Annotated in this window: 42 protein-coding genes (2 of these 42 running past the window's edge); 24 read left to right on the top strand and 18 right to left on the bottom strand. The window is 73.9% G+C overall.

Annotation, left to right across the window (positions count from 1 at the left end; genetic code table 11):
* The 7 genes from WMF26_RS14935 to WMF26_RS14905 all read left to right on the top strand — a co-directional run.
* A protein-coding gene (locus WMF26_RS14935; protein ID WP_438000873.1) for a hypothetical protein crosses the window boundary here: on the top strand, positions 1-321 show its end. The gene continues 726 nt to the left of window position 1, outside the view; only the last 321 of its 1047 coding nucleotides appear in the window; its start codon lies off the left edge, out of view; the stop codon is at positions 319-321.
* 553 nt (positions 322-874) lie between these two features.
* The gene (locus tag WMF26_RS14930; RefSeq protein WP_437946840.1) at positions 875-1390 is read left to right on the top strand and encodes a hypothetical protein; all 516 of its coding nucleotides are present in this window, start codon (positions 875-877) and stop codon (positions 1388-1390) included.
* A gap of 86 nt (positions 1391-1476) precedes the next feature.
* On the top strand, positions 1477-2544 hold the full coding sequence (locus WMF26_RS14925) for a hypothetical protein (protein ID WP_437946839.1): 1068 nt from the start codon (positions 1477-1479) through the stop codon (positions 2542-2544).
* A 76-nt stretch (positions 2545-2620) separates the two neighbouring features.
* The gene (locus tag WMF26_RS14920; RefSeq protein ID WP_438000872.1) at positions 2621-4009 is read left to right on the top strand and encodes an RNA polymerase sigma factor; all 1389 of its coding nucleotides are present in this window, start codon (positions 2621-2623) and stop codon (positions 4007-4009) included.
* Between the two features lie 401 nt (positions 4010-4410).
* On the top strand, positions 4411-5262 hold the full coding sequence (locus WMF26_RS14915) for a sigma-70 family RNA polymerase sigma factor (RefSeq protein WP_438000871.1): 852 nt from the start codon (positions 4411-4413) through the stop codon (positions 5260-5262).
* 315 nt (positions 5263-5577) lie between these two features.
* Entirely contained in the window at positions 5578-6645 is a 1068-nt protein-coding gene (locus tag WMF26_RS14910; RefSeq protein WP_061622412.1) for a 3-deoxy-7-phosphoheptulonate synthase, read from the top strand.
* A gap of 134 nt (positions 6646-6779) precedes the next feature.
* Complete coding sequence (locus tag WMF26_RS14905) at positions 6780-8189, top strand: hemolysin family protein (protein WP_438002411.1); 1410 nt, start codon at positions 6780-6782, stop codon at positions 8187-8189.
* 64 nt (positions 8190-8253) lie between these two features.
* On the opposite strand, the gene WMF26_RS14900 is transcribed toward WMF26_RS14905, so the two are convergent.
* Positions 8254-9663: a POT family MFS transporter gene (locus WMF26_RS14900; RefSeq protein ID WP_438000870.1), complete on the bottom strand. Its 1410-nt coding sequence runs from the start codon at positions 9661-9663 to the stop codon at positions 8254-8256.
* A gap of 437 nt (positions 9664-10100) precedes the next feature.
* Here WMF26_RS14900 and WMF26_RS14895 point away from each other — a divergent pair, with 437 nt between their 5' ends.
* From WMF26_RS14895 to WMF26_RS14885, 3 genes are all read left to right on the top strand, one after another.
* Positions 10101-11240 (top strand): site-2 protease family protein, encoded by a 1140-nt coding sequence (locus tag WMF26_RS14895; protein ID WP_438000869.1) that lies wholly within the window; start codon positions 10101-10103, stop codon positions 11238-11240.
* Between the two features lie 188 nt (positions 11241-11428).
* Complete coding sequence (locus WMF26_RS14890; protein WP_438000868.1) at positions 11429-13216, top strand: MXAN_6577-like cysteine-rich protein; 1788 nt, start codon at positions 11429-11431, stop codon at positions 13214-13216.
* 50 nt (positions 13217-13266) lie between these two features.
* Positions 13267-14223: an alpha/beta fold hydrolase gene (locus WMF26_RS14885; RefSeq protein ID WP_438000867.1), complete on the top strand. Its 957-nt coding sequence runs from the start codon at positions 13267-13269 to the stop codon at positions 14221-14223.
* A 46-nt stretch (positions 14224-14269) separates the two neighbouring features.
* Here the strand turns inward: WMF26_RS14885 and WMF26_RS14880 are convergent, their stop codons facing one another.
* On the bottom strand, positions 14270-15013 hold the full coding sequence (locus tag WMF26_RS14880; protein WP_438000866.1) for a YqjF family protein: 744 nt from the start codon (positions 15011-15013) through the stop codon (positions 14270-14272).
* A gap of 139 nt (positions 15014-15152) precedes the next feature.
* Here WMF26_RS14880 and dhaK point away from each other — a divergent pair, with 139 nt between their 5' ends.
* Genes dhaK through ptsP form a run of 3 tightly spaced genes read left to right on the top strand, consistent with a single transcriptional unit; the run spans position 15153 to position 19252 of the window.
* Complete coding sequence (gene dhaK / locus WMF26_RS14875) at positions 15153-16154, top strand: dihydroxyacetone kinase subunit DhaK (RefSeq protein WP_438000865.1); 1002 nt, start codon at positions 15153-15155, stop codon at positions 16152-16154.
* Positions 16155-16157: 3 nt separating this feature from the next.
* Positions 16158-16808 (top strand): dihydroxyacetone kinase subunit DhaL, encoded by a 651-nt coding sequence (gene dhaL, locus WMF26_RS14870; RefSeq protein ID WP_438000864.1) that lies wholly within the window; start codon positions 16158-16160, stop codon positions 16806-16808.
* Complete coding sequence (ptsP, locus tag WMF26_RS14865) at positions 16805-19252, top strand: phosphoenolpyruvate--protein phosphotransferase (RefSeq protein ID WP_438000863.1); 2448 nt, start codon at positions 16805-16807, stop codon at positions 19250-19252. Before dhaL ends, ptsP begins: the two co-directional genes overlap by 4 nt.
* A gap of 22 nt (positions 19253-19274) precedes the next feature.
* Here the strand turns inward: ptsP and WMF26_RS14860 are convergent, their stop codons facing one another.
* The 8 genes from WMF26_RS14860 to WMF26_RS14825 form a co-directional block, all read right to left on the bottom strand.
* The gene (locus WMF26_RS14860; RefSeq protein WP_438000862.1) at positions 19275-19625 is read right to left on the bottom strand and encodes a hypothetical protein; all 351 of its coding nucleotides are present in this window, start codon (positions 19623-19625) and stop codon (positions 19275-19277) included.
* Positions 19626-20620: 995 nt separating this feature from the next.
* Positions 20621-22279, bottom strand: a complete 1659-nt coding sequence (locus WMF26_RS14855; RefSeq protein ID WP_438000861.1) for a pentapeptide repeat-containing protein — start codon at positions 22277-22279, stop codon at positions 20621-20623.
* Between the two features lie 11 nt (positions 22280-22290).
* Entirely contained in the window at positions 22291-22833 is a 543-nt protein-coding gene (locus tag WMF26_RS14850) for a hypothetical protein (RefSeq protein WP_061625124.1), read from the bottom strand.
* A 380-nt stretch (positions 22834-23213) separates the two neighbouring features.
* Positions 23214-24332: a non-hydrolyzing UDP-N-acetylglucosamine 2-epimerase gene (gene wecB / locus WMF26_RS14845; RefSeq protein ID WP_061625125.1), complete on the bottom strand. Its 1119-nt coding sequence runs from the start codon at positions 24330-24332 to the stop codon at positions 23214-23216.
* Between the two features lie 88 nt (positions 24333-24420).
* A complete protein-coding gene (locus WMF26_RS14840; protein WP_438000860.1) occupies positions 24421-27267 on the bottom strand; it encodes a cation-translocating P-type ATPase in 2847 nt (948 codons plus the stop codon).
* A 259-nt stretch (positions 27268-27526) separates the two neighbouring features.
* On the bottom strand, positions 27527-28300 hold the full coding sequence (locus WMF26_RS14835) for a class I SAM-dependent methyltransferase (RefSeq protein WP_438000859.1): 774 nt from the start codon (positions 28298-28300) through the stop codon (positions 27527-27529).
* The gene (locus WMF26_RS14830) at positions 28297-29247 is read right to left on the bottom strand and encodes a glycosyltransferase family 2 protein (RefSeq protein ID WP_438000858.1); all 951 of its coding nucleotides are present in this window, start codon (positions 29245-29247) and stop codon (positions 28297-28299) included. Before WMF26_RS14830 ends, WMF26_RS14835 begins: the two co-directional genes overlap by 4 nt.
* Positions 29248-29386: 139 nt before the next feature.
* The gene (locus WMF26_RS14825) at positions 29387-30688 is read right to left on the bottom strand and encodes a glycosyltransferase (RefSeq protein ID WP_438000857.1); all 1302 of its coding nucleotides are present in this window, start codon (positions 30686-30688) and stop codon (positions 29387-29389) included.
* An 85-nt stretch (positions 30689-30773) separates the two neighbouring features.
* On the opposite strand from WMF26_RS14825, the gene WMF26_RS14820 reads away from it, so the two are divergent.
* On the top strand, positions 30774-32390 hold the full coding sequence (locus WMF26_RS14820) for an oligosaccharide flippase family protein (protein WP_438000856.1): 1617 nt from the start codon (positions 30774-30776) through the stop codon (positions 32388-32390).
* Positions 32391-32824: 434 nt separating this feature from the next.
* Entirely contained in the window at positions 32825-33814 is a 990-nt protein-coding gene (locus WMF26_RS14815; protein WP_438000855.1) for a DUF4123 domain-containing protein, read from the top strand.
* A 22-nt stretch (positions 33815-33836) separates the two neighbouring features.
* Here WMF26_RS14815 and WMF26_RS14810 read toward each other — a convergent pair whose 3' ends face one another.
* The 3 genes from WMF26_RS14810 to xseA are packed head-to-tail and all read right to left on the bottom strand — an operon-like array spanning position 33837 to position 38708.
* The gene (locus tag WMF26_RS14810) at positions 33837-36011 is read right to left on the bottom strand and encodes an amylo-alpha-1,6-glucosidase (RefSeq protein WP_437946821.1); all 2175 of its coding nucleotides are present in this window, start codon (positions 36009-36011) and stop codon (positions 33837-33839) included.
* Positions 36008-36994 carry a shikimate dehydrogenase family protein gene (locus WMF26_RS14805; protein ID WP_061623954.1) on the bottom strand — a complete coding sequence of 329 codons (987 nt, stop codon included), beginning with the start codon at positions 36992-36994 and terminating at the stop codon, positions 36008-36010. Before WMF26_RS14805 ends, WMF26_RS14810 begins: the two co-directional genes overlap by 4 nt.
* A complete protein-coding gene (xseA, locus tag WMF26_RS14800; RefSeq protein WP_438000854.1) occupies positions 36981-38708 on the bottom strand; it encodes an exodeoxyribonuclease VII large subunit in 1728 nt (575 codons plus the stop codon). The genes WMF26_RS14805 and xseA overlap by 14 nt, the downstream gene beginning before the upstream one ends.
* Before the next feature lie 865 nt (positions 38709-39573).
* Between xseA and WMF26_RS14795 the strand changes: the two genes are divergently transcribed.
* From WMF26_RS14795 to WMF26_RS14785, 3 genes are all read left to right on the top strand, one after another.
* Entirely contained in the window at positions 39574-40587 is a 1014-nt protein-coding gene (locus WMF26_RS14795) for an IMP dehydrogenase (RefSeq protein WP_438000853.1), read from the top strand.
* 193 nt (positions 40588-40780) lie between these two features.
* Positions 40781-41125: an SCP2 sterol-binding domain-containing protein gene (locus WMF26_RS14790; RefSeq protein WP_020734935.1), complete on the top strand. Its 345-nt coding sequence runs from the start codon at positions 40781-40783 to the stop codon at positions 41123-41125.
* A 181-nt stretch (positions 41126-41306) separates the two neighbouring features.
* Positions 41307-42509, top strand: coding sequence for a CaiB/BaiF CoA transferase family protein (locus tag WMF26_RS14785; RefSeq protein ID WP_438000852.1), 1203 nt, complete (start codon positions 41307-41309; stop codon positions 42507-42509).
* 2 nt (positions 42510-42511) lie between these two features.
* Here WMF26_RS14785 and WMF26_RS14780 read toward each other — a convergent pair whose 3' ends face one another.
* Complete coding sequence (locus tag WMF26_RS14780; RefSeq protein WP_438000851.1) at positions 42512-44056, bottom strand: hypothetical protein; 1545 nt, start codon at positions 44054-44056, stop codon at positions 42512-42514.
* A 141-nt stretch (positions 44057-44197) separates the two neighbouring features.
* On the opposite strand from WMF26_RS14780, the gene WMF26_RS14775 reads away from it, so the two are divergent.
* A complete protein-coding gene (locus WMF26_RS14775) occupies positions 44198-47041 on the top strand; it encodes a protein kinase domain-containing protein (RefSeq protein WP_438000850.1) in 2844 nt (947 codons plus the stop codon).
* 70 nt (positions 47042-47111) lie between these two features.
* A complete protein-coding gene (locus WMF26_RS14770; protein ID WP_438000849.1) occupies positions 47112-48131 on the top strand; it encodes a hypothetical protein in 1020 nt (339 codons plus the stop codon).
* Between the two features lie 8 nt (positions 48132-48139).
* Here the strand turns inward: WMF26_RS14770 and WMF26_RS14765 are convergent, their stop codons facing one another.
* Positions 48140-48955 carry a uracil phosphoribosyltransferase gene (locus WMF26_RS14765; protein ID WP_061629544.1) on the bottom strand — a complete coding sequence of 272 codons (816 nt, stop codon included), beginning with the start codon at positions 48953-48955 and terminating at the stop codon, positions 48140-48142.
* Positions 48956-49194: 239 nt separating this feature from the next.
* Between WMF26_RS14765 and WMF26_RS14760 the strand changes: the two genes are divergently transcribed.
* Both WMF26_RS14760 and WMF26_RS14755 read left to right on the top strand, forming a co-directional pair.
* Positions 49195-49686: an SMI1/KNR4 family protein gene (locus WMF26_RS14760; RefSeq protein WP_020734930.1), complete on the top strand. Its 492-nt coding sequence runs from the start codon at positions 49195-49197 to the stop codon at positions 49684-49686.
* 54 nt (positions 49687-49740) lie between these two features.
* Entirely contained in the window at positions 49741-51666 is a 1926-nt protein-coding gene (locus WMF26_RS14755; RefSeq protein ID WP_438000848.1) for a protein kinase domain-containing protein, read from the top strand.
* Positions 51667-51673: 7 nt separating this feature from the next.
* Here the strand turns inward: WMF26_RS14755 and WMF26_RS14750 are convergent, their stop codons facing one another.
* Positions 51674-52666: a hypothetical protein gene (locus tag WMF26_RS14750; RefSeq protein ID WP_061624205.1), complete on the bottom strand. Its 993-nt coding sequence runs from the start codon at positions 52664-52666 to the stop codon at positions 51674-51676.
* A 207-nt stretch (positions 52667-52873) separates the two neighbouring features.
* On the opposite strand from WMF26_RS14750, the gene hisD reads away from it, so the two are divergent.
* On the top strand, positions 52874-54259 hold the full coding sequence (hisD, locus tag WMF26_RS14745; protein ID WP_061624204.1) for a histidinol dehydrogenase: 1386 nt from the start codon (positions 52874-52876) through the stop codon (positions 54257-54259).
* A 221-nt stretch (positions 54260-54480) separates the two neighbouring features.
* Here the strand turns inward: hisD and WMF26_RS14740 are convergent, their stop codons facing one another.
* On the bottom strand, positions 54481-55473 hold the full coding sequence (locus tag WMF26_RS14740) for a DUF4388 domain-containing protein (protein WP_020734926.1): 993 nt from the start codon (positions 55471-55473) through the stop codon (positions 54481-54483).
* A gap of 312 nt (positions 55474-55785) precedes the next feature.
* On the opposite strand from WMF26_RS14740, the gene WMF26_RS14735 reads away from it, so the two are divergent.
* The gene (locus tag WMF26_RS14735; protein ID WP_438000847.1) at positions 55786-56853 is read left to right on the top strand and encodes an L-erythro-3,5-diaminohexanoate dehydrogenase; all 1068 of its coding nucleotides are present in this window, start codon (positions 55786-55788) and stop codon (positions 56851-56853) included.
* A 93-nt stretch (positions 56854-56946) separates the two neighbouring features.
* On the opposite strand, the gene WMF26_RS14730 is transcribed toward WMF26_RS14735, so the two are convergent.
* Positions 56947-57671 carry the 3' portion of an ATP-binding protein gene (locus WMF26_RS14730; protein WP_438000846.1) on the bottom strand. 1498 nt of this gene lie beyond the right edge of the window, so the window shows 725 of its 2223 coding nt (coding positions 1499-2223); its start codon lies off the right edge, out of view — the gene reads right to left on this strand; it ends in the stop codon at positions 56947-56949.

Raw genomic sequence — 57671 nt, 5'->3', positions numbered from 1 at the left:
GGCATGGTGGACGATCGCCACTGCTCGCCTTGCGAGTGCGGCCCCCCCACGGGCGGCGAGTGCTCTCTGACGCTCCTCTCCTTCCAGGACGAGGCGTGCAGCGAGCTGCTCGCCACCGACACGACGTCGGGCGTGGACCCGGCATGCCTCACGCCGGTGCCCGGGATGAAGCCCAAGAGCATGAAGGCGGTCTTGCACGTCAACGAGCCCGGCCACTGCGAGCCGAGCGGCGGAGAGCTGCGAGGCGGGATCACCCTCACCGGTGCGACCACGTTTTGCTGCCAGACGCGCCCGGACAAGCGTCCGGGCGAGAACGAGTGACGGCGGCGCGCCCTCGCCGAAGCGCCGGCACCGCCCGGGGCGCGATGCGGGCTCTCCCTGAACCAGGGTCGGGCGCAACCAGACCCGATGTCGCGGAGATGAAGATCCTCAGTGCAGGGTTCGATCGGCCCGACAAAAATCTCTCGATGGGGAGAATTTTAAAAACGAAAACACAATGCGTTGCAGGCGATCGGGTGCGCGCACAAAAGCCTTTACGTGCGCTCCAAAGTCGGTATCTACAGGATCACGAGGTGGGAGCGGTGACGTCGAGCCCGCCTCCGCCACGCGGCAGAGGTGCACTGTCCCACGGGCGCCGGAGACGTTTGAGGAGGGGGCAAATGTCGAGGTGTAGCGGCCGGATGAGAGGCAGCGGGGGGCTTCGGGTCGGGGTGTTCCCTCCGCGCGGCGCGGCACAGATCCCACCCTAGCCGGGACGCCGATGTCACGCGCCGGTTGCGCCGTCATGGTCGCTGTCGTCACGGCAACGGCCCCGGTGCACGCGGATACGCCTCGGTCTGAATCGCGACGGGAGACGGATGAGCCGCGACGGGACATGCAGGAAGGAGACGACATGTTGCGCGGCGAGCTGTCCGCGTCGCCGCTGCTCGCGACGGGCCTCCTGCCCGCGCTCGCCGGGGGGGCCTCGTTCGCCACGACGTTCCGCTGGCCTGCCCTGTCGATCGCCGTCGAGGCGCGCATGCTCACCTCGCTGGCGGACACCTTCGAGGACGGCGTCCTGGTCCACGCGAGCCTGGCGATGCCGACGCTCGACATCTGCGGCCATCGCGGGGTCCTGTCGGTGTGCGCCGTCTTCGACGCCGGCGAGCTGCAGATCACGAGCGATCCCGGCGTCGCCATCCAGGCGCGCAAGGCCTGGATCAGCTCGATCGGCCTGCGGGCGGCCGGCGACTGGCGGTTCTCCGAGCATCTGTCGTTGCGCGGGTTCGTCGAGCTGCACACGAACCACAGCCGCCCATCGCTCTGGGTGAACGGCAAAGAGGTATGGCGGGTTCCGCCGCTCTCCGGGGTGGTCGGCCTGGGGCTCGCGCTCCCGGTGGACGCCTTCTAGCGGATCCCCTTGGCCGCTCCTCGACGGAGCGCACTCGTCGTCGAACCCTGGCCTGAACGAGCGGTCACCACGCCGCGATGAGCACCATGTCAGCACCTTCAGCAAGAAACACCGGAGCCGGCGCGGCGACCCCGGGGCGACCGTGGCGCCGGACGCCGGCGTGGCTCGCCGCGGCGGCCGCGGCCCTGCTCACGCCCTGGCGCGCCGCCGCCGCGCCGCCTCGCGCCGCGGTGCAGCTCGAGTACCGGCGCGCGCCGGGGACCGAGCGCTGTCCGGACGAGGGGCTCTTGCGCGAGGAGCTGGCCAGGCAGCTCGGCTACGACCCGGTGGCGCCCGAGGCGGCTTTGCAGGCCACAGCGCTCGTGTTCCGCGGGCCGGGCCGGGAGGTGCACGCCGCGATGGAGCTCCACGACGCCGAGGGCTCCATCACGTGGTCGCGGCACCTGGTCGCCTACAACGACGACTGCAGGGAGCTCATCATGAACATGGCGCTCTCGCTCCGCGTGGCGCTCGATCCGAGCCTCCACGTGCAGCCCGCGGCCGCCCCGCTCCCCGCGCCCGCGCCCCCGGTCGAGGCCGCGTCCGGAGCGCCGGCGCGCCCCTCGGGGCCCGGGATCAGCGTCGGCCTCGCCGGCGCCGCGGTGTTCGGGATACTGCCGGACACGACCGCCGGGACGGCGCTCCACGTCGCGCTCCGTTATCCCTCCTTCTCGCTCGGCCTGGAAGGCCACGTGCAATGGCCGGCCGCGGTCCAGATCGACAAGAGCGGCCTCGTCACGACCTGGCTGGCGGCGGCGAGCGCGATCCCGTGCTCCCAGATCCGTCGCCTCTTCGCCTGTGCCTTCGTGTCGATCGGGGTCGTCGAGACATCCGGCTCCAACATCGAGCTCGTCGATACGCCGTCGCTCTGGCTCGCCACGGGGCCGCGCGCCGGCGTCGAGATGCCGTTCTCGGATCGGATCAGCGTGCAGCTCTATGGCGATCTCGTGCTCCGTCTCACGGAGTTCCGCATCGAGGGGCCGTCGGGTGTCCTCTGGGCCCCACCCGCGTCCGGCGGGCTCGTCGGTTTCCGGGTGGATTTCCACCTGCATCCGCGGCGCGAGGCGCCCGCGCGGCGCGCTCCCGTGGCTCGGGGGGCGTGGGCGCCGCATTGACCAGCTTCGCGGCGGCGACGTCGCCGCGCTCCAGGGGGGAAAAGACATGGGGTCACCGTCACGCAAGAGCACGTCCGTGGAGCCTTCCCACGCCTTCATGGCGGCCATCGCCGGCGAGCACTTCTCGTTCATCGCCCGCTACCTCGCCCGCCTCGGGGTGCGCGCGCAGGACATCGAGGACGTCGCCCAGGAGGTGCTCGCCGGCGCCTACCGCGCGCTGCCGCGGTTCGATGCGAGCCGGGGCAGCGTGCGGTCGTGGCTCATGGGGATCGCGACCCACCAGGCGTCGAACCATTTCCGGCGGGCCCACCGCCGTCGCGAGCGGCTCCGGTCGCTCGACGATCTCGCGGAGCTGCCCGACGCCACGCCCGACTCCGAGCAGCGCGTCATCGCGCGGGACCGGCGCGGCGTGCTCGACCAGCTGCTCGCGGAGCTGCCGATGGAGCGCCGCTGCGTGTTCGTCGCCCACGAGCTCGAGGAGATCGACATGGCCGAGATCGCCCAGCAGCTCTCGATCCCCCTGAGCACCGCGTGGAGCCGGCACCGGCTCGCCTGGGTCGACATCGAGGCGGCGATGCGCCGCTGGCAGGCGCGGCAGCGCGGCCGCGCGCTCGCGTTCATCCCCGTCAGCGCCGGCGCGCTCGTCCGGGAGGCGCGCGCCGATCGCGAGATCGGGCGCTCGCTGCTCGCGCGGGTCGGCCGCGCGCTCTCGCCGCGGCGGCTCGCCGGCGCCTCGGCCTCGCGCTCCGCCGCGCTCCACGCCGTCGCGACCGCCGCGGCCCCGCTGGCCGCCGCCGCGGCGGTCGCGATCGCGATCGGCGCGCTGCGCGCGGACGCGTCGCTGGTCGCCGCCGATGCGCGCGCCTCGACCGCGCCGGCCGTGGCTGCCGTCGCCGCGCCAGAGGCGCAGGCCCCCACGCCGCAGGCCCATGCTGCGTCGCCGACCCTGGCCGCCGTCGCGGCGCCGCAGGCGCAGGCTGCCGCGCCGCCGTCACCCGCGGGCGCCGCGCCGCCGTCGTCCCCGGGCGCCGCGCCGCCGTCACCCGCGGGCGCCGCGCCGCCGTCGCACGCAGCTGCCACGGCGGACGCTTCGCGGGATCGCGGAAGCGCGGTCGCCCCGGGCGCGGCCGCCGGGATCTCGCCAGCGGGCGGCGCGACGCTCCCCGGCCGGAAAGCCGCGCTCCGTCCGGCCGCCGGCGCAGCCGCGCCCGCCGGCCGGCGGGCCGCCGCGTCGAACGACGAGGAGATCGCCGCCGAGCGCGCCCTCATCGACGGCGCGATCACGGCGCTCTCGAAGGGCCGCTACGCGGAGGCGAACAGCCGCCTCGCCGAGCACCGGCGGCGTTTCCCGGCGGGCCGCCTCACCGCCGAGAGGAACGCGGCGCTCCGCGCGCTCCGCGCCCGCGCGACAGCCGCTCCCCTCCCCTCTGCGCTCCACGACGTTGGTCAGGCGAGCATGAATTGACCCGCCAAGCCACCAAGGACGCCCGCGAGGGAAATCTCTGAATCCCCCCGTCCCCTCGGCGATTCCCCTCCACCGCATCACGCCGCCCAAGCCCCTCTCGCCCCCATCTCCGGCCCCCGCGCCGCCGAGCGGTGCTCTCCCGCACAGGAGACGGGCCCAGATCGGCGTTTTCGGCGCACAGGCGTGCTCCAGCACGCCGAGCACCGAAAACGCCGAGGTGGGCCCGTATCCGAAGCGGGAGAGCACCGCTCCCGTCCGTGGCGCTTTGGGGTGGGTCGCTCGGGGATCGCGCGCGCACAGAAGATCATTTTTGAGGGGCCATGGCTTTTTTGTGAGATGGGGGATCGGGTCCTCCTAACTAAGGGAGCATGGGACAACCGCACCGCACGCTCGCTCCATCGATGCCGCTGGATAGACAGCGCGCCTTTGTCCGGCTCTTTCGGGGGAAGACCTACGACTCCGTGTGGAACTGGCTGAAGCGGCTCGGGGTCCCACGCCGCGACCGGAGCGACATCCTTCAGGACGTCTTCCTCGCCGGATACCAGAGCTTCCCCACCTACGATCCGCTCCGCGCGCGGCCCGAGCGGTGGCTCAACCGGATCACGGTCCACGTGGCCGCGCACTACCGCGATCGGGCGCACCACCGGCGCGAGGAGCTCTCGTCTTGGCAGGCCCCGCGGCGCGTCGCCGACGAGCGCCCGAACGCCGAGGAGCAGATCGACGCGGAGCAGACGCGCTCGCTCATCCTGTCGCGGCTCGGGTCGCTGGTGACCGAGGAGCAGCGGATCCTCATCGAGCACGACATCGAGGGCCTGCCGATGGCGACGATCGCCGAGCAGCACGGGATCCCGCTGTCGACCGCGTACAAGTGGCGCACCCGCGCGATCGCCTCGCTGCGCGCGCTGATCGAGGAGCCCTGCGCCGAGCGCAAGCGAACGCGGCCACCGCAAACCGCGGGGGGCCACGCCGGGCGGCCTGCGCCGCGGCGGGCCGAAGCCGCGGGCGAACGGCAGCCCGCGCTGCGGCCCGCGAAGGCCGCGGGCGAACGGCAGCCCGCGCCGCGGCCGGCGGAGGCCGCGGGCGAGCGGCAGCCCGCGCCGCGGCCCGCAAAGGCCGCGCGACGGGCGCCGCCCGCGGCTTCCGCCCGCGCGAGCGCGAAGCGGCCGGCGGCGCCCTGCCGCACGCCCCCGAGCAGCGCCCCGCTCGCCCGCAGATCCGGCGCCGAGCAGGCTCACGCGCCCGCGAGCACGTGAGCCGTGGAGACCGCCGGCCGCCCAGAGGTGCGCCCGCGCGAGCCCCCCGCGCCGTCCGCGACCGGGCGTTCCGGACGCCTGCGCCTCGACGACGCGCGAACACCAGCGAGGCAAATCTTCAGGCCGACCGGAATTGTTCAAACCTGGCCAAACCTGGCCAAACCAGGCTAGCCCTGGCCAGCCCTGGCCGGCGCCGCCCCGGACCGATCGGAACGGACCGGAAGGCGATCCGGAAGAAAAAATGCCTTCGTTTCACGCACGGGCAGTCGGGGCATATCGCAGCGCGCTGCGACGCGCTATGCTGGCATCCTCACGATGTACTACTCGACCGACGACCTTCGCATTGCAGGGCTCAGGCCCTTGATCCCCCCCGCGATCCTTATCGAAGAGATCCCCGTCAGCTCCGCCGCCTCCGAGACGGTGGCGTTCACGCGCCGGGCCGCCGAGCGCGTGGTCTCGGGCGACGACGACCGGATCATCGTGGTCGTGGGCCCCTGCTCCATCCACGACCCCAAGGCCGCGCTGGAGTACGCGGCGCGGCTCCGGGAGGCGCGCGACCGGCTGAGCGACGACCTGCTCGTGATCATGCGCGTGTACTTCGAGAAGCCGCGCACCACGGTCGGCTGGAAGGGGCTGATCAACGACCCCGACCTCGACGGGAGCTTCTCGATCAACAAGGGGCTCCGCGTCGCCCGCGGGCTGCTCCGCGACATCGCCGAGCTCGGCCTCGCGAGCGCGACCGAGTTTCTGGACACGATCTCGCCGCAGTTCATCGCAGATTTCATCTCCTGGGGCGCGATCGGCGCGCGCACGACCGAGAGCCAGATCCACCGCGAGCTCGCCTCGGGGCTCTCCTGTCCCGTCGGCTTCAAGAACAGCACCGAGGGCGACGTGCAGATCGCGGTCGACGCCGTGCGGGCCGCCCGCGAGGCGCACCATTTCCTGTCCGTCACCAAGCAGGGCATCTCGGCGATCGTGGCGACGCGCGGCAACTCGGCCTGCCACGTGATCCTGCGCGGCTCGCAGCGCGGGCCCAACTACGCGCCCGAGCACGTCCGCGAGGCGGCCGACCGCCTGACCAAGGCGGGCCTGCCGCGCCGCCTGATGGTCGACTGCAGCCACGGCAACAGCCAGAAGGACCCGGCGCGCCAGCGGATCGTGGCCGAGAGCCTCGCCGACCAGCTGCGCTCGGGCTCGCGCGACATCCTCGGCGTCATGATCGAGAGCCACCTCGTGGGCGGCCGGCAGGACCTCACGCCGGGCAAGCTCCCCATCTACGGCCAGAGCATCACCGACGCCTGCCTCGGCTGGAACGAGACGGTGCCGGTCCTCGAGCTGCTCGCCCAGGCGGTGCGCGACCGGCGGGCCAGCAAGGCGGCCTGACCCCGCCGCCCGGCGCGGTGTGACCCCGCCGCCCAGCCCGCCACCCCGGCGCGCCAGCCCTTTCAGAAAATTCCATCACAGGCGCAACCACGGATCGCAGCGCGGGCGGCGACGATCGCTCGCCGGCCTTGTCCGTGCATGCTCCGCGTCGCTGCCGCGCCAGGGGCGACGCGCTATGTCCCCGGAGCGCCTCGGAGGAGACCATCATTTTATCGGAGATTCTCATCATCCTGGCGCTCGTGCTCGTGAACGGCATCTTCGCGGGCGCCGAGATCGCGGTCGTCACGGTCCGCAAGACGCGGCTCGACCAGCTCATTCAGTCAGGGAGCCGCCGGGCGCGCGCGGTGAAGCGCCTGCGGGGCAACCCGGAGCGCTTCCTCGCCACCGTGCAGATCGGCATCACCATCGTCGGCGCCACCGCGAGCGCCTTCGGCGGGTCGACCCTGGCGCAGGACCTCGCGCCCTTGCTCCGCGCCGTGCCGTGGATCGGGGACGCCGCGGACGAGCTCGCGCTCGCCGCGGTGGTCGCGCTCGTCTCGTTCCTCTCGCTCGTCCTCGGCGAGCTCGTCCCGAAGTCGCTCGCGCTCCGCTCCTCCGAGCGGTACGCGTTGCTCGTCGGCCCGCCGCTCCGCGGCCTGGCCTCGCTCGCCCGCCCGCTCGTCTGGCTGCTCACGGCGACCTCGAACCTGGTGCTGAGGCTCTTCGGCGACCGCACGAACTTCGTCGAGGCGCGCATCTCGCCCGAGGAGATCCAGCAGATCGTCGACGACGCCGCCGAGGCGGGCTCGGTCGACCGGCGCGCCGGCGAGATCGCCTCCCGCGCCCTGGATTTCGCCGGGCTCACCGCGCTCCAGGTGATGCTCCCGCGCGTCCGCGTCGTGGCGATCCCGCGCGAGGCGACCGCCGCGGAGGTCCAGCGCGCGGTGCTGGAGCACGGCCACACGCGGATGCCGGTCTACGAGGGGTCGAACGACAACGTGATCGGCTACGTCACGACGCCGGAGGTGCTCGCGCTCCTCTGGGGCGACGGGCCGTTCTCGCTGGAGAGCGTCCTGCGCCCGGCCTACTTCGTGGTCGCGTCGATGCCGGCCGTCGACCTCCTCGCCGAGATGAAGCGGCGGCGGCTCCAGCTCGCCATCGTCGTGGACGAGCAGGGCGGCATGATCGGCATCGTCACGATGGAGGACCTCGTCGAGGAGCTCGTCGGCGAGATCTTCGCCGAGAACGAGGCGCACGCGCTCCCCACCGAGGGGATCCGCCGCGAGCCGGACGGGTCGGCGCTCGTGCCCGGCGACATGCCGGTCCACGAGCTCAGCCGGCAGCTCGAGATCGAGCTGCCGGACGACGCGCGCTGGTCCACGGTCGCGGGCCTGTGCATGGGGCTCGCCCGGCGCATCCCCGCGCCCGGCGACGTCCTCAGGACCCCGGCCGGGGCGGAGCTCCACATCGTCGACGCGAGCCCCCGGCAGATCCGCACCGTGCGGGTGCGCGTCCCGCTGGAGCCGGCCGAGCGCGAGGACGAGGAGCAGCGCGACGCGGGCTGAGCGCGCGCGGCGCGGGGCGAGCGCGCGCGGCGGGGCCGAGCGCGCGCGGCGAGGGCCGCGCGCGTCACGCCGCCGGGACGGGCGGCGCGCCGGCGGGCCTCGGCTGGAAGTGGTCGACCACCACGTACCGCCGCGCGAGGAGGCCGAAGACGAGCGCGGCGAGCAGGATGAGCGCCGCGAAGAAGAGGTACTGCATCGCGCCCGAGAACACGTTGAGCGCCGCGACGCCGGCGGTGATCAGGTTGCCGACCGTCACCGTGAGGTTCCAGAAGCTCATGATGGTGCTCTTCATCTCGCGCGGCGCCTGGGAATAGGCGAACTCGAGGCCGGTGGTGGACACCAGCACCTCGGCGAGCGTGATGAGCAGGTAGGGCCCGGCCTGCCAGAGCACGCTGAGGCTGCCGCCCGAGCCCATCGCGAGCTCGATGGCGGCGACCGCGACGAACGAGACCCCGGCGATCGCCATGCCCGCCGTCATGCGGCCGAGCGCCGTCAGGCGGACCCCGCGCCGCTCGAGGGCGGGATAGAGGATCATCGTGTTGAAGGGGATGATCAGCATCACCATCAGCGGGTTCAGCGCCATGAGCTGCGATGGGGCGAGCGTGTGGCCGAGCACCTCGAGATCCATGCGGGTCGCCTGGACGATCCAGGTCGACCCCTTCTGGTCGAACAGCGCCCAGAACACCGGGATCGGCGCGAAGATCGTCATCACCCGCAAGACGGCCTTGGCGCCCTCGACGGCGCCCTCCGGGTGCCTCCCGCGCGCCGCGTCGAGGAAGTGCCCGCCCTCGGTGGCGCCGCGCGCGCCGCGCCCGCCCCGGACGGCATCCCAGAGGACGCGAAGGAAGGAGTGCGGGTTCTTGCCGGTCGGCGGCACGTGCACGTACTTGTCGCGCCCCATCCAGAACACGACCGTCGCGATCAGCATGAGCGCGCCGGGGATCCCGAACGCCACCCTCGGCCCGAACCACTCGAGCGTCTTCGGGATCAGGGCCGATGCGAAGAAGGATCCGAAGTTGACGATCCAGTAGAAGAGCGCGAACACGTGCTTGACGAGGTGCTTGTTCTCCTCGGAGAACTGGTCACCGACGTGCGCCGAGACACACGGCTTGATCCCGCCCGAGCCGAGGGCGATGAGCGCGAGCCCGGCGTAGAAGCCGCTCGGGCTGCTCTCGAAGATGGCGAGGCAGGCGTGCCCCGCGCAGTAGATGAGCGAGAGCCAGAGGATCGTCCGGTACTTTCCGAAGAAGCGATCGGACAGGAAGCCGCCGAGGAGCGGGAAGAAATAGCAGGCGCTCACGAACAGGTGGTAGTTGGCCTTGGCCACGTGCTCGTGGATCAGCATGTAGTTGATGAGGAAGAACGTCAGGATGTTCTTCATGCCGTAGAAGCTGAAGCGCTCGCACCCCTCGTTTCCGATGATGTATTTGATCTGCGGGGGGAATCGGTCGGTGCTCGAAGCGGTTTGCGTCATGGCAGGGCCCTCGCTCGCGCCTGCGCCGTCCTAGACCGCCTCCCGCGCCCGGGCAATCCGCGCGTCGCCCTCGCCTCCCCTCCTCCCCGCTCCGCGCGCCGCGGCGCCCGCCGCCGGCGCCGCCGCTCCTCACCCGCCTCGGCCGGGCGCGCTCTGCGCCCTGTTCCCGCGCAAACACTCCGCCTCGAATGCCCGGTGCGAAATGCCCCGCTGCGGCGAGGCGCCGCGGGAGCGCGCCGCCCGCCCGGCCCGCCGCCGCCGCCGTGAAATCCGGTACGCGCATTGCTTTACAACCCCGAGGATCGTCGAGCAGGCATCGAGAGATCTCATGACCAGGCCACCCGGCCGCACCGCCGGGCGCGCGCGGTCGTCGGCTTCTCCCGCGCCGTGACGCGCGTGACGCGCCGCTCGCGCGCATCCAGCAGGAGCCAGACACCATGAAATGGTCATTCAGGGTCGCCAGGATCGCCGGTATCGACGTCAACGTGCACGCGACCTTCGGGCTCATCGTCGCCCTCGGAGCGCTCCAGTGGAGCGGCCACCACGGCGCCCGGGGGGCGCTGTTCGGCGCCGCGCTGATGCTGGCGCTCTTCGCCTGCGTGGCCCTGCATGAGCTCGGTCACAGCCTGGTGGCCAGGCGCTTCGGGCTCACCGTGCGCGAGATCCTGCTCCTGCCCATCGGCGGCGTCGCGATGTTCGCGGGCCGCCCGCAGAAGCCGCTCCACGAGCTGCTCATCGCGCTCGCCGGCCCCGCCGTGAACGTGGTCCTCGCCGCCGTCCTCCTGGTCGTGACCGGCGCGCTCGGCTTGCTCTCGGAGCTCCCCTCGCTCGGGACGGGGGCGAGCCCGTCGCTGCCCACGGCGCTGCTCTGGCTCCTCGGCGCCAACGTGGCGCTCGCCGTCTTCAACATGATCCCGGCGCTGCCCCTCGACGGCGGGCGCGTGCTCCGGGCCGGCCTCTCGATGGCGATCGGCCCCGCGCGCGCGACCTCCGCGGCGGCCGCGATCGGGCAGGTCATCGCGGTGGCCCTGTTCGCCCTCGCCGTGCTCTCGGGCCACCTCGTGCTCGCCTTCATCTCGGTGCTCGTGTTCCTCGGCGCGACGCAGGAGCGGACCACGGAGCGCGCGCGGTCGATCCTCGGCGTCGTCCCCGTCGGGCGCGCCTACAACCGGCGCGCCATCGCGCTGTCGCCCTGCGATCGCGTGAGCGACGCCGCCGAGCACATCCTCACGACCTACCAGACCGACTTCGCGGTCCTGCTCGACGGGCAGCCGATCGGCGCCTTGACGCGGGGCGACGTGGTCCGCGCGCTCGCCGAGGGCGCGGGCGGCGCGTACGTCGCCGGGATCATGCGGCGCGACGTCCCCCGCGTGGACGCCGACCGCTCGCTCGACGACGTGATGCGGCTCATGTCCGAGAAGAGCGCCCCTGTGGCCGCGGTGTACGACGGTGAAAGGTACCTGGGCCTCATCAGCCAAGACGACATCGCCGAGGCGCTCGCGCTCCTGCAGTTCCTGCCGGCCTCGCGGCTCGGCGGCGACCCGTCGCCGGCGGCGCCGCGCACGCAATGGACCTGACGCCCTGACGACCTGACGCCGTGACGCAGGCCTCCAGACCGCAGCGGCGCCGACGCGGCGCGCGCCGGCACGATCTACGCGCAGGATCGGGCTGCAAGCATTGACAGCCCGGAAGGCCATCAGCGTATCCTCCCCGGTAGCTCTTCGTTACGACCCCCGTCGCCGGCATCTCTGCCGAGGGAAGGCTCATGGAAAAGGTCAAATCGCGCTTCAGGCTTGCGCCGACGTACACCCTGCTCTGGCTCGCCGCGGCGGTGCTCGCCTCCGTGGCGTCGTGCTCGGATGGCGGTCCTACCACGAACGAGTGCATCGCTCCCGAGACGCAATGCGACGGCGTCTGCGTCGACACGAGCTCGAACTCCAGCCACTGCGGCGCGTGCGGCGCGACGTGCTCGAGCGGGCAGGTCTGCAGCGCGGGCGCTTGCGTGGCCGTGTGCGAGTCCGGGCAGACGCTGTGCGGCGACCGCTGCGTCGACGTCGACACCGACGAGGCGCACTGCGGCAGCTGTAACCACGCCTGCGAGGAGGGGCAGACCTGCCAGGGCGGCGACTGTCAGGGCGACTGCGCCGGGGGGCGCACCGAGTGCGGCGGCGCGTGCGTCGACACCGCGTCCGACCCGGCGAACTGCGGCGAGTGCGGCGCCGCGTGCGAGGAGGGGCAGGTCTGCGAGGGCGGCGCCTGCCAGGAGGAAGGGTGCTCGAGCGGGCTCGCCGACTGCGGCGGCGCCTGCGTCAACCTCTCCAACAACGAGTCGCACTGCGGCAGCTGCGGGACCGAGTGCACCGACGGGCAGACGTGCGTGGCGGGCGAGTGCAGGGACGGCTGCGGCTCCGGGCTCACGGCGTGCGGCGAGGCCTGCGTCGACGTCCAGACCGACGCCGCGAACTGCGGCGGCTGCGGGACCGAGTGCAACGACGCGCAGGTCTGCCAGGCCGGCATGTGCGCGTGCACGGTGGGCCCGAACCAGGACCTCGGCAACGCCGTGCCGCAGACCGCGAGCGGCACGACGGTCGGCCTGCCGAACGCCTACGCCCCCACGTGCGTGTCCGCGAGCTCGAGCGAGCACATCTACGCGTTCACCGCGGCGACCGCGGGCGTCTACTCGTTCGACGCCAGCAGATCCGGGTACAACGTCGTCCTCGCCCTGCTCGACGCCACGGGCTGCGCCGAGATCGGCTGCGCCGCCGACTCGAGCGCGCCCCTCACGGCGGATCTGGCCACGGGCCAGACCGTCTACATCGTGGTCGACGGCGCGGACGGCGAGGCGGGCACGTTCGAGCTGGCGATCTCGCGGGCGAGCGAGCCGAGCTGCCCGGCGGGCGCGTTCACCGGCTTCGTGCCGCAGACGATCACCGGCAGCACGGTCGGCCGACCCAGCAGCGTGCGGCCCACCGCGACGGAGGCCTGCCCCAGCGCCGCCAACGCCCCCGACGCGGGGTACTCGTTCACGGCGCAGGTCGCCGGCGACTACGTCTTCGATACGTACGGGTCCGCGTTCGACACGGTGGTCCACGTGCACGACGCCACGTGCCGGGGGACGCAGCTCGCGTGCAACGACGACACGCGGGTCGAGCAGTCGGAGGTCACCGTGACGCTCGCCGCGGGCCAGACGGTCGTGGTCGTGGTGGACGGGTCCCGCGACGCGAGCGACGGCGCGTTCAGTCTCACCGTCCGGCACGCCGTCCCGCCGCCGGTCTGCGACGACGCGGGCGTGTGCGGGGACGGCAGCTCGGGGTGCGTCCTGTGCGCGTTCGACGGCAACTGCAGCGACGAGCTCGCGGCCTGCAGCGACCGCGATGCGTGCATCAACTTCATCGACTGCTACGTCACGTGCGGACCGGACACCGACTGCAAGGAAGCCTGCGTCGCCCGCGATCCGGAGAGCGCCGCGATCTACAACGCGGCCATCCAGTGCGCCTACTGCGACGAGTGCGCGGACTCCTGCAGCGGCGCCTCCCCGGTCGCGTGCCGGTGAGCCGCGGCGCCAAATAGAACGAGCGCGGTGGCCGTGGTAGGAGCGCGTCGATGCGGCGCATCCTCCTCCACGGCCACTTCTGGACGATCGCTCCCTGGCTCAAGCATCAGCTCCGCGCGCCGCCGCTCCCCCCTTCTTCCCCCTTCTCGGTGAACGTCGACGAGTCGCCGGCCGGGCCCGTCCGGCTGCTCGGCCGGGTCCGCCACCGCGAAGGCGCGACGTCGATCCTCGTCGCGGTCCACGGCCTCGGCGGCACGCTGGAGAGCCACTACGTGGTCGAGGCCGCCGCGCAGGCCGAGCGCGCCGGGCTCTCGTGCCTGCGCGTCAACCTGCGCGGCGCCGGGGGCGACGGCGCCGACCTCTACCACGCTGGCCTGTTCTCCGATCTGCACGCCGCCATCGCCTCCCCCGAGCTCGACCGGTACGAGCGCGTGCTCGTCGTCGGCTACTCGCTCGGGGGGCACATCGCGCTCCGCTATGCCGCGTCCGGCGCGCTCGACCCGCGGGTCCGCGCCGTGGCCGCGATCTGCCCGCCGCTCGATCTCGAGCAGTCCGTCGCGGCGATCGATCAGCCGGAGCGCTGGATGTACCGCTGGCACGTGCTGTCGGCGCTGAAGGAGATGTACAGCGCCGTGGCGTCCCGCCGCGCCATGCCCCTGCCCGTCCGGGAGGCGCTCGCGATCCGCACGATCCGCGAGTGGGACCGGCGCATCATGACGCCGCGGTTCGGTTATCCGAGCCCGGAGGCGTATTACTCGAGCGAGAGCGCCGCCCCGCGCCTCCGCGACCTCGCCGTTCCGTCGCTGATCGTCGCGACGGAGGCCGACCCCATGGTGCCGCTCGACACGGTGCGGCCGGCGCTCGAGGCCTACCCGCGCTCGCCGCTGCTCGACGTCCAGTGGCTCCGGTTCGGCGGGCACGTCGGCTTCCCGCAGACGCTGAGCCTCGGGTTCGGGGCCGCGCCGGGCCTCGAGTCCCAGGTCATCCACTGGCTGCAGGGGCGCTGACGCGCCGGCGCGCGAGCCAGAGGCCGCGCCGCCGCGCGCGACCGCTTCACGCCGGCGGCGCGGCGGGCTTCAGCGCGTAGACGTCGACGTCCACGCCCGGGCTGAAGAGCACGTGCGGGGCCCCCTGGGGGACGGGCAAGCCGGCCGCGGCCACGACGCTCTCCTCGACGTGGCTCACCTCGGCGCGGTGCAGCGGATAGGGCGCGTGGTGCACCTGCCCGACCTCGAGCGCGCCCCGGCGCGACGCGAACAGCAGGTACCGCTCGGCCAGGAAGTGCTCGAACGTCCCCGGCGCGGCGACGCCCCCGTCGATCGGCGCGCCGACGCGGTAGCGCGCCTCGAAGCGCGCGGGCACGGGGCCGGGCCAGCGCCGCTCGCCGCGGTAGTGGACCTCGCCGCCCCGCGGCTCGAGCGCCATCGAGGCGTAGTGATACGGCAGGTGCCAGCCGGCGCGGGCCACGAGGACCGCGAGCGCCTTGGCCGCGTCCAGGCTGAAGAACCACACGCCCGGATCGCGCCCCGCCCGGTGCACGTAGGTGCGGACGTTGAGCTCGTGGAAGTTCGAGATCCCCGGGACGCTCGGCGACCACCACGGCGTGACGTCGCGCATGGTGAAGGCGACGACGCCGACGTAGGCCCTGCCCTCGAACGCGTCGAGCTCGAGCGCCGGCGGCACGACGGCGCGGAGCGCAGAGGCCGGCGTCTCCCAGTGGAGGAAGAGCAGATCTCTCCAGCGCTGGAAGCCCGCCGGGCGGCCCGGCGGGCGGAGCGTGGGGGCGAGTCGGTCCATGGCGCCCGGAGCGTAGGGCAGCGCGGCGGAAAGATCTCCTCTCGCGGCGGGCGACGCCATGGGGATATCCTGCGCGCGGAGAGCGGACGTAAGCGGGTGTAAACGGACGACACGCGGACGACGACGGAGCGGAGGCAGGATGAAGAAGCTCATCAATGCGCCGGGCGATCTGGTCGGCGAGGCGCTCGAGGGCATGGCGCTGGCCCACGGCGAGCTCCTCCGGGTGAACGCCGCGCCGCTCTTCGTCACGCGGGCGGAGGCGAAGGCCAGGGGCAAGGTCGCCCTCCTCTCCGGCGGCGGCAGCGGGCACGAGCCGCTGCACGCGGGGTTCGTCGGGCGCGGCATGCTCGACGCCGCCTGCCCAGGCGCCGTGTTCACGAGCCCGACGCCCGACCAGATCTTCGAGGCGACGCGGGCCGTCGACGGCGGGGCCGGCGTGCTCCACATCATCAAGAACTACACCGGCGACGTCATGAACTTCGAGATGGCCGCCGAGCTCGCCGGCGAGGCGGGGATCGCGGTCGAGGGCGTGATCGTGAACGACGACGTGGCGGTCGAGGACAGCCTCTACACGGCGGGGCGGCGCGGCGTCGGGACGACCGTCCTCGCGGAGAAGATCTGCGGCGGCGCCGCCGAGGCCGGCCTGCCGCTCGGCGAGGTCGCGGCGCTGTGCCGGCGGGTCAACGCGCACGGCCGCAGCATGGGGGTCGCGCTCTCCGCCTGCACCGTGCCGCACGCCGGCAAGCCGTCGTTCGAGCTCGGCCCGGGCGAGATGGAAGTCGGCATCGGCATCCACGGCGAGCCCGGCCGGCGTCGAGCCCAGCTGGAGCCGGCGGATGGCGTGGCCGAGCTCCTGATGCAGCCGATCCTCGACGACCTGCCGTTCAAGCAGGGCGACGACGTGCTCCTGTTCGTCAACGGCATGGGCGGGACGCCGCTCATCGAGCTCTACGTCGTCTACCGCAAGGCCCACGCGATCGCGCGCGAGCGCGGCCTCAAGGTCGCGCGCAGCCTCGTCGGGTCGTACATCACGTCGCTCGAGATGGCCGGCGTGTCGGCGACCGTCCTCCGGCTCGACGACGAGATGATCCGCTTCTGGGACGCCCCGGTGCACACGCCGGCGCTCCGCTGGGGGGCCTGAGCGATGCAGACCCTGAGCGGCGAGCACATCGCGGCGTGGCTCGAGCGTACGGCCGAGGTCCTGGAGCGCGAGAAGGCGTTCTTGACCGAGCTCGACGCGGCGATCGGCGACAGCGATCACGGGGTCAACATGGCGCGCGGCTTCGCGGCGGTGCGCGACCGGCTCGGCCGCCTCGATCGCGCGGACGTCGGCGCGCTCCTCCGGGACGTGGGGATGACGCTGCTGTCGACCGTCGGCGGGGCGAGCGGGCCGCTGTACGGCACGCTCTTCCGCGACGCGGGCCAGCGCGTGGCCGGCGCCGCGGCGCTCGACCTCGCGGCCCTGGCTGGCTGCCTCGAGGCGGGCCTCGAGGGCGTGAGGCGCCGGGGCAAGGCGTCGCCCGGCGACAAGACGATGGTCGACGCGCTCGTCCCCGCCGTCGACGCGCTCAAGGCGGCGCTGAGCGCGCCCGGGGCCGCGGACGGCGCCGCGCTCCGGGACGCGCTCGGCCGCGCCGCCGACGCGGCGCGGGCCGGGGTGGAGGCGACCGTGCCGCTCATCGCCCGCAAGGGCCGTGCGAGCTACCTCGGAGAGCGCAGCGCTGGGCACCAGGACCCCGGCGCCACGTCGTGCTGGCTCTTGCTGCGGAGCCTGGCCGCGACGGCAGGCGCATGAGCGGGGCGGCGGGCCGCGTCGGGCTCGTCCTGGTCTCGCACAGCCGCGCGCTCGCCGAGGCCACCGAGGCGCTGGCCCGCCAGATGACCGGCGAGTCGGTCGCCATCGCGTGCGCGGCGGGCGCGGGCGACGGAGGCGCCGAGCTCGGCACCGACGCGACCGCCATCGCCGCGGCGATCGAGCGCGTCTGCGGGCCGGCCGGCGCCGTCGTGCTGATGGACCTCGGCAGCGCGATCCTGAGCGCCGAGACGGCGCTCGAGCTCGTGGATCCGGAGCTCGGCGCGCGCACGCGCCTCACGGGCGGGCCGATCGTGGAAGGCGCGGTCGCCGCCGCCGTGCGGGCGGCGGCGGGCGGCACGGTCGAGCAGGTGGCCGCGGAGGCGCGGCGGGCGCTCGAGCCGAAGGCCGCGCAGCTCGGCGAGGGCGAGCGCCCCGCCGCGGCCGCGGCGGACGCGGCGGACGCGGGCGCGCCGGCCGTGGCGGTCGACGTCGCGATCGCCGATCCGAGCGGCCTGCACGCGCGCCCGGCCGCGCAGCTCATCGCGCGCGCGGCGGCGTTCGACGCGGCGATCACCCTGGAGAACGTGACCGCCGGCCGCGGGCCGGTGGCGACGTCGAGCCTGATCGCGCTCGCCTCGCTCGGGGCGCGCCGCGGCGACGTGCTGCGCCTGCGCGCGACCGGCCGGCAGGCGGCCGAGGCGGTCGCGGCGCTCGCCGCGCTCGTGCAGCGCGAGGCGCCGGCGGGCGCGGCGGCGGCGCCCGCCACGTCGGGCCTCGCCACCCCGGTCGCGCCGGGCGTCGCGCTCGGGCCGCTCGTGCGGCTCGTGCGCGTGCTCCCGGACATCCCCGAGACCACGGTCGACGACCCCGCGTCCGAGGCCGTGCGGCTGCGGCGGGCGCTCGAGATCGCGGCGCAGGACCTCGGGAACGCGCTCCGCGGCAGCGACATCCTTGAGGCGCACCAGGCGCTGCTCTGCGACCCGGCCCTCGTCGACGAGGCCCTGTCGCGCATCGATCGGGAGCGCTGCAACGCCGCCTGGGCCTTCCGTCTGGCCATCGAGGCCGCGGCCGCGATCTACCGGCAGCTCGACGACCCGTACCTGCGGGCGCGCGAGGCGGACGTCCACGACGTGGGCGACGCGGTGGTGCGCGCCCTGCTCGGCGGCGCCGCGGCCACGCTGCCCGAAGGGCCGCCGGCCGTCGTCGTGGTCGACGATCTCACGCCGTCGGAGGCCGCGCGGCTCGACGCGGCGCGCGTGCTCGGGGTCATCGATCGGCGCGGCGGCCCGACGTCGCACGCCGCCATCCTGCTGCGCGCCGCCGGCATCCCCGCGGTGGCGGGGGCCGCGGCGCTTGTGCCCGACGGCGGCGGCGCGCGCGCCGGCCTGGACGGCGCGACCGGCGAGGTGTGGCTCGACCCCGATCCCGAGACCTCGGCCGAGATCGAGCGGCGGCGGACGGCCCTTCGCGCGTCGCGGCGCCCGCCGGGCGCCCGCGACGGGCGCCTGCGCCTCGCGTGCGGGCGCGAGGTCGAGCTGTGGGCGAACGTGGCCGGGCCTGCGGACGCGCGGGCCGCGCGCGAGGCCGGCGCCCTCGGCGTCGGGCTGCTGCGCACCGAGATGCTGTTCCTGGGCCGCGTGGACGAGCCGGGCGAGGCCGAGCAGGCGGGGCTGCTCGCGGAGATCTTCGCGGCGTTCGCGGGCGCGCCGATCGTGGTCCGCACGCTCGACGCGGGCGGCGACAAGGCGCTGCCCTACCTCGAGCTCGACGCCGAGACGAACCCCAGCCTGGGCGTCCGCGGGGTCCGCCTCTCGCTGGCGCGGCCGGCGATGCTCGAGGCGCAGCTCCGCGCGATCCTCGTCGCCGGGCGCGGCCACGACGTCCGCGTGCTGATCCCGATGGTCTCGACCGCCGCGGAGGTGGTCGCGGTGCGCGCCGCGCTCGATCGCGCGCACGAGGCGCTCGCGGCCGCGGGCCTGCCGCACCTCTGGCCGGTGGCCACGGGGATCATGGTCGAGGTGCCGTCGGCGGCGCTGATGGCCGAGCGCCTCGCGCGGCAGGCCGATTTCTTCAGCATCGGCACCAACGATCTGACGCAGCACACGCTGGCGGCCGAGCGCGGGCACCCGCGGCTGCACGCGCTCTCGGATCCGGCGCACCCGGCGGTGCTGCGGCTCGTGCGCGCGGTGGTGGAGGCGGGGCACGCCGTGGGGCGGCCCGTCTCGGTGTGCGGCGAGGCTGCCGGCGATCCCGGCGTCGCGCCGCTCCTGGTCGGCCTCGGCATCACGCGGCTCAGCATGTGCGCCTCCGCCTTCGACGCGGTGGAGGACGCGCTCGCCGGGGCCTCGTTCGCGGAGCTCGCCGCCGTGGCCGAGGAGGCGCTCGCGGTCGACGACGCGGCGGCGGCCCGCGCCGCCCGCGCGGCGGCGCGGCGTCCGGGCTGACGGCCCGGCGGCGCGGCGAGGGTCACTTCTGCGTATCAGGTGAAGATTCGGTGCCGCGACGATCGAAGATCTTCAGAATCAACTGTGCCATCACCGGCAGCTCTTCGGGGGGCTGGCGTGTAGTTGTCCACTCCTGCACCAAGGCGGCCAACCTTCGGACGATGTCACAGTCAGCCTGCTGCACGATGAGCGTCGTCGCCACCTCTCTTGACGAAATCGCATCGAGGGCATCCCCCATCGCTCGCAGAGCCCCTAACCATTCACTTCTCGGAACCTCGGACGCCGGCGCGCCGACGTCGAGCGATTCCACGATCGCAGAGAGACAGTTAAAACCCTCGGAGAGCGCCTCCGCCACTTGCCGATCACGTGCCATTCCTCCACCCCCCCTATTTCTCAAACGTATATCGACAAAGCCAGGTTCCAAGTGGATTTATGACAGTACAATTGTCTCCATTTGAATACTGATACGAGCATGTCCACGTGGTCTTGCCACCTTTGCACCAGTACAGATCGCCGATTCCGCTGCTAGGACTGTACGGATGCGAAGCTCGATGAGCGCAGTAGGCACCGATCGCCTCACACTGCTCTACGCACGTATGGCTCGCGGGAGACGCGCAAGCAACCTGGGCTGCCGCCTCAACCGCTTCGCTGCACTCGGAACGCTCTATCGCGCCGTGCGGCTCCGGCGGCACATCACCGAAGCCTCCGCCCCCGCCGGAGGTGATGGTTCCGGCGCCGACGCCTTCACCACGACTATCCCGGAGGTAGCACTCACCCATGTCGTAGTTGCATGCGGCAACGACGCCAGAGATCAGAATCAAAAATCTCTTCATTTCGCCTCCAGTCGCAGCACTGCATGAAGCTCAACGAAGGCCCCCTCTCCTTGCGTCCGCGCACCCCCATGAACGGACTCGCCGCAACGTTGGGTTCGCCCCGATCTGGATTCCGCCTACACTCACGCCACCGCTGAAATCGAGTGCCGCTGCCTGCGCCGGAATAGAGGCGAGCACACAGGACCAGAGCAAACAGACAAACTTCGGCATCCTCGCCCGTCGCGACTACGCGCCTTTATCTGGCCCCGCGGCGACGACGCTATAGGGGGCCGCTGCGCGATGCAATGCCCACCTTAGAATCCGCCGGGGGCGGTCGAAGGGATTCGCCTATCCTGTCGGAATGATGGAACCGCCAAGGCGTCATAAGACGCCAATTTTTTGTGCTTTTCTCGGCGCCTTGGCGGGTCGAAAAGACCCCACCTTCAGCCGAAGTACCCACCACCCACCGCCGGCTCCTTGGCATCCGGCACCGCCGCCGCGGCGCAACGCCACGGGTGCGTCGGGCACTCCGCGCCGCGGCCCCCGACGCCCTTCGCTACAGCGCCCCTGCCGGCCGCGCGTCCTCGTGCGCGGAGCGCGCGGTGGCGTCCTCCGCCGGCTGCGGCCCGCGGACGGGGTGGCCGAGCAGGCACGTGCCCTCGCCGGGCAGCTCCGTCCCCGGATCGCACTCGGCGAGCTCCCAGCCGCGCGCCTGCTCGGCGTCCGTCCCGGAGAGGTCGGCGCCCCGGAGGTTCGCGGCGCTCAGATCGGCGCCCTCGAAGGTCGACTCGATCAGGGCGGCGCCCGAGAGGTCCGCCCCCACGAGGCGCGCATTCCGGAAGCTCGCCTGCGTGAGATCGGCGCGCGAGAGGTCGAGCCCTGACAGATCCAGCCCGTCGAAGCTGCGGTGGCCGCTCCGCGCGAGCAGGCGCACGGCCGCGGCCCGATGCGCGGCGTCGCCCGAGGAGAGCGTGGCGCGCAGCCGGAAGACGGCGAGGCGCGACGGGTCCAGGCCGTGGACGAGCGTCGCGGCGAGCGCGGCCAGCACGAGGCGGGCGCCGAGGGCGCGCGCGGCGCCGCGCTCGGCGCCGAAGGGCGGCAGCGCGAAGGTCAACAGCGCCGCGCCCAGCGCGCCGCCGGCGTGCGCCGCCCACAGGAGCCCGGGCGACGGGACCTTCGCCAGCGCGACCGCGGCCGCCAGGGCGAGGAGCAGCGCGCCGCCGGCGAGCGCGAGGCGGACCTCGAGCGACCGCGCGAGCAGGGGCCCGTCCGGCGCCGGGCGTGAGCCGGCGGCCACGGCGGCGCGCCGGGCCGGCAGCGGCTCGGCCGGCTCGCCGGCCCGGCGCGACGCCCCGGCGACCGCGCCGGGCCGGCGCGCGTCAGGCGAACCGGTCAGCCGCTGCGATTCGGGCGGCGCCGACATCCGTTGGGAGGACGGTGCCGCGGACAGCCGCTGCGAGTCCGGCGCCGTCCCCAACCGCTGTGATTCGGGAGGCGCCGACATCCGCTGCGAGGACGGTGCCGCGGACAGCCGCTGCGAGTCCGGCGCCGCCCCCAGCCGCTGCGAGTCCGGCGCCGCCCCCAGCCGCTGCGAGTCCGGCGCCGCCCCCAGCCGCCGCGAGTCCGGCGCCGCCCCCAGCCGCTGCGAGTCCGGCGCCGCCCCCAGCCGCCGCGAGTCCGGCGGCGCGGTGCGGCGGCTCCGCTCGGCGCTCGCCGGGGCCGCGTCCGCGCTCACGAGCGCCTCGCGCAGCGGCGACGCGAACGAGGCGACGTCGTCGAACGACGCGCCCGCGCTCGCGAGCGCCAGGATGGCCTCCTCGTCGAGGCCGGAGCGCGCGCACGCCGCCGAATCGACGCGCGCGCCCGCGAGCGAGCTCGCCGACGAGAACGAGCGCGGGAGCTTCGCCCCGCGCAGATCCGCGGCGGTGAGCAGCGCACCGCCGAGCAGCGCCCCCGAGAGATCGGCCCAGCGCAGGTCGGCGCCGGTGAGGTCGGCGTTCACGAGCGACGCCGTGTCCAGCCGCGCCCCCGCGAGGTTCGCGCCGGGGAGCTTGGCCCCGTCGAGGCGCGAGCCGGCGAGGTTCGCGCCCTGCAGATCGGCGCTGGGCAGGTGCGCGGCCGCGAGATCCGCGCCGGGGAGCTCGATCGCGGCGCTCTCACCGCCGCGGCGCGCCGAGAGGGCGCCGAACAGCCTGTGCAACGCTGAGGTATCCACGGGCGCGCCGCCTACTCGTCCGGGTCGATGGAGCCGACCGCGCTCGCGAACACCACCTGCCCGTCCTTCATGTAGCCGTCCAGCGCGAACCACGCGTGCGTGCCGTCCGCGTCGAGATCGCCTCGCGCGTAAGCGGCCCACCGCCTGTTCAGCGGCACGTCCTCCGGAAAGTGATTGACCGACACGGGCATGGGAGAGCCGCCGAGCCGATATCGATACTGGTAGGACTGAGGGTGGCTGACCTCGAATCCTAGGCACAGCCAGCCCGCCGTCGGGCTCCCGGTGTTGTAGTCCACGCCCGGGCGGGGGTCGGGCCGGTATTTGACGCCCTGTACGCGATAAAACGCGTTGGGCACCGTGACCGCATCGCTGCACAGCGGCTCGGACGCGGCGCCGTCCGACCTCGCCTGGAGGCGGTCGGCCGACGCGACAACCGCCCTGGCGATGCCCCCGATCGTCTGCTTCGCCTCGGCCGACGTGGCGAACACCAGGTATTTCGACACCCCCTGGGTGGCGAGCGCGGCCAGGAGCGCCACGAGCCCGCCCGCGAGCATCACTTCGACGAGGGTGAACCCCCGTCGTCCCCGCCCCCGAGATGCCTTATCGACTCCAGCTCGGAAATTCCTTACCACGATACACCTATAACCGGAGCCTTGCTCGCTGAACAGGCAGATCCCTGGGGGATGGGCCACAGCAAACGCCGTTTGGTCGGGTGTTGTGGGGAGCGCGGCCGTTGAGGCGGCGCGTCTCCCACGTCAGCCACAGCGAACGACGTTGGGTCGCGTGCCGTAGCGAGCGCGGCAGTTCCAGCGGCGCGCTCCCAGGGAGCCTGTGTGTGGTGTGGAGAGGCGGGGCCGGGGCGCGCGCGGCGCGCTGCGGCGGGGCGCGGCGAGCCGCTCGGAACGGCCGCGAGCGCTGCGGACGGGACGTCGGCTCAGGCGCGCGGGCCGGCGGTCTTCGGCGGCGGGTCGCCTGCGAGGAAGGCCTCGAGAGCGTCGGCGATGCGCTCGCCCGTCTTGCCGTCCCACCCCTCGGGCACCGTGCCTCGCTTGCCGCGGCCGTCGAGGATGGCGTCGACCTCGCGCGCGATGAGCGCGGCGTCGAGCGCGACGACCGTGTTGGTGCCCTGCGTCACGGTGATCGGTCGCTCGGTGCCCTGGCGCATCGTGAGGCAGGGGATCCCGAGCGCGGTCGTCTCCTCCTGGATGCCGCCGGAGTCGGTGGCGACGAGCAGCGCATTGCCCATCACGGTCACGAAATCGTCGTACCCGAGCGGCTCCATGATCCGGAGCCCCTTCGTCTCCCGGAGGCGCGACGACAGCCCGAACGACTCGGCGCGCGCCACCGTGCGCGGGTGGACGGGGAACACGGTGGGCAGGCGCTCGGCGATCGCGGTGAGCGCGTCGAGCGTCTCGGCGAGCCGCTCGGCGCTGTCGACGTTGGCGGGGCGGTGGAGCGTCGCGATGGCGTACTTCTTCGGCTGGAGGCCGAAGCGAGAGAGAGCGTCGGTCTGCCGCTTCAGCGCGTAGTGGACCGAGTCGATCATCACGTTGCCGACGAACCGGATCCGCTCCGGGGCGATGCCCTCGGCGAGCAGGTTGGGGTGGGCGTCGTGAGAGGGCGTGAGCAGGAGATCGGAGAGCTGGTCGGTGAGGACCCGGTTGATCTCCTCGGGCATGGTCCAGTCGCGCGAGCGGAGGCCGGACTCCACGTGGACGACCGGGATGCCGAGCTTCGACGCCGCGAGCGCGGCGGCCAGGGTGCTCGTGACGTCGCCGACCACGACAACCACCTTGGGCCGGTGCTCGATCAGGTCGGCCTCGGTGCCGACGAGGACCGCGGCCGTCTGCTGGGCGTGCGAGCCGCCGCCCGCCTTGAGCGTGTGATCCGGCGTCGGCAGGCCGAGGTCGCGGAAGAACACGTCGCTCATCGTCGTGTCGAAGTGCTGGCCTGTGTGGAGCAGCCGCATCGGGAGGCCGCGCGCCTTGAGGGCGCGGCAGATGGGGGCGAGCTTCATGAAGTTCGGGCGCGTCGCGGCGACGAGGTAGATCATGTCGACCGAGGAGCATGCCGCGGTATGCGGCGCGGCACCAGCGTTTTGAGGGAGCCGGGAGGGAGGCTGCGCGCGCCGAGATCCGTCGCTAGGCGCCGCGGTTCGCCACGGCGCCGTGGTTCGCCACCGCGCTCGCCACGCCGCCGACCTCGGACGCGGGCGTCTTGCGCTCGCGCTCCGCCGCCGACAGCCGCGCCCTTCGGGTGCGCCACCACCGCTCCGCGGTCATCACGGGCAGGATCGACATCGCCACCAGCGTCGACTTGACCCACGCGTCGAGCGAGAGCGGCGCCGAGCCGAACAGCGTGTGCATGAACGGCGCGTAGACGAAGCAGAGCTGCAGCGCGAGGAGCGCGCCGATGCCCACGTAGACCCAGGGGTTCGTGAAGAGCCCGATCTTCAGCATCGAGTCGCGCAGCGTTCGGCAGTTGAGCACGTAGAAGATCTGGAACAGCACCACCGTCGTGACCGCCGCGGTCTGCGCCTCGCGGTAGGCGACGTCCGAGACGACCCCGCCGCGCACCTCGGTGGAGTACTCGTAGAAGAACAGCCCGATCGCGCCCGCCGTCATGAGCACCGCGACGATCGCCGTGCGCACGAGGACGAACCGGCTCAGGATCGGCTCGCTCGGATCGCGGGGCGGGCGGCCCATGACGTCCTTCTCCATCGCCTCGAACGCGAGCGGCAGGGACAGCGCCACCGTGGCCACCAGGTTGACCCAGAGGATCTGGACGGCCGTGATCGGCATGAGCGGCGCGCCCCCGACGATCGGGAACGTCATCACCGCCACGAGCAGGATCAGCGCCTCGCCCAGGTTCGTCGGCAGCACGAACGCGAGCGCCTTGACCAGGTTGTCGTAGACGCGGCGCCCCTCCTCGACCGCCGCCCGGATGCTCGCGAAGTTGTCGTCCGTCAGCACGACGTCGGCGGACTCCTTCGACACCGCCGTCCCCGTGATCCCCATCGCCACGCCGATGTTCGCCTGCTTCAGCGCCGGCGCGTCGTTCACGCCGTCGCCCGTCATGGCGACGACCTTCCCCTGCGCCTGCAGCGCCCTCACCAGGCGGAGCTTGTGCTCCGGCGCCACGCGGGCGAACACGTTCGTCGACGCCGCCGCCGCGCGCAGCTCGTCGTCCGACAGCCGCGCGAGCTCCGTGCCGTTCATCGCCCGCCCGCCCTCGCTCACGAGCCCGAGTTGCTGGCCGATCGCCCGCGCGGTCGCCAGGTGATCGCCCGTGATCATCTTCACCGTGATCCCGGCCTCATGGCACGCCTTGATCGCGTCGATCGCCTCCGGGCGCGGCGGGTCGATCATCCCCTCGAGGCCGAGGAGCGCGAACCCCTCCGCGAGGTGCGCCTCGTCGAGCGACGCCGCGCCGCGCTCCGCGGGCCGCGACGCGACCGCGAGCACCCGCATGCCCTGCGCCGCCATCCGCTCGACCTGCGCCATCGCCTGGGCCCGCTCCGCCTCGCCGATCGCGGCGCAGCCGAGCACCGCCTCGGGCGCCCCCTTCATGAAGATCACCCGCTCTCCGCCGGGCGCCTCGTGGAGCGTCGCCATGAGCTGCCGCTCGGACGAGAAGGGCACGGCGTCGATGCGGGGGTACTCCCGCCGCGTCCCGTCGACGTCCACGCCGAGCTTCTGCGCCGCGACAACGAGCGCGCCCTCGGTCGGATCGCCCTCGATGCCGCACGCCTCGCCGTCGCGCGTCATGCGCGCGTCGTTGCAGAGCAGCCCCGCGCGGAGCAGCGCGCGCGCCGCCTCGGGCACCTCGCCGGCCGTGGCGCCGCCGCGGCGGAGCTCGCCGGCCGGCGCGTAGCCGACGCCGGTCACCTCGAGCGCCTCGTCCGCGCCCTCGCCGGACGCTCCGGCGGACGGCGTCCACAGGGCGCGGACCGTCATCTCGTTGCGGGTCAGCGTCCCGGTCTTGTCGGAGCAGATGACGCCCGTGCTGCCCAGCGTCTCGACCGCGGGCAGCTTCCGGATCACCGCCCGGCGCCGCGCCATCCGCTGCACGCCGATGGCGAGCGAGATGGTGATGATCGCGGGCAGCCCCTCCGGGATCGCGGCGACCGCCAGCGAGATGCCGGCGAGCATCGCGTCGACCGGCGGGTAGCCCCGGAGCAACGCGACCCCGACGATGAGCAGCGCGACCGCCACGATCGCGATCGTCAGCACGCGGCCCACCTTGGCCATCGAGCGCGTGAGCGGCGTCTCGATCTCGGTCGCCTCGTGGAGCATCGACGAGATGCGCCCGAGCTCGGTCGCGGCGCCGGTGGAGATGACGACGGCGGTGCCCGTGCCGCTCGTCACGAGCGTCCCGCCGAAGGCGAGGTTCTTGCGGTCGCCGACGCCGGCGTCCTCGGGGACGACCGCGACGTGCTTGTCGGAAGGGACCGACTCGCCGGTGAGCGCCGACTCGTCCACGTGGAGGTTCTTCACCGAGAGCAGCCGCGCGTCGGCGGGGACCTTGTCGCCGGCCTCGAGCACGACCACGTCCCCGGGGACCACGTTCGCCGCGGGGATCACGCTCCGCTGGCCGCCGCGCACGACCGTGGCCGTCTGCGGCACCATGTCGACGAGCGCCTCGATCGCCTTGCCCGCGCGGAGCTCCTGCACGAAGCCGATGGCCGTGTTGAGCACCACGACGGCCAGCACGACCGCGCCGTCGATCGCCTCGCCCATCGCCATCGCGAGGGCCGCCGACGCGAGCAGCACGTAGATGAGCGGGTCGTTGACCTGACGGAAGAGCAGCTTGAGCGCGCTGTCGCCCTTGGCGCGCTGGATCACGTTGGGCCCGACCTCCTCGAGCCGCCGCGCGGCCTCGTCGTCTGCGAGGCCCGCCTCGGCGCTCTCGATCTTGGAGAGCGCATCGCCGGCAGACAGGTTGTGCCAGGCGATCGCGGCCGATGGGGGGAGGACGCGTTGGGACATGGAGTCATCTCCTGCGGTGTGCAGCCGCGCTGTGCGCGCTGCGCTCACCGGCTATGGCAGCCTCATGTCACGTGGTTCGCACGTGATTGCGGCGTTGTCGGCACGTCCCATGCCAGCGCCGCGCCGGGCTGTTCAGCATCCCGGCCAGCTTCAACCGAGCGTCGAGCAGGACCTTTTCTCCCCGGTGGGGAATTTTGCCTCGCACCGGAAGCCGCGTTTTCCCGCGTCCGCTCCGGGTCGGAGCGCTTTGTTCCCGGGGCTAGCCGCGCGCGTAGGCGAAGGTCCCGTCGATGTTGAGCAGCCCCGTGGCCTGGACGAGCTCGGCCACGGTCACCCCGAAGCGCTGGACGAGCCGGTCGGCGACCTCGCGGCGGAGGATGTCCCTGCGGAAGACGCGCAGCGGGCGCGGGGCGAAGTACCCCTCCAGCTCCGCGAACGTCAGGCGCTGGTACGCGGCGGTGCCGGGGATGGGGCGCCGCGAGACGACGTCGTAAAAGAAGAAGATGCCGCCCGGCCGGAGCAGGCGGAGCGCCTTGTCCATGAGCCCGCGCTTGAGCTCCGCGTTCGTGACCGACGACAGGACGGCGAACATCATCACCATGTCGAACGGGCCGCCGACGTCGGCCTGCAGGAAGTCGCCCGCGACGAAGCGGATGCCGGCGAAGCGCGAGCGCGCGAGCTCGGTCCGCTGCGCGACGAGGTCGATGCCGGTGAGGCGCGACGGATCCGCGCCGAGCTCGACCAGCCACGCCAGGTTGGAGCCCGACCCGCAGCCCACGTCGAGCACCGACATCCCGCGCAGGGCCTCGGGCGTACGCACGCCGCACTCGACAAGCGCCTCGCGCACGCGGCGCTGCCGCTGCCGCGCGACGAGGTACGGGTGGGCGTTGAGCAGGCTCGCCCACGGGTTCGCGGGCAGGAAGCGCTCGGTGTAGTGCTTGCTGATCGCCTCGAGATCCCGCTCGAAACCGCCGTCCTCGCCCATCGGCCCGCCTCCCTCTCCCGCCCGCGCGGCGCCGGCCTGCGCCGTCATGGCTGCCCCACCGCCCACCCCGGCAGGCGCAGGACCCCCCAGCGCACCGCCTTGAGCAACCCGAGCGCCACCGTCTGCTCCACCGTGAGCGGGCGCTGCGGCTTCCGCCGCGCGAGGTAGTCGTCGAGGTAGCGCAGGAACTCGGGATCCGGCTCCATGCCGCCGACCTCGCGCCGGATGCGCCGGTACTTGCGCGTCTTCCAGATGAAGTTCTCCCAGCTGTCGAAGTAGTCGTGCCGCATCAGGAGATCCGGCACGTAGACGACCCGCATGTCGGGGAACGCCCTGGCGATGCGGTAGACCAGGTAGACCCCCTCGGCGCCGTAGAACTGATCCGGAAAGCCCCCGGTCTCGAGGTAGACGCCGCGCCGGATCGCCATGTGCCCCTCGGTCGCGAGGACGTCGTCGATCATGTCGTCGCCGCGGTCGTAGTGCCCCGCGAGCGTGCAGAAGTAAGGGTGCTCCTTGGGGATGATCCGGCCGCGCATCGCCGCGATGCGCGCGTCCTCGAAGACGCGGCAGACGACCTCGACGAACGTCGGCGCGATCAGGCCGTCGTCGTCGATGAAGGCGACGTGCTCGCCCCGCGCCCAGGCGATGGCCGCGTTGCGCGCGGCGTTCAGCGGGATGCCGTCGGTCAGGCGGAGCTCGACGTCGACGAGCGGCGCGGAGCGCGGCCTGAGGTGCTCGATGCCGCCGCTGTCGGCGAGCAGGATCTCGTACGGCACGTCGAGCGCCGCCGTCTGGCCGCGCGCGTGCTGGAGGCACTCGATGAGGTAGTCCTTCGCCTTGTACGAGATGATGATCAGCGTGAGCTTCGGCGACGGGACCTCGCGCCGCACGATGAGCTCCTTCACCTCGGGCGCGTACTTCGCGCGCCACGCCTCCTGGAGGGCGCGCTCGCCCTCGGGGAGCCCCGCTCGATCCTTGGGAAGATGGTCAGGCATCGCGGCTCGCATGCCACGGCGGCCGCCGCGCAGGCAAGGACGTCGAGCGGGCGCCGCTCGAGAAAGGCCGGCGCGGGTTGCCGCCGCGCGCGGCGGCAACGCGAGGAAGGACGGCGCCGCGCCCGCTCCGCGCGCGGCGTCAACCCGCGCCGCGCGCCGCGACCTCCTCGAAGAGCCGCGCGAGCGCGCCCGCCGCTGCGCGCGCGCTCAGCCCGGCGAGCGCCGCGCCGTCGGGCTCGACGAGCGGCCGCCCGGCCGCGCGCGCGTCGACGGCGTCCTCGATGCGGCGCTCGATCGCGGCGGCGTCGCCGGCCGCGTGCGTCCAGCCGAGGCGCGTCGCCTCGAGGATGCGCGCGACCTCGGGGGACGGCGAGACCGCGAGCACCGGCGCGCGCGCGAGGAGGTAATCGTAGAGCTTGCCGGGCAGGAGGTACGGCTCGTCGCCGAAGCCGGTGAGCAGCGCGAGGTCGGCGCCCGCGACGAGGCCGAGCCCCTCGGCGTACGGCAGGACCGCGCGGTGCTCGAAGAGCCGCGACACGCCGAGCTCCTCGGCGAGGCGGAGATCGCTCCCCGCGACGCGACCCAGGTTGAGCAGCCGGATCGCGCCCGGGCCGAGCGACCGCCGGCGCGCGACGGCCGCGAGCGCGCGGACGAACGGCGCGAGCGTGCGCTCGCTGTAGCAGTTGCCGAAGTGCACGAGCGTCACCGCCCCGTCGCGCCGCGGCGCGACCGCCGCGTCCGGGTCGAAGCCGGTCCGGATCGACGCGACGCGGCGCGCGATGCCCCGCGCGACGTACGCGTCGCGGGTCATCTCGGACGTCACCGTGAGCGCCGCGGCCGCGCCCACCGCGGCCCGCTCGACGAGCGCCACCGCGGCGCGGACCCACGCGGGCCGCGTCGCCATCACCGGACCGAACGACCACGGATCGCGGAAGTCGACGACGACCGGCCGGCCGACGGCCCTGCCGGCGAGCAGCCCCGCGAGCACCGTCTCCCACGGCGCCCCGGTCGCGAAGATCACCTCGGCGGAGGCCTCGCGGGCGAGGCGCGCGATGCGGGCCGCGAGGGCCGGGATGCGGCCCGCGTCCGGGCCGATCACCCGGACGTAGCGGAGCTCGGCGGCGACGCGCGCGAGCCCCCTCCGGCGCGCGACCGGCAGCGGCGCCTCGGTCGGCGCCTCCACGGTGCCGTCGGAGCCGAGCGCGCGGCGCGGCATGCGCGCGAGCTCGGCGTCCGTGAGGTAGTCGCGGCGCACGTCGCAGGCCGGCAGGTCGGCCTCCGCGAACGACGGATCCAGCCGCTCGCCGGGAGGCGGCCTCGCCGTGAGCACCGTCGCCGCCCAGCCGTGCTCCGGCAGAAATTTCGCGAAGCGGTACGCGCGCTTACCGCCGACGCTGAACCGCGGGGGAAAGTAGTAGCTCACGAGGAGCGCGCGCCTCATCGCCGCGCCTATATCACGGCCGAGCGGGGCCCCGCGCGCCCGCCGCGGGAGGCCGCTCCGCCCGCGCATGTGCTACCGAGCCGCCATGCGGGACGAGCAGCCCACCCCGGTCGAGCCGAGCGCGCCCCCGCGTGCGCCCGAGGCCGCGGGGGCCGCGCGGGTGGCCGACGGCGCGCCGCCCCCCGCCGAGGCGCAGGGCGCGTCGCTCGCCGACCGGATCGGGATGATCGTCGGCGGGCAGTTCGTGAACACGCTCATCGTCCTCGTGCAGGGCGTCGTCGTGGTGCGGCTGCTCGGCAAGTCCGAGTACGGCGCGCTCGCCTTCGCGACGATGCTGTTCATGACGGGGCGCGATCTCGCGCAGCTCTACCTGCCGGAGTCGTTCCTCTATTTCGCGCCCAAGGTGACCCGCCCCGAGCTCAAGGGGCTGGTGCGGCAGAGCCTGCTGCTCCTGCTCGGCCTCGGGGCCCTCTCGGCGCTCGCCTTCGCGGGCTTCGCCCTCGTCCCCGGCGTCTTCCTCGACGTCCGCGAGGGCGCGACGCCGCTCCTCCTGCTCATCGGCCTGATGAGCGTGATCGCCTACCCCGCGAGCGTCTTCGGCCCGCTCTTCATCGCCACGAACAACCACCGCAAGTCGGCGGGCGTCGCGCTGGTCGTCACGCTCTCGACCGCGGCGGGCGCGATCGTCCCCGCCGCGCTCGGCTGCTCGGTGGCGTGGATCCTGGCCGCCCAGTGCGCGGCGCAGGCGCTCCGGCTCGGGCTCTCGTACCGGCTGTACGCGCGGCTGTTCGGGGACGTCGCGGCGGCGCCTTTCCCCGGCGGCGTCCGGGCCCAGCTCGCGTACGCGCTCCCGCTGTCGGTGACCCGCTTCGCCGGCCTCTTCAACCAGAAGCTCGACAAGTTCGTCATCGGCCTCTTCTTCAGCGCCGGGCTCTACGCCGAGTTCGCCGTCGGCTCGCAGGAGCTCCCGCTCGTCGGCGTCCTCGCCTACTCCGTCGCCTCCACGATGCTCCCGGACCTCGTCGCCCGCTTCGAGGGCGGGGCGACGCCCGCGCAGGGCGCGCGGGCCGCGATCGCGCTGTGGCACTCGGGGATCCGCAAGACGACGCTGATCATGCTCCCGGTGGCGGCGTTCCTCCTCCTGTTCGCCGAGCCGCTCATGCGCACCGTCTACGGCGACGCGTACGCCGGCGCCGCGGTCCCGTTCCGCATCTACTCCACGCTCCTGCCGCTGCGCGTGACGGCGTACGCCATCGTGCTGATGGCGTTCGGGAAGACGTCGATGATCCTGCGGATCCAGGTGCTGTCCATGGTGTTCAACACCGCGGCGAACCTGGTCCTCCTCCCGACGCTCGGCATGGTCGGCGCGCCGCTCTCGGCCGTCCTGACCCAGGCGCTCGGGATCGTCGTCATGGTCGCGACCATCGCGCGCCTCTCCGGGGTCGGCCTGCGCGGCGTCTTCCCGTGGCGCCACTACGGGCGCGTCGCGGCCACCGCGCTCGTCGCCGCGGCGCCGCTCACCGCGTTCCTCGTCACGGGCGCGGTCGACGAGCGCCCCGCGCTCTGCCTCGCGCTCGGCGCCCCCCTCTACGCGGGGCTCTACCTCGTGGCCGCGTGGGTCACCGGCGTGCTCGCCCCCGAGGACCGCGCGTTCGTCGCGCGCTGGCTCCGCCTCGAGCCGCTGCGCAGCCGCCATGGCTGACGCGCCCGCGAGCTCGACGCCCTCCCCGCGCTGCGGGCTTGAGGTCGGCGACCGCCGCCACCATCCATCCACGATGCTTCCCGCAGGGCGAATATGGCGAACATGACCGGCGCCGCCGCAACCAGGCTCTGCCACATCCCCTCGAGGCGCTCGGCGCGCGCGCGACGACCACCGCTGCAGGCCTCGACGACGAGGCTCGGGCGATCGACCTGGCCGCTCGAACCACGGTTCCCCACGTTCGCTGTCTCGGGCGGCAAACAGCGGATCCGGATGTGGAATCGGCGCAGGCTGCCAGGATATGTGGGCAGCCTGGAAAGGCTGGCAGTCGTCCGATGGCCCCTCTCGTGGCTCCCGGCTTCGTGTGGATTTCCCGTCGATCGGTGTTCTAGGCTTACTCGCCGGCCTCATCGGCGCCTTGTGCGATGGAGACGACCATGAGCGAAGACCAGGAAGCCGGATTCGTCCTCCGGGTCATCTCGGGCCCCCTGGCCGGACAGACCGCGCACATCCCTGGCGACCGTCCGCTGCTCGTCGGCCGCGCGCCCGAATCGGATCTCTCCATCTCGAGCGACGGCGAGCTCTCTGCCCTGCATTTCTCGGTCGAGCAGATCGACGGCAGCTACCTGCTCCGCGACCTGGGGAGCCGCAACGGCACGCAGGTCAACCGCGAGCGCGCGCGCGAGGTGTCGCTCCGGGACGGCGACGAGATCCGCGCGGGGGCGACCCTGTTCGCGGTGGTTCGCCACGTGCCGAGCCGCCGCTATGCGCCGACAGAGCCGGCCCCGCCCTCGCGGCGGGCGCGGACCGAGCCGGTCCCGTCCTCGCGGCGGGCGCGGACCGAGCCGGTCCCGTCCTCGCGGCGGGCGCGGAGGACCGGGATCCCCACGACCGGCTCGCCGTTCACCGCGTCGGCGCGGGCGCGGCTGCGGGAGGAGCGCTCGCCGCTCTTCGCGGTGGTCGACGCCGCCCGCGATCCGCGCATCCGGCTGCTCCTCGGCGAGGCGGGCGAGCAGACCGCCTCGCTCTACACCGGCTTCCAGGGCGAGATCCTCGCGGACGTCGGCCCCACGCTCGTGCACCTCCCGCCGGGGTCGACCCTGCTCGACGCGCTCGTCGACTGCGGCTGGGGCGACAGCTGGGGCGTCTTCCTGACGAGCAACCGCCCGTTCGGCGACGTGCGGAAGCACCTCCGCCGCTTCCTCCTGGTCGAGAGCGGCACGGGCAAGCAACAGTACTTCCGGTTCTACGACCCGCGCGTGCTCCGCGGCTTCTTGCCCACGTGCGGTCCGCGCAAGCTCGAGGCGCTGTTCGAGGAGATCGAGGCCTTCGCGATGGAGGCCGAGGATCCGGGCAAGCTGCTGCGCTTCACCGCGCAGGGCGGCAAGGCGATCCGCGAGGAGGCGGCGCTCGAGCGAGGGAGCTGAGGGCGGCGGAGGCGCCGGGCGTTCAGCGCGGCGCGCCCCCGTCCTGAGTGGGCAGGTCCCAGGCGATCACGCGCAGGAGCTCCGCCACGCTGAACGCTTGAGCGAAGCTGCCGCCGGGGTGGTGCGGCGCCTCCCCGGAGGCGACCTCGGGCACCTGGCCGAGCGCGATCTCGTTCGCGGCCGCCGACGTCACCAGCCTGTGGAGCAGCGGGAGGACGTGCTCCCCGAGCGTGGAGAAGTGCCGGGCGGCGCGCGCGTAGAACCCGAGCAGAAACGGCCAGACCGTGCCCTGGTGATAGGCGGCGTCCCGCGCCTCGGGGCCCCCCTGGTACCGGGGCGCGTAGGCCGGATCGGCGGGCGAGAGCGTCCGCACGCCGGCGGGGGTCACGAGCTCCAGGCGGGCCCGCTCGAGCAGCGCCGAGGCCTGCTCCGGCGTGAAGCAGGCGGGATCCACGGCCACGGCGATCACCGCGTTGGGGCGGATCGACGCGTCGCGGAACGCGCCCTCCCCCTCCGCGTCCTCCGAGATGACGTCGTACGGGTAGCTGGTCTCCTCGCACCAGAAGCGGGCGGCGAAGCCCCGGCGCGCCGCGCTCGCGGCCGCCTCCGCGCGCTCCGCGAGGCGATCGTCGCCGGCGGCCCGCGCGAGGCGCGCGAGCGTCTCCGAGCCCTTCGCCCACAGCGCCGTGAGCTCGACCGGGCAGCCCGCGCGCGGGGTGACCGCGCGGCCCGCGACGCGCGCGTCCATCCACGTGAGCCCGTCGATCGCGCCCTCGCCGCGGCGGCCCGCGGCGAAGAGGCCGTCGGCCGTGACGTGGATGCCGTTGCGGGTCCCGCGCAGGGCGGCCTCGAAGGCGTCGCGGAGCGCGGCGAGCAGCTCGCCCGTGACGAACGGGTGCGCGTCGCCGATCGCGTCGGCGAGCAGGCGGGCCGCCTCGAACAGCCAGAGGGTGGCGTCCGCCGCGTGGAAATCCGGGGGCTCGCCCGCGTCGGGGAGCCGGTTCGGCACGAGGCCGTCCTGCATGGAGTCGATGATGGCGCGGAGGACGCGGATCGCCCCCTCGGTCTTGCGCGGCACGAGGTAGAGGCCGGGCAGGGAGATGAGCGCGTCGCGGCCCCACACCTCGAACCACGGGTAGCCCGCGATGACGCCGGGCCGCGCGGCCGCGTCGGCGCGGAACGCCTCGGCGGCGATGCAGAGCCGCCGCTCCAGGAGCGGCCGCCGGGGCCCCGGGTCCTCGGCGCGGATCGCCGCGCTCGCCGCGGCGAGCAGGTTCTCCGGCTCGTCCTCGGGCAGCGCGCCCACCGCCACGAGCAGGTGCACGGGCTCGGGGCCGATCACCGTCTCGAAGTGGCCCGGCGTCCAGAGGTCCTCGAGGAAATCGAGGCCGCGATCCTGCTCGCCGAGGTACTCGAAGCGGCGCCACCAGTCCTGCGAGCCGACGAACGTGCCCTGGTAGCGGAAGCAGATCCGCGGCAGCGCGCGGTTCGGCTGCACCCGGACCTCGCCGATCGAGGGGCTGTGTCGCCCCGCGCCGGCCTCGCCGCGCGCGGCGCCGGCGCGCAGCTCGACCTTCTGGGAGATGCCGCCGTTCTCGCGGAGCAGCTGGTGCATGTGGCGCGCGGCGAGGAGCGGGCGCAGCGTCAGCATCACCGGATCCGCCCCGCTCCAGGCGTAGCGCAGGACGGCGGCGTTCTCGCCGCGCACGAGGCCGAGCGTCACCTCGAGCTCGCCGCCCGGGAGGGCGTACGCCCAGCGCGGGAGCGGATCCTGATCGAAGCGCTCGAGATAGAACGAGCCGTTCTCCGGGTCGATGCCCGGGAACTGGTGCTTGGCGAGGTCCCACCGCGGCCACGCCGCCCGGCGCTCGGTCGGGGCGCCCTGCTGCCGGATCGGGCGGACGCTGGCGTCGACGTGCGAGAGCATCACGTGCCGGCGCCGCGGCGGGTCGAGCGCCGCGACGAGCAGCCCGTGGTAGCGGCGCGTGTGCATGCCGGCGATCGTCGAGCTCGCGTAGGCGCCCGCCCCGTTCGTGTGCAGCCACTCCTTGCGCGCGATCGAGAGCTGGCCGCGCACCTCGACGTGGGGCCACGGCGACGCGTGCTCCAGCGCGGCGCCGTGGGCGCGCGAGGCCGCGGGCGCGGACGAGAAGGCTTCGTGAGGCGGAGCGTACCTCCGGGATCCGTCAGAGCTCATCGACCGCCGGTGGCCTTCCTGAGCGAGTCCTCGGCGGCGGCGCGCATCACCTCGACCGGCGCCGGGAGGCCGGTCCAGAGCGTGAAGGACTGCGCCGCCTGGCCGACCAGCATGCCGAGCCCGTCGGACGCGCGGAGCCCTCGCTCGCGCGCCATGCGGAGGAACGGCGTCACCGGCGGGTTGTAGACGACGTCGTAGAGGCAGGCGCTCGGCGAGAGCGAGTCCCACGGGATGATGCGGGTGACCTCGTCGCCGGGCGGCCCCCCGAGCATGCCGGCGCTCGTGGCCTGGATGATCAGGTCGGCGGCGACGGCGAACTCGCTCCAGTTGAGCCGCAGCGCCACCGAGGACTTGCTGCTGATCGACCGCTCGGTCGGGATCGGCCAGGGCGCCGTGAGCGCGCCGAGCTCGGACGCGCGCTGCCCCGCGGGCGACTCCAGCATCTCCTCGGTGCTCGTCCACGACCGGGTGGTCACGCTGATGAGGTGGTAGCCGAGCATCTTGCAGGCGGCGATCGCCGCGAACGCCGCGCCGCCCGCCCCGATGATCAGCGCGCGCTGGCGCGGGCTCGAGGGCGCGCCGCCTCGCCCCGCCGGATCGTCGCCCTGGGGCGGGGCGGATCGCAGGAGCAGGTCGAGCTCGTCGCGGAGCGCGATCACGTCGGTGTTGTGCGCGGTCACGCGCCGCGGCTCGGCCGCGCAGAGGACGTTCGCGACGCCGACGTCGGCCGCGCTCGAGTCCACGTCGTCGACCATCGACATGATCGCGCGCTTGTGCGGGATGGTGACGTTCGCGCCCGCGATGAGGCCGCTCCGGATGTCGCTGACGAAGCGCGCGAGCTCCGCGCCGGTGGGCACGTCGAACGCGCTGTAGATGTGGGGCAGCTGGTGGGCCCGAAACGCGGCCGAGTGCATGGCCGGCGAGACCGAGTGGCCCACCGGGTGCCCGACCAGACCGAACATTCGCCGCTCAGGGTTCGACATGACGCCTCTCCTCCGGGCCGGCCTCCGCTCCGCCCTGCCCCGCCGAGACCTGGCCCGAGGCGCCCGCGCGACCGAAGGCCGGGGCGCGCTCGTCGGCCGCGAAGCCGAGCCCGAGCTGCTCGCACGCGGGCGCGCCGGGCTGCGCCCTGCGCCTCGGCGCGCGGCCGGCCGCCGGGGCGCGCGGCCCGCCGCTCTGGCGCGCGGGCGGGGCGGGCGCCGCCGCCTCGGCCGGCGCGGGCGCCGCCGGCGCCGGGGGCGCGCCTCGCTCGACGAGCGGCTCGTCCGGCCCCGCGGTGGCCACGACCCGCGCGAGCAGCGCGCCGTGGTGCACGCGCACCGTGATGGGATCGCCCGGCGCGACCTCGCGGTGATCGCGGACCGCGCGGCCCGACGGGTCGGTCGCGATGGCGTAGCCGCGCGCGAGCACGCGGAGCGGCGACATCGCCTCGAGCCGGGCGACATCGCTCGCGAAGCCCTCCCGGAGCAGGGCGACGTGGCGGCGCGCGGCGGCGGACAGGCGCACCGACAGCGGCCTGAGCGCGCCGCGCGCGCCGGCGAGCACCGCGCGCGGGTGGCGCGCGGCGAGCCTGCGCTCGAGGCGCTGGAGCCCGGCGCGGTCCTCCACGAGGATACGCTCCATCCGGCGCCGGAGCCTCGCGACGGCGTCGTCGATCCGCTGCTGCGGCTCGGCCAGGATCTGCGCGGGCGAGCCGAGGCGGGCGCGCTGCCGGTCGACGTCGGCCCGCGCTGCCCTGAGCCGGTGGGCGATCGCGCGGCGCATGCGGGCCTCGAGGTGCTCCAGCGCCGCGCGGCGCGCGGCCGCGTCCGCGACGAGCATCTCCGCCGCCTGCGACGGGGTGGCGGCGCGCGCGTCGGCGGCGAGGTCGGTCAGCGCGACGTCGATCTCGTGCCCGACCGCGCTCACGATCGGCACGCGCGCGGCCGCCACCTTCCGGACGACGATCTCCTCGTTGAACGCGCTGAGGTCGTCGGCCGAGCCGCCCCCGCGCCCCACGATGATCACCTCGATGCCCGGGAACTCCTCGAGCAGCGCGATCGCGCGGACGATCCGCTGCCCCGCGCCGGCGCCCTGCACCGGCGTGCGCGCGAGGATCAGCCGGGCGGCGCCGCGGCGGAACGCGACGGTCACGATGTCGTGGATCGCCGCCCCGTCGCCGCTCGTGACGACGCCGATGATCTGCGGATCGACCGGCAGCTTGCGCTTGCGCTCCGGCGCGAAGAGCCCCTCGGCGGCGAGCTTCTCCTTGAGGCGGAAGAGCGCCTCGAGGAGCGCGCCGCGGCCGGCGAGGCGCGCGTCGTCCGCGCAGAACTGGAGCCGGCCGCGCGGCACGTAGACCGTGGCGCGGCCCGTGAGCACGACGCGGGCGCCGTCGGCGAGCAGCTTGCGCGCGCGCGGCGCGGCGGTCCGGTACATCACGCAGTCGATCGCCGCCTCCTCGCTCTCGTCCTTGAGCGTGAAGTAGGCGTGGCCGCTGCCCACGACGCGCAGGCCCGAGATCTCGCCCTCGACGCGCACGTCGGCCGTCGAGCCCTCGAGGATCCGCTTCAGCCGGCGATCCAGCTCCGCGACCGAGACCACCTCCGGCTCGGCGCCCCTCTGCCGGCGCGAGGTCGGCGGGCTCGTGAGCTCGCGAGGCTCGGCGGCGGGAGGGGCCGCAAACGAGAGCTCGGGCGGGATATCGCGGCGCTGCACAGGGCAGACCTACCCTTTTGCTCGGCCTGGGGAAAGACTCTCGCGGGCCTGATCCCGCGTCGGGCCGCGACGAAGAACGCGCGGCTCCAGGTGGAGCACCCCACCGCCGAGTGGACGACCGGCGTCTGGATCGCGCGGCGTCATCCCGCGCGTACGGCCGGCTGCTGCCGAGCACGCCGTCGCGGGCATCCGGAAGAGCCTCGCTTTTGACGGGATCTCCTCTCGCGCCCTGAGTTCCAGGCCGCGCGCCGGCGACGCGGGCTCCGCCGACGAGCCCCCGCGGAGCGCTGCGGCGACCGCCGCGGAGCGCTGCGGCGACCGCCGCGGAGCGCTGCGGCGACCACCGCCGTACCGTGACGACGAGGCCTCGCTCGTCGCCGCGCGCGCCGTCGGGGCTGCAGGCCGAGCCCCGCCTGCTCGCCCAGCGGCCCTCGATCTGCTTCGCCGCGAGCGTCGCGGCCTGCTTCACCGCGACGCTCGCGGCGCGTCGCCCATCACGTTCAGGCGAAGCCCGCGCGGGAGCCCTGCGATGCCTCCCGCCCGTCAGGCGGCGCCGGGGCCCTGCGACCGGAGCGCAGCCTGCGGCGCCGTCCCGGCGCCGCCCCGAGCCGGTGCCTCCGGTCGAGGCGCCGCCTACGCGGCGCGTCGCACCAAAGTCTCTCTCGCTCCGGCCCCGCTCGATGCTATTCTACGCCGAACTTTCGGCTGGGGTGGAGGTGCGATGGGACGCGAGGCGAAGGGCCAGAAGGACCCTCTTGGGTCCGTCGCCACGCTCCCACCGATCGAGGCCCGCGCGCAAGAGCCTCCGCCTGCCACAGGCTGGCCGTCCGCTCCGCTCGCGGGCCAGCCAGCAAGCGATGAGGCCGTGACGCCTCCCCCCGAGCCGCGGTGGTTCGACGCCACCGCTCCCGAACTCTCGCCGGCGCGGGGCGCAGGCGCTCGACGGCTCTGGTCGATCCCGCTCCTCGTGGCCGCGCTCGTGCTGGTCGCGACCGCGCGCAGCGTGACGGTCCGCGCGCTCCTGCCGGTCGCGCTCGTCGCGGCGGCGGGCGCGCTGCTCGCGCGGGGGCGACGGCACCTCCTGCCGGCGGCGCAGGCGAGCCGGCGCGGGCTGAGCCTCGACGGCGACCGGCTGCTCCTGCGCGGCAAGGGCGGCGCCGGGGAGCACGTGCTGCTCACGACCCGCGAGCGGTTCGGCGTGACGCTCCTCGCGACGCCGCGCCGCGATCGCATCGTCGCCCTGCTCACCTCCAGCGCCGGGATGTCCTCCGTCGGGGCCAGCTTCGACGGCCCCGCGCGCCGCGCCTTCGCCGCGCTGCTCGACCGCGCGTCCGTCGTGGGCTCCGACGAGGTCGGGCTCGAGGCGATCGGCCCGGACGGCGAGCCGATCTCGCTCGGCCCCGCGGTGCTCGCCTCGCTCCTCGAGGAGCTCACGGAGCGCTCGCCCGGGTGCCTCGATCGCTTCCTCCTGACCGACGCGCGCGGCGCGGCGCTCAGCCTCGACAGCCGGGAGCTCCGCGCCGGCGGCCGCGTCTTCGATCTGACCGCGCCGCTCGAGTGGCGCGCGTTCGTCTTCCAGGAGGCGCTCGGCCAAGCGGTCGCGGTGTACCAGGGGACGTGGGTGCGCCAGGGCACGAGCGAGATCTTCCTCGTCTGCTTGCTCCCTGCCATGACGCCGTCGCTCGACGGGCTGGGCGCGTCGCCCGGCCCGCTCGATCGCGGCGCGCTCCGCGATCTCCGGCTCATGCAGGGGGCGCCGGAGAGCCCGCCGCCCGCCGAGCAGCGCGTCGCCATCGATCGCCTGCTGATGGTCCCGATCCGCTCCGCGCTGGACAAAGCGCCCCGGCCCGCCGCGCAGACGCACCGCGCGCGCGCATGAGAGCGGCGCCAGGCGCGCCCTGACGGCGCGTACGGCGCGATGGACACGGCGTGCGTGCCGTGTCCCGACGTCCCGATGCGAGCGCGCCAGAGCGTCGGCCTTCGCTTGACGCGCGCGTACGGGCACGGGTAAACCGCGCACGGTACCTAGACGTTCACGTCACCACGTCCCCTACGAGATCCGGAGGCGATCCATGGCCGTCGATATCCAGAGACTGTTCAACGAAGAGCTCCCTGCTGCCCTGGCGAAGCATTCCGACGCGGCCAAGCAGATCGGCGGGAAGTACCAGATCAACGTGACCGGCGAGGGCGGCGGCGAGTGGCTGATCGACCTGTCCGACACCGGGCCGAAGCTCGCTTCGGGCAACCCGGGCGGCGCGGACGTCACGATCTCGCTCACCAGCGAGGACTTCCAGAAGCTGTACGAGAACCCGCAGGCCAACTCGATGCAGCTCTACTTCGCGGGCAAGCTGAAGGTCGCGGGCAACCAGATGCTCGCGATGAAGCTCCCGAAGCTGTTCCAGCTCAGCGCCGGCTGATCCCGGCGCCGGAGGCGCCCCGACTCCCCGGCGCCGCCGACGAGCCTCTCTCGGATCGCAGCCCTGCGATCACCTCTCTGATCTCTCGGAGCCCGCTTCACGCCGCGCGCGCACGCGACCGGCGTCCCTTCTCTTCCCCCTCGATCGTCGACCCGCCTCGCGCAACGACAGGGAGGCCCCCATGCGCCCGCTCACCGATACGCGCATCCTCGATCTCTCGAGGCTCCTGCCGGGCCCCTTCGCGACCCTGGTCCTGGCGGATCTCGGGGCGACGGTGGACAAGATCGAGGACGTCGCCGGCGGCGACCTCCTGCGCGGGCTCCCCCCGCAGATCGCCGGTGAATCCGCGGCGTTCCAGCTCTTGAACCGCGGCAAGCGCAGCGCCCTGCTCGATCTGAAGAAGCCCGAGGGGCGCGACGCCTTCCGCCGGCTCGCCGCGACGTACGACGTGCTCTTCGATCAGTTCCGCCCGGGCGTGCTCGAGCGGCTCGGGCTCGGCCACGCGGCGCTCCGCGCGGACAACCCGCGGCTCATCGTCTGCGCGCTGACCGGCTACGGCCAGACGGGCAGCCTGTCGGCGCGCGCGGGGCACGATCTGAACTACGTCGCGCGCGCGGGCGTCCTCGGCGCCCAGGGGCCTGCCGAGGGTCCGCCGCAGGTGCCGGGCTCCCAGGTCGCCGACGTGAGCGGCGGGATGTGGTGCGCGATCGCCATCCTCGCGGCGCTGCGCGAGCGGGACCGGACCGGGCGGGGCGCGGTGCTGGACATCGCCATGACCGACGGCGTGCTCGGCTTCGCCCTCCCCACGCTCGCCGCGGCGCTCGCGGGCGGCGACCCGGCGCTCCGCGGGGATGACGCCGCCGAGGGCGCGCGCGCGGCGGGCGACGCGCCGCTCACCGGGGGGCTCGCGCCGTACAACACCTACCTCTCGAAGGACGGTCACGCGATGGCGCTCGCCGCGCTGGAGCCGAAGTTCTGGCGCGCGTTCTGCGAGGGCGCGGGGATCGAGCCCGATCCGAGCGCGCTCGTCCCCGGACCGCACCAGGCCGGGCTCAAGCGCGAGCTCGCCGCGGTCTTCCGGCAGAGGACGCTCGCGGAGTGGGAGGCGCTCGCCGCCGAGCGCGACTGCTGCCTCGAGCCGGTGCTCGATCCGCGGAGCGCCCCGTCCGATCCCCACCTCGCGTCGCGCGATCTCCTGTTCGAGATCGCCTCGCCGCGCGGCCCTGTCCCGCAGCTCAGGACGCCCGTCACGCCGGCGGGCGCCGCGTTCGCGCCGGCGCCTCGCGCCGGGGAGCACACGCGCGCCGTGCTGCGCGACGCGGGTTTCTCGGACGGGGAGATCGACGCGCTGGTCCGCGCCGGCGCGGCGCGCGAGGCGGGCTGACGTCAGATCTTCTTCAGCTCGTCCACGAACTCCCAGTCGGCGATGAGGTGCTTCTTCAGCAGCAGCGACAGGAGCGCGGCGAACATCGCCTCCCAGCGCACGTTGTTGCCGAGGATCTCGCTGGCGTCGGCGCCGTGCGAGACGGCGCGGAGCGCGGAGACGAGATCGCGCGCGGTGAGGCCGGGATCGTCCGCGGCGGGCGCCGGCGGCGGCTCGGACTGGGCCGCCGCCCGCGCCGGGGCCGGCTGCTGCCGCTGCTGCTGCTGGGACTTGGTCCCGCGCGCGGGGAGCGTGATCGTCGTCCCGTCGAGGAGCGTGAGCGACACCATCCGGCGGCGACCGCGGCCTTGCGGCGCGGGGATGTTGCGCACCTCGCGCTCGCTCGGGGGCTCGTCGCCGTAGTCCGGGGCGCTCTCCGCGGCGGTGCGCGCGGCGCTCTCTGGAGCGCTGCGCGCGGCGGTCTCCGCGGCGGCGCGCGCGGCGCTGGCGCGCCCGAGCACGGCGCCGAGGAGCGCGGCGGCCGGCGTGCTCGACGTGGGCGGCGCCTCCGTGCTCGGCGCGGCCTCGCTGGCGGGCGGCGTCAGCGGCCCCGGCGCCGAGCTCGGGCGCAGCGTCTTCCGGCGCTCCGACGGCGCGGCCTGCGCCGGCTGCGCCGGCTGCGCGGATTGCGCGGCCTGCGCCGCCGCGAGCAGCTCGGGCGACGGCGCGACCTTCAGCGTCGGACGCGAGCGCTGCTCGTCAGGACGCCCGCGGATCTGCCGCTCCTCCGGCCGCCCGCGGATCTGCCGCTCCTCCGGCCGCGCCGCGGGGCGCGGCGCCTCCCAGGCGAGCTCGTCGTCGATGACGCCCATGTCGCTGGCGTCGACCTCGGAGGTCTCTATCGCCGGCACCGCGTCGTCGACCAGCCGGGCCCCGGAGCGGAGCGCGGGCCTCGTCAGCAGCAAGGGCTCCGGCGTCGACGAGACCTCCTCCGAGTGCCTGGCGGTCTCCGGCGCGCCGAGCTCGGAGGACGGCGGCGGATCGACCGGGCGCGCCCGCGACTGCGGCTCGGTCGCCTGGGCCCGCTGCGCGGGCGCCGGCGGCGGCGCGGAGCGAGCGCGCGCCCCGTAATAGACCCGGATCGCGTTCCGGATGTCGCTCGGCGGCGCGATCATCGCGCGCACCGGCAAGCCCGAGAACGCCATGCACTCCTTCATGCCGTCCTCGTTCGTCGGATCGTCCATCGCGACGTAGAGCGTCTCGCCCTGGTTGCGGACGTGGCGGACGTAGATCGGCACGAGGCAGTAACGCTCGGCCACGTCGTGCGGGACGAGGTTGAGCAGCTGCCGCGAGAACTCGATGTGCAGCAGCGACACCCAGGGAACAGCGAGCTGGTGCGATAGGATCTGCGTCAGCTGGGTTTCGTTGATGAGACCTTGCTCGACGAGGAGCGTCCCCAACCGCCGGCCGTCCGTGCGCTGCAGCTCCAGGGTCCTCTCGAGGGCGTCCTGGGTGATCATCCGCGCGTCGACCAGGAGCTGACCGAGACGTAGGCGAGGCGTAACCATCGCGCCCGAGGTTACCCCAAGTGGGATCCAGGACCTAACAGACGGCAGGACGAGCCCCCCTGCCCCCCTCCGGCCGAGGCCCCGGGGGCCCAGGGAGACCTCGACTCCAATCGCTATCCCGAACGTGGTAAGGTCCCGCGCGTGTCCACAGTGGTCTGCCCGCAATGCGCGAATCCGTGCGAGCAGGCGCACAAATTCTGCCCGGTGTGCGGTTTCCCCATCTCGGAGTTCAACCGGACCTCCGACGACCCGCTGATCGGGACGACGCTCCCGGGCAACTACGTGATCCTGGAGCTCGTCGGCGTGGGCGGCATGGGCCGCGTGTACAGGGCCGAGCAGAAGGCCCTGGGGCGCACCGTGGCCGTCAAGATCATCCACCCCCACCTGCTCGGGGACGAGAGCGCGTCGGTCCGGTTCATCACCGAGGCGCGCGCCGCGAGCCGCCTGAACCACCCGAACTCCGTCGGGGTCATCGACTTCGGCAAGAACGGCGGGCAGCTCTACCTCGTCATGGAGTTCCTGCGCGGGCGCGACCTCGCCCGCGTCGTCTACGAGGACGGCCCGCTCCCCTTCCGCCGCATCGTCGACATCCTCTGCCAGGTGCTCGCGGCGCTCGCCGAGGCGCACCACCTCGGCATCATCCACCGCGATCTCAAGCCCGAGAACATCGTGCTCGAGCCGATGCGCTCGGGCGGCGACTTCGTGAAGGTCGTCGACTTCGGCCTCGCGAAGATGAAGGCGGAGGTCGCGACGACGAACATCACGAGCCCCGGCATCGTCTGCGGGACCCCGGACTACATGGCCCCCGAGCAGGGGCGCGGCGATCCGATCGACGCGCGGAGCGACCTCTACGCGTGCGGCGTCATCCTGTTCCAGCTGCTCACCGGCCGGCTCCCCTTCGAGGCCGAGTCGCCGACGCAGGTCGTGCTGATGCACCTCTCCTTGCCGCCGCCCGACCCGGCCCTGGTCGCGCCGGAGCGCGAGATCCCCGAGCCGCTCGTCGAGGTCACGCTGCGGGCGCTCGAGAAGGACGCGGCGCGGCGCTACCAGACCGCCGACGAGTTCTCGGCCGCGCTGCGCGCGGCGGTCGGGACGTTCGACACGCCCTCCGGCCGCTTCTCGTTCGCCGAGGCGACCGTCATCTGCGCCTCGTGCCGCGCCATCGTGCCGCGCGGCCAGAAGTTCTGCGGCGAGTGCGGCGCCAGGATCGCGCAGGCCCACGCGCCCGCTCCGGCGCCGCGCGCCGCGCCGGCCCAGGCCGCGCGGCGCGATCGCGCGACGTCGGCCCCCCCGCTCCCGCTGCCGTTCGCGGCGCGCGAGGAGGACCTCGCGTGGCTCGACGCCTGCCTCGCCGAGGTCGAGGGCTCGGTCGTCGCCGCGCGCATCGTCGGCGAGCACGGCGTCGGCAAGACCCGGCTCCTCCGCGAGTTCCTCGACGTCGCCGCGAGCCGGGGCGACATCGTGATCCAGACCGGCCCGGACCCGTGGGGCGCCGAGGTCGGCTACTACGCGCTCCGCTGGGCGATCGCCGGGCTCGCCGAGCTCCCGCACGACGGCGGCAACGCGTCGAACTGGAACGGCGCGACGCCGGAGGCGCGGCGCGGGCTGCTCGAGATCTTCGGCAAGGGCGACCGCGCGGCCGACGTGCGCAGGCACGCCTGGAACAAGCCGGCCGCGGGCGGCCTGTCGCCCGACGATCGGCGCTTCATCGCCGCGGAGGCGCTGCGCTGGGCGCTCTCGCGCGCGCAGCAGTCCGCCTTCCCGCACCGGGTCCTGCTCGCGATCGACGACCTGCACGCCGTCGACGGCGCGAGCCGGAACGCGTTCGCCGACGTGATCGCGGAGCCGCCGCTCGCGGCGCTGCTCATCGTCGCGAGCCACACCCCCGGCTTCGAGCCGGGGTGGGGCGGGGCCGTGCGCGCGCTCGGCGGCCTGCCGAAGGACATCGCGCTCTCGCTCCTCCGGAGCAGCGTGAGCCTCGATCACCGCGCCGCCCGCAAGACGCCGCAGAGCACGGGCGGGGCGCGGCCGTCGCCGCGGCGCGATCCCTCGGACGGCGCCACCGCCGATCACGTCGCGCTGGGCCTGCCGCCGAGCGCGGCGACCCCGGCCGGCCTCGGCGGCGACGCCGCGACGGTGCCGCCGCTCTACATCGACCAGCTGGTCCGCTACACCCTCGAGGGCGGCAGCGATCCGCCCGCGCGCATGGCCGACCTGGTCGCCGCGCGCATCGAGCGGCTGCCGCAGGACGCGCGCCGCACGCTGCAGGCGCTCGCGGTCATCGGGGACGCGGCGGACCGGGCCACGCTGCAGCGCCTCTTGCCGGACATCCGCGCCTTCGACGAGCTGCTCAACAAGCTCGCGGCGGCGGGCATGATCGAGGAGCACTCGAGCGGCATCCGCACCGCGCACCCGCTGCTCCGCGACGTGACGCTCGCGACGATCCCGGCCGGCGTCCGGCGCGACCTGCACGCCAAGGCGACGTTCGACAGCGCGGGCGATCCGCTCGCGCTGCCGCTCGAGGTGCAGGCGATCCACGCCTACCACGCGCAGAACGCGTTCGTCGCGCTGATGCTGCTCGAGCAGGCGGCGGATCGGTCGGCCGCGCGCGGGGACACGGCCGGCAGCGTGCTCGCGCTGCGCCGCGGCCTCGACCTGGCGCGGCGCGAGATCTTCCGCGGCGAGCTCGACGATCCGGTGCGCGCCGTCCTCATCTTCAGCCGCAAGCTCGGCGAGGCGCTCGCGCGCGCCGGCGATCTCACCGACGCCGACGGCGTGCTGCGCGAGGCGCTCGACCTCGCCGGCCCCGGCGGCCCCGACCGCGCGCTCGTCCTGGGCGCGCTCGCGCACGTGGCGCACCAGCGCGAGCGCACCGGCGAGGCGTCGATGTACCTCCGCGAGGCGATGGACCTCGCCCGGCAGAGCGCCGACAGCGACGTGGTGCAGTCGCTCGACAAGATGCGGCGCGAGTGGATGGCGCGCTGAGCGAGAGATGGTGAGCGGCGAGGAGCGAGCGCAAGGGCCCCGAACTCCGGCGAACGCAGCGGCGCCTGCGGTGCGCGCGCCGTTCATCGCGCGGTGGGACCTCGACAAGACCTACCTCAGGACGGACTTCGACACGCTGCGCGATCTCGTGCGGACCGCGATCGAGCGGCCCGACCAGAAGCGCACCGTGCCGGGCGCCGGGTCGCTCCTGCGCGAGCTCGGCCGCGCGGGCGTCGAGACGCACATCCTCTCGGGCAGCCCGGAGCAGCTCCGCTCCCGCATCGAGCAGAAGCTGCGGCTCGACGGCGCGCGGTGGGCGTCGCTCACGCTGAAGCCCAACCTGCAGAACATCCTCCGGCTGCGCTTCCGCGCGCTGCGCGGCCAGCTCGGCTACAAGCTGCCCGCGCTGCTCCAGCGGCGCTGCGAGCTCCCGAGCCAGCGCGACGCGAGCGGCGCGCTGATCCGCGAGGTGCTCCTCGGCGACGACGCCGAGGCCGACGCGTTCGTCTACTCGCTGTACGCCGACGTCTGCGAGGGGCGGGTCACCCCGCTGGAGCTCGGCGAGGTGATGCGGCTCGGCCACGCCTACGACGACACCATCCTCGACGCGCTCCGGTTCGCGAGCTACGTCGAGAAGGGCCCCGTCGTCGAGCGCATCCTGATCCACCTCGATCGGCAGTCATCTCCCTCGGATTTCCGGATCTTCGGCGACCGGGTCGTCCCCTTCTACAACTACCTGCAGGCGGCCTTCGTGCTCCACGAGGACGGCCGGATCGCCGCGCACGCCGTGCTCCGCGTCGCGCAGGACCTGGTCGTCGCGCACAACTTCGACAGCGTCGCGCTCGCGCGGAGCTACGTCGACCTGTCCCGCCGCGGGCACGTCTCGGGCAAGGGCATCGCGTCCCTCGAGGCCGCCTACGGCGAGCTCGCGCAGCGCAGGGCCGCGGGCGCGAGCGACCTCGGCGCGATGATCGCGGAGCTCACGCGGCTCTGCAGCGACCTGCGCCCCGCCGTGAGCCGGCCGCACGCGGCCATCGACTACCGCGCGCTCGCCGCCGGCCACAACCGCCGCTCGAAGCGCGGCCGCTGACCGCTCGCTCACACCCAGGCGTTGTTGAGGATCTCACCGACGCCGCCGGCGCCCGGGACGATGTACTGGATCGCGTTCAGGCCGCGCTCCTCGTCCCAGTGCGTGCCCGGCTCGGTCTTGAGTACGCGCGCCGGCGAGAGGCCGCGATCGAGCCGGAGCGCGTAGATGATCGCGTCCGGGTGGGCCTCGGTGACGCGGCGGATGTACTCGGGGGTCACGATGAGGTGCATGGCGATGCACTTGGCCGGCCGCCCCTCGAGCGCGGTCTTGTAGTACGTCATGGCGCTGACCATCGACGAGCCGGTGGCGCCCATCGGATCGGGGAAGAGCACATGGCGCCCCCCGACGTCGCGCCCGATCTTGGCGTCGTGCCAGGTGGCGCCGACCACCTCGCCGTGCTCGTTCGTCTGCCGGCTCATGAACAGGTGATCCTGCCGCACCAGCGCCGGGTCGAGGACCTCGTTCATGAGCTCGTAGACGACCTGGGAGGGCATCGTCCCGGCGCGGGCGATGCCCACGGTGACGACCTTCGTGGCGCGGGACAGCGCGGTGCCGCGATACACGGCCTCCGGGTGGGACGAGATCATCCGGGTCGGGACGTCGACGCGGGTGCGCTCCAGCTCGGCGGCGAGCACGGCGCGCGCCAGGGTCTGGTAGAGGAAGCCGACGAGGCGCCCCACGTCGGGCTGGCCGGTCTCCGGGGAGCAGGCGCGGGCCAGCAGAGTCCACGCGAGCGGATCGTCGAGGAGGTGCACGCCCGGACCGTATCGGTGCGCAATTTCGGGGGGCCGGAATCGGCTCTCAGCGTACGCAACGTCGACCATCGTTTTTCTGTTACACTACCTGGCCCGGCGCGGGGTATTCCTCCGGGTGCGCGCCGGTGCTCTCCCCGGGAGCGAAGCGGTTTCGAAGCGATGAGGGCGCCCGCCCAGCGGGCTGTCCCGTGGACTTGCAAAGGAAGGGATGTTCGGTGGATAGCGACCTTGCCGAGTCGGTTACGGCGCTCAAGGATGCCTTTGCCCGAAGAGGCATCCCCGCGAGGTTCGGAAAGGCGGCTCCAGCGGTGGTGGAAGAGCTGCGCAGGACGCTGCGGGTGCCCGCCAGGTACCGCGCTTTCCTGCAGGAAGCCGACCCGCTCGACGTCGAGACGGTGACGCCGGTCGAGCGCGTACGCCTCATCCCCTCCGAGAAGCTCGCGGCCGAGCAGCAGGCGAACGGCGGCGACAGCTCCCTCCCAGGCTGGCGCAAGAGCTGGATCCTCATCGCGCGCAGCGCCCTCCTGGGAGACCCTTACTTCCTCGACATCTCGAAGCTCGACGCCGAGGGCGACTGTCCCGTGTTCACCTGCATGACGGGGACCGACTCGCTCAAGCCAGAGCTCTGCGCGTCGAGCTTCCAGCAGTTCCTTCGCATCCTCGCGACCTCGATGGAGGTCGCGTCCGGCTTCGGCGAGAGCGGCCTCGACGACGACGACGAGGCCATCTTCCGCGAGGCGCTGGCGCCGAAGATCAAGACGATCGACTCCGCGGCCCTCCGCGCGGGTCACTGGACGTGACGCAGCGCCCGCGGCGCGCCGCGCGCGGCCGCCGCGGGTCGAGCTGACCGTGCCATGGCCAGGTGCCCGGTTTGCAACGCAGAGGCCCCGGGCTCTGCGCGGTTCTGTGTGGCGTGCGGCGCGCCGATCGCCGCGAAGGACGCCGTCGCCGCCCCCTCGTCGCCTCCGCCCGGCCCGCAGGCGACCGTCCCCGGGAAGCCGCTGCTCGAGGCGCTGCTGCCCGAGGATCCGTCGCGCCGGGTCAGCGCGCCGGCCTTCGGGGCCAGCGGCGCGAACGGGCCCGCGGCGGCGCCGCACGTCGTCCCGGCGCCGCTGGCGGGCTCTCTCCCGCGGCGCTCGCCGGGGGGTCACCTGCCGGCGGGGACGCTCGTCGATCAGAAGTACGTGGTCGAGCGGGTGCTCGGCGAGGGCGGCATGGGGGTCGTCTACCTCGCCCGGGACGTCCACACCGGCCTGCACGTCGTCCTGAAGGCGGTGCGGCAGGAGCTCGGGCATCGGCCCGACGTGCGCGCGCGGACGCTCGCCGAGGGCCGCGCGCTCGCGCAGATCGATCATCCGAACGTCGTCCACCTGAAGGCGGTGGTCGCGGAGCGGGACGATCTCTGGCTCGTCATGCAGTACATCGACGGCGAGAGCCTCGAGCAGGCGCTCGCCAGGTACGCCGACGAGCGCCGGCCGATGCCGCTGCCCGAGGCGCTCTCGATCTTCCGGCAGATCGCCTCCGGCATCGCCGCCGCGCACCGCGAGGGGGTGATCCACCGCGATCTCAAGCCGGCCAACGTGCTCCTCCGGGGCAAGGACGGCGTCGCGAAGGTCACCGACTTCGGCATCGCGAAGGCCGAGGCGGACGCGCTCGCGGGGCGCGGGATGACCAAGGGGATCATCGGCTCGCTCTATTACATGTCGCCGGAGCAGGTCCTCGGGCGCCGCGATCTCGACAAGCGTGTGGACATCTACGCGCTCGGCGTCGTGCTCTACGAGATGCTGGTCGGGCGGGTGCCGTTCGACGCCGAGAGCGACATCGAGATCATGCGGCAGCACGCGGAGGCGCCGCTCCCCAGGGTCAGCGCCGCGCGTCACGACGTCCCTCCGGAGCTCGACGCGTTCCTCCAGAAGGCGTGCGCGAAGGACAGGGCGGATCGCTTCGCCAGCTGCGAGGAGATGCTCGCGGCGCTCGACGCGATCGCCCGCCCTCCGGCGCCCGCGACCTCGGCGCCGCTCGGCGCGTCGAGCCGCCCGCCGCCGCCCGCCGCCACGACGGTCGATGAGGTCCGCGACGCGGCGCGCTCGCCGGGCGGCGCGGCGCTCGCGAGCCGGCCGGCGCCGCGTCGTCCGGCGAGCGCGCGCGGCTCGTGGCTCGCGATCGGCGCGGGGGCGCTCGTGATGTTCGGCGGGGCTGCGGCGCTGCTCGCGCTGGGCGTGCTCGACAGGCCGCGCGACGTCCGCCGGAGGGGCGCCGCGGCGCAGTCGCGCCCGACGGCCAGCGCGAGCAGCGCCGCAGCCCCGGACGCGAGCGTGGAGCCGACGCACACGTCGCCGCTCGCCGGCCTGACGGGCCTGTGGGTCGGCAACGGGCGCGAGCTCGAGGCCGTGCTGGCCGGCGAGGCGCTCGAGTTCCGGGTCCGCCGCCCGGAGCAGTTCGCCCCGCAGGACTATGAGGAGGGCGAGGCCCGCTTCTCGCTGCGCGAGATCCCCGGCGAGAGCGGCGTGTTCGCCGTGGAGGACCGGCTCCGCTTCATCGCGCCCGAGTCGCGCCAGTTCGACCCGGCCCGCTCGCGCGGCACCTGCCAGGACGTCCGCAGCGACGTGGAGGGCCGCCCCCTGCGCGCGAGCTTCGACGGCGCGCGCCTGAGCGTCGAGTTCGCGAAGATCGAGCCGACCACGAGCAACTTCGTGATCGAGCGCAACAAGGTCGTGAGCTGCCGCGGCCTCAGCGCCCTCCCCGCCACGCTCGTCGTGAGCACGCTGTCGAGGATGTGAAACTCGCTCAGAGGCCGCCGACGGCGGGGACGGGCTGCGGCTTTCCGGCGTGGATGACCGCGCACCGGACGGTGGTCGACGACGTCGGCGCGCTCGACCGCCCGCCCCCGAGGACGAGCGTGTTGAAGACGTTGCGCGCCGCCGCGTCGACCTCCGCGGCGCCGCGCGGCGGAACCGGGTTCCCGCTCGCGTCGAACACCGTCACGGCCTGCACGACGCCGCGGGCGATCTCGCTGTCCGGGAAGGACATCATCACCGTGATGCGGACGTAGGCCGACGCCCCCTCGACGATCCCGAAGCTGTGCGGCTTCTTCGCGAACGATCCGCAGAAGCCGCTCGTGCCCATGCCGCCGTTCGGGCCGTAGTTCGCCGACGCCCACTGCCCCACGTTGACCGTGAGCCCGCTGTCGCCCGAGCCCTGCGCGTACTGGACGCACTGGGCGAGCGCGGGGTCCCAGATCGCGCCCGTCGGGCACTGCCCCACCTTGGCGCAGGCCTGGCCGGTCCAGACCTCGTCGCGCGCGCAGGTCTGCGAGAGCGGGACGCACGCGGCGGTCGGGCCGTCGACGATGAGCTGCTGGCCGGGCGGGCATCCGAGCTTCTGCCCGGCGCCGATGGCGACCCCGGCGTTGGTCGCCACCTGCTCGCGCGACACGCAGAGGCCCGTGCTCTGGTCGATCTCGTCGCCCGGCCGGCAGCGGTCGGGGGCGCACCCGCCGGCCTCGTAGTGGCGCCCCACGCCGCAGAAGGCGTTCGCCGCTTGCGGCGTGAGGCACTGGCCCGCGATCGAGAGATAGCCCTTGAGGCAGCGGCAGCGGTTCTGCTTGGTGTCGAAGCCGGCCCCGTCGCTGCACGACGAGATCGAGCAGCGGCAGCTGCTGCCCTGGCAGATCTTGAGGAAGCAGGAGTTCTCCGGGCACCCGACGAGGACCAGAGGCGCGAGCGCGAGCAGCGCGATCGAGAGCGCGGCGGGGGCGAGGCCGAACGAGCCGGACCGCATGGGGCGACCCTACTCGATCCGCTCGGGCCGGCAAACTCGCGGAGCGACGCGCGCGCTGCGTCCGCGCCGCGCCGCGCCGCGGACGCAGCGCGCGGCCGCGCAGGCACGGCCCGCCGTGCGCGGCCGACGTACCGGCGGCCGGGGTGGTGTGGTACGGGGTGTCGCCGTCCGCGCGGAGATCCCGCCGCGGCGGTCCACCATCAAGCCATGCTGCCCATCTACATCGAAGGTTCGCCTGAGTTCGAGTCCACCCTGTCTGCCCTGCGCACCCGCGGCACGGGCGATCTCGCGAACGTCACGCCGGCGGTGACCGAGATCATCGACAACGTGCGCCGCGGGGGTACGTCCGCCGTCCTCGGCTACATCGAGAAGTTCGAGCGGAGGACGTCGAAGGCGCTCGTCCGCCACGCGGGCCCCGAGGCGGAGGGCGGCTTCGGCGGGGCCGAGGCGCTCGCGCGGCTCCCGCAGGAGGTCCGCGCCTCGCTCGAGACCGCGGCCGCGAGGATCGCGCGCTACCACGAGCGGCAGCGCGACGCGGGCGACCTCGGGCCCGCCGAGGCGGCGGCGAGCGGGCCCCCGCTGCAGGCCGGCTTCAGCTACGAGGACGAGGGCGTCCTCCTCGGCATGCGCGTGCGCCCCCTGCGCCGGGTCGGCGTCTACGCGCCGGGCGGCAAGGCCCGCTACCCGTCGAGCGTGCTGATGTCCGCCATCCCCGCCCGCGTCGCCGGCGTGCGCGACATCGTCCTCGCGAGCCCGTCGGCCGACGACGTCACGCTCGCCGCGGCGCACCTCTCGGGCGTGACGACCCTGCTCGACTCGGGTGGAGCGCAGGCGATCGCGGCCATGGCCTACGGGCTCCCCGAGCTCGCGCCGGTCGACAAGATCGTGGGGCCCGGCAACGCCTACGTCGCCTGCGCGAAGAAGCTCGTCTTCGGCGACGTGTCGATCGACGGCATCACCGGGCCGAGCGAGATCCTGGTGCTCGCCGACGACGCCGCGGATCCGCGGCTCGTCGCGGCCGATCTGCTCTCGCAGGCCGAGCACGACGAGGCGTCCTACGCGCTCCTCGCGACGACCTCGGCCAAGCTGGCGGAGGCGGTCGCGCGCGAGCTCGACGCCGCGCTCCCCGAGCTCACGCGGCGCGCCATCGTGCAGGCGTCGCTCTCGACGCACGCCGCCGCGCTCGTCGTCGGCTCGCGCGCTCGCCTCGCCGAGGTCGCCGATCAGCTCGCCGTCGAGCACGTCGCGTTCCACGTCGCCGACGCCGAGGGGCTGTTCTCGGAGATCGGCACGCTCGGCGCCGCGCTCCTCGGCAGCCTCACCCCGGTGGCCGCGGGCGACTACCTCGCGGGGCCGTCGCACGTGCTCCCGACCGGGGGCTCGGCCCGCTTCGGGGCGCCGCTCGGCGTCTACGACTTCGTGACGCGCGCGAGCCTCATCCGGTACTCCGGCGCGGCGCTGCGGGCGCAGGGCCCGATCATCGAGAAGCTGGCGCTGGCGGAGGGCCTGCAGGCGCACGCCCGCGCCGTGTCGCTCCGCCTCTCGAGCCCGGCGACCGATCCGGCAGCGAAGCGCGGCGCGTCGCAGTCCTGACGCCCCGCTCCGCCGCCCGCGCGCCGCGCCCTCGGGGGCGCGGCGCCGGGACGTGGCGCGGCGCGCATCGAGCGCGCCCCGGCCTGCGCCTGTCCGCGCGCCCGTCTCCCGTGGCAGCGGGTTGAGCGCGCTCGCCCGCCGTCAGCCCGGGTAGGGCGCGCGGACGCCGAGCGATCGAGCCGCATCACGCGGCCTCGCGGCGCCTCGCGCGTGGGCCCGGCTCACTCGACGCGGAGGTAGCCCGCGTTGATCATCTTCAGCACGGACTGCGCGGTCTCCAGATCCGTCGCGGGGCTCTTGTTGAGGACCATCGCGAGGTGCCCGTGGTTGTAGACGACCTGGAGGACGTCCAGATCGACGGGCGAGAGATCGCGGAGCGACGGCTTGAGCGGCTGGGGGATGACCAGGCGCGCCGACAGGTCCGGGAGCTGGTGGCGGATGTTGTTCAGCTCGTCGATCTGCCGGAGCCCCTCCATGAGGAGCTCCTGCACCGTCGCGCTGATCTCGCCGGTCATGACCCGCTCCTCCGCCGGCTCCAGGTCGAACGTCCCGCCGGCCCACGTGAGGATCCGGTAGACGCTCTTGAGCGGCGGGACGTCGGTCAGATCGTTGATCGTCGCAAAGGTCACGATGCCCTTGCGCAGGTAGATCTTGCCGACGTCGTCGTCGGAACGGACGACGAGGACTCCGCTCTTCTTCGATGTGCCGAAGAGCTGAAGCAGATCGGGGAGCGGGATCTCGTCGATCGACCCGGACATCGACCGGGTCTGACCGCTCCTGAGCGAGGGCTCGTCCATCCGGCGGCGCGCCGGGGGCGCGCTCGGATCGGTGGAGACGACCTTGAGGATGCTGGTGCCGATGAGCACCCGGTCACCCTCCTTCAGGGTCGTCTTCTTGATCTTCTCGCCGTTGACGAACGTGCCGTTCGTCGAGCCGAGATCCTCGATCACGATCTGCTGTTCGGTACAGGCAATCCGGGCGTGGCGCCGGGAGACCATGTCCTCGACGAGGACCATGTCGAGGTCGCTGGAGCGACCCACGACGATCTCCTGCTGCTCCCCGAGGGGGAATTCGCCGCCTTGGTACTTCCCGGAGATGAAGCGCAACGCCAGTTGCCGCGTTGCCGACACCTTGGGAGCGTGGTTATCCATCGCAGGGAGTAAAAACCTTCGAGCGCTACGCGAGCGCCAGCAGGGGGCAAAGTCTAGTTTCACCGAGCAAAGCTGGTCAAGAGATCCGGGCGGTTCTTTCAAATGAGTTGGCTCGTTCGTCCTGACGCAGCGCGCCGCGCCCCGCCCTCGCCCCTCGTTCCCGTCCCCCACCCCCTTCCTCTAGCCCTTCCCTGACGCCGCCCTCCGGTCGGCGCAAGTGCGTCCAATCCGCGGGGAAAATGCCGATCGGCGCCGGCCGGGCGGCCGGCTCCGGGCCCCTCCGGGCGGCGCGCCGGGCCGCCTCAGCGATGCAGACCGCCGCCGCTCCGGCTCATTGCCCTTGCTTTCGGGCGCGGCATGTTGAACGGCCTCGGCGTGAGCTCCTCCGAAGCGACGCAACGCACCCTCGCCGCAGGCGATCCGCTGGGCACGCACCGCGTGCTCGATCCACCGGGGGCCCTGCCGCAGCCCGCAGCGCGGCTGGACGCTGACGCCTCGCGCAGCTTCGAGACCGAGATCGTCGTCGAGGTGCAGACGCTGAACATCGACGCCGCGAGCTTCCGCCAGATGGAAGAGGCCTCCGGCGGCAGCTCGGACGGCGTGGCGCGGCTCGTCCTCGAGACCGTCGCGCGCCGGGGCAAGCAGCACAACCCGGTCACCGGCTCGGGCGGCATGCTGCTCGGCGTCGTGCGCCGGGTCGGCTCGCTGGCGGAGCACCGCGGCGTCGCCGTCGGCGATCGCGTCGCGACGCTCGCCTCGCTGTCGCTGACGCCGCTCTCGCTCCGCCGGGTCGTCGCCGTGCGCCCCGCGTCCGCGCAGCTCGACGTCGAGGGCACCGCGATCGTCTTCGCGTCGGCGCCGCTCGCGCGGATGCCGACCGACATGCCCGAGCGGCTCGCCCTCGCGCTGCTCGACGTCGCGGGCGCGGCGCCCCAGGTGGCGCGCCTCGCCGGCCCGGGCGACACCGTGGCGGTGCTCGGCGCGGGCGGGAAGTCGGGCCTCCTCTGCGCGGCCGAGGCGCGGCGGCGCATCGGCCCCGGCGGGCGCGTGATCGGGATCGAGGCATCGGCCGAGTTCGCCGCCGATCTGCGCGCGCTCGGGCTCTGCGACCACGTCGCGGTCGCCGACGCGCGCGATCCCATCGCGGTGCGCGACGCCGTGCTCCCGCTCACGGGCGGCGCGGGCGCCGACCTCACGCTCTCGTGCGTGAACGTCCCCGGGGTGGAGCTCAGCGCGATCGTCGCCACGCGCGACCGCGGCAAGGCGTACTTCTTCGCGATGAGCACGAGCTTCACCGCCGCCGCCCTCGGGGCCGAGGGGATCGGCAAGGACGTGGACCTCTACATCGGCAACGGCTACGCGCACGGCCACGCCGACCACACGCTCGCGCTCGTGCGCGAGCGCCCCGCGCTCGCGGCGCTCATGGCGTCGCGCTACGGCTGATCGCGCGGCGCGGCGCGGCGCGGCGCGGCGAGCGCGCGCGCCGCAGCGGCGCTCGTCGGGAGCGCCGCTGCGCCGCCGGCAGTCGCGGAGGCTTCAGCCCGGCCGATCCTGAGGCGCCGGCTCGGCCGCCGGGAGCGCCGCCGGCGACGGCGCGGACGGCGCCGCGCCCAGCTTGTCGACGGCGGCCGGGAGGATCACGGCGAAGGTGCTCCCCTTCCCTTCGTACGAGCGGACCTCGATGCGGCCGCCGGCGCTCTGCGCGATGCGCTGGCTGATCGACAGCCCGAGCCCCGTCCCCTTGTCCTTCGTGGTGAAGAACGGCAGGAAGATGTTCGCGAGCACCTTCTGCGAGATCCCCGGGCCGTTGTCGGTGACGTTGAGCTCGACGAACGGCTCGTCCGAGCCGGAGCCCGGCCGCGTGCCGCGGCCGAAGCGGACGCGCGTGGAGATCACCACCTTGCCCCGGCCTTTCATGGCCTGGACCGCGTTGCGGAACAGGTTCATCAGCACCTGCCGCAGCTGCTCGGGATCGATGGCGACCCGGGGGAGATCGGGGTCGAGCGTGACCTCGACCTCGAGCTGGTCATTCCTGCGCTCGATCGAGAGCACCTGCAGGGTGCGGCGCACGATCGCGTTCACGTCGGTCGGGACGACCGAGCCCTGCGCCGGCCGCGCGAGATCGAGCACCGAGCCCACGACGCGGTCGAGCCGATCGACCTCCTCGAGGATGATCCCGATGAACTCGCGCGACGCCGGATCTATCTGCGCCTCCGGCACGGGGTCGGCGAGCAGCTGCGCCGCCCCCTTGATCGCCCCGA

Origin of the sequence: Sorangium sp. So ce185 (assembly GCF_051526825.1) — a bacterium.
In the GTDB taxonomy this organism is placed as follows: domain Bacteria; phylum Myxococcota_A; class Polyangia; order Polyangiales; family Polyangiaceae; genus Sorangium; species Sorangium cellulosum_D.
This window is presented reverse-complemented; position numbering and strand designations above follow the sequence as displayed.

What these genes read in the sequence shown, in the direction of transcription:
- WMF26_RS14880 (WP_438000866.1), bottom strand. Translation starts at nt 15,013, where the DNA reads ATGGACCGACTCGCCCCCACGCTCCGCCCGCCGGGCCGCCCGGCGGGC.
- WMF26_RS14860 (WP_438000862.1), bottom strand. Translation starts at nt 19,625, where the DNA reads ATGGCACGTGATCGGCAAGTGGCGGAGGCGCTCTCCGAGGGTTTTAAC.
- dhaK (WP_438000865.1), top strand. Translation starts at nt 15,153, where the DNA reads ATGAAGAAGCTCATCAATGCGCCGGGCGATCTGGTCGGCGAGGCGCTC.
- WMF26_RS14830 (WP_438000858.1), bottom strand. Translation starts at nt 29,247, where the DNA reads ATGCCTGACCATCTTCCCAAGGATCGAGCGGGGCTCCCCGAGGGCGAG.
- WMF26_RS14790 (WP_020734935.1), top strand. Translation starts at nt 40,781, where the DNA reads ATGGCCGTCGATATCCAGAGACTGTTCAACGAAGAGCTCCCTGCTGCC.
- WMF26_RS14755 (WP_438000848.1), top strand. Translation starts at nt 49,741, where the DNA reads ATGGCCAGGTGCCCGGTTTGCAACGCAGAGGCCCCGGGCTCTGCGCGG.
- WMF26_RS14925 (WP_437946839.1), top strand. Translation starts at nt 1,477, where the DNA reads ATGTCAGCACCTTCAGCAAGAAACACCGGAGCCGGCGCGGCGACCCCG.
- WMF26_RS14810 (WP_437946821.1), bottom strand. Translation starts at nt 36,011, where the DNA reads ATGAGCTCTGACGGATCCCGGAGGTACGCTCCGCCTCACGAAGCCTTC.
- WMF26_RS14885 (WP_438000867.1), top strand. Translation starts at nt 13,267, where the DNA reads ATGCGGCGCATCCTCCTCCACGGCCACTTCTGGACGATCGCTCCCTGG.
- WMF26_RS14915 (WP_438000871.1), top strand. Translation starts at nt 4,411, where the DNA reads ATGCCGCTGGATAGACAGCGCGCCTTTGTCCGGCTCTTTCGGGGGAAG.
- WMF26_RS14910 (WP_061622412.1), top strand. Translation starts at nt 5,578, where the DNA reads ATGTACTACTCGACCGACGACCTTCGCATTGCAGGGCTCAGGCCCTTG.
- WMF26_RS14780 (WP_438000851.1), bottom strand. Translation starts at nt 44,056, where the DNA reads ATGGTTACGCCTCGCCTACGTCTCGGTCAGCTCCTGGTCGACGCGCGG.
- WMF26_RS14825 (WP_438000857.1), bottom strand. Translation starts at nt 30,688, where the DNA reads ATGAGGCGCGCGCTCCTCGTGAGCTACTACTTTCCCCCGCGGTTCAGC.
- WMF26_RS14815 (WP_438000855.1), top strand. Translation starts at nt 32,825, where the DNA reads ATGAGCGAAGACCAGGAAGCCGGATTCGTCCTCCGGGTCATCTCGGGC.
- WMF26_RS14850 (WP_061625124.1), bottom strand. Translation starts at nt 22,833, where the DNA reads ATGCTCGCGGGCGGGCTCGTGGCGCTCCTGGCCGCGCTCGCCACCCAG.
- WMF26_RS14785 (WP_438000852.1), top strand. Translation starts at nt 41,307, where the DNA reads ATGCGCCCGCTCACCGATACGCGCATCCTCGATCTCTCGAGGCTCCTG.
- WMF26_RS14835 (WP_438000859.1), bottom strand. Translation starts at nt 28,300, where the DNA reads ATGACGGCGCAGGCCGGCGCCGCGCGGGCGGGAGAGGGAGGCGGGCCG.
- WMF26_RS14840 (WP_438000860.1), bottom strand. Translation starts at nt 27,267, where the DNA reads ATGTCCCAACGCGTCCTCCCCCCATCGGCCGCGATCGCCTGGCACAAC.
- WMF26_RS14750 (WP_061624205.1), bottom strand. Translation starts at nt 52,666, where the DNA reads ATGCGGTCCGGCTCGTTCGGCCTCGCCCCCGCCGCGCTCTCGATCGCG.
- WMF26_RS14895 (WP_438000869.1), top strand. Translation starts at nt 10,101, where the DNA reads ATGAAATGGTCATTCAGGGTCGCCAGGATCGCCGGTATCGACGTCAAC.
- dhaL (WP_438000864.1), top strand. Translation starts at nt 16,158, where the DNA reads ATGCAGACCCTGAGCGGCGAGCACATCGCGGCGTGGCTCGAGCGTACG.
- WMF26_RS14820 (WP_438000856.1), top strand. Translation starts at nt 30,774, where the DNA reads ATGCGGGACGAGCAGCCCACCCCGGTCGAGCCGAGCGCGCCCCCGCGT.
- wecB (WP_061625125.1), bottom strand. Translation starts at nt 24,332, where the DNA reads ATGATCTACCTCGTCGCCGCGACGCGCCCGAACTTCATGAAGCTCGCC.
- WMF26_RS14765 (WP_061629544.1), bottom strand. Translation starts at nt 48,955, where the DNA reads ATGGTCGACGTTGCGTACGCTGAGAGCCGATTCCGGCCCCCCGAAATT.
- hisD (WP_061624204.1), top strand. Translation starts at nt 52,874, where the DNA reads ATGCTGCCCATCTACATCGAAGGTTCGCCTGAGTTCGAGTCCACCCTG.
- WMF26_RS14805 (WP_061623954.1), bottom strand. Translation starts at nt 36,994, where the DNA reads ATGTCGAACCCTGAGCGGCGAATGTTCGGTCTGGTCGGGCACCCGGTG.
- ptsP (WP_438000863.1), top strand. Translation starts at nt 16,805, where the DNA reads ATGAGCGGGGCGGCGGGCCGCGTCGGGCTCGTCCTGGTCTCGCACAGC.
- WMF26_RS14930 (WP_437946840.1), top strand. Translation starts at nt 875, where the DNA reads ATGCAGGAAGGAGACGACATGTTGCGCGGCGAGCTGTCCGCGTCGCCG.
- WMF26_RS14900 (WP_438000870.1), bottom strand. Translation starts at nt 9,663, where the DNA reads ATGACGCAAACCGCTTCGAGCACCGACCGATTCCCCCCGCAGATCAAA.
- WMF26_RS14890 (WP_438000868.1), top strand. Translation starts at nt 11,429, where the DNA reads ATGGAAAAGGTCAAATCGCGCTTCAGGCTTGCGCCGACGTACACCCTG.